Origin of the sequence: Sphingobium sp. S6 (assembly GCF_905120495.1) — a bacterium.
Taxonomy (GTDB): Bacteria; Pseudomonadota; Alphaproteobacteria; order Sphingomonadales; family Sphingomonadaceae; genus Sphingobium; species Sphingobium agri.
Map to the genome: position 1 here is coordinate 1 of NZ_CAJHOG010000009.1, position 54696 is coordinate 54696.

Annotated in this window: 55 protein-coding genes and 1 pseudogene; 24 read left to right on the forward strand and 32 right to left on the reverse strand. The window is 64.0% G+C overall.

All coding sequences use genetic code 11. The annotated features are described in order from the left end of the window. The first annotated feature begins 40 nt into the window (after positions 1 to 40). From arsB to SPHS8_RS16900, 6 genes are all read left to right on the forward strand, one after another. Positions 41 to 1078 (forward strand): ACR3 family arsenite efflux transporter, encoded by a 1038-nt coding sequence (gene arsB / locus SPHS8_RS16875; RefSeq protein WP_201516582.1) that lies wholly within the window; start codon positions 41 to 43, stop codon positions 1076 to 1078. Beyond that, entirely contained in the window at positions 1075 to 1506 is a 432-nt protein-coding gene (arsN2, locus tag SPHS8_RS16880) for an arsenic resistance N-acetyltransferase ArsN2 (RefSeq protein ID WP_007688071.1), read from the forward strand. Before arsB ends, arsN2 begins: the two co-directional genes overlap by 4 nt. After that, a complete protein-coding gene (gene arsH, locus SPHS8_RS16885) occupies positions 1506 to 2246 on the forward strand; it encodes an arsenical resistance protein ArsH (RefSeq protein ID WP_007688070.1) in 741 nt (246 codons plus the stop codon). The genes arsN2 and arsH overlap by 1 nt, the downstream gene beginning before the upstream one ends. Positions 2247 to 2593: 347 nt before the next feature. Then, positions 2594 to 3535, forward strand: a complete 942-nt coding sequence (locus SPHS8_RS16890) for a DUF2493 domain-containing protein (protein ID WP_007688069.1) — start codon at positions 2594 to 2596, stop codon at positions 3533 to 3535. Between the two features lie 112 nt (positions 3536 to 3647). Continuing rightward, positions 3648 to 4316, forward strand: coding sequence for a hypothetical protein (locus SPHS8_RS16895; protein ID WP_007688068.1), 669 nt, complete (start codon positions 3648 to 3650; stop codon positions 4314 to 4316). Positions 4317 to 4723: 407 nt separating this feature from the next. Further along, entirely contained in the window at positions 4724 to 5131 is a 408-nt protein-coding gene (locus SPHS8_RS16900) for a single-stranded DNA-binding protein (protein WP_007688067.1), read from the forward strand. A gap of 75 nt (positions 5132 to 5206) precedes the next feature. Here SPHS8_RS16900 and SPHS8_RS16905 read toward each other — a convergent pair whose 3' ends face one another. After that, on the reverse strand, positions 5207 to 5641 hold the full coding sequence (locus tag SPHS8_RS16905; protein ID WP_007688066.1) for a thermonuclease family protein: 435 nt from the start codon (positions 5639 to 5641) through the stop codon (positions 5207 to 5209). Between the two features lie 305 nt (positions 5642 to 5946). On the opposite strand from SPHS8_RS16905, the gene SPHS8_RS16910 reads away from it, so the two are divergent. Both SPHS8_RS16910 and SPHS8_RS16915 read left to right on the forward strand, forming a co-directional pair. Then, positions 5947 to 6111 (forward strand): hypothetical protein, encoded by a 165-nt coding sequence (locus SPHS8_RS16910; RefSeq protein WP_007688065.1) that lies wholly within the window; start codon positions 5947 to 5949, stop codon positions 6109 to 6111. A gap of 107 nt (positions 6112 to 6218) precedes the next feature. Next, a complete protein-coding gene (locus SPHS8_RS16915; protein WP_031295760.1) occupies positions 6219 to 6740 on the forward strand; it encodes a hypothetical protein in 522 nt (173 codons plus the stop codon). 138 nt (positions 6741 to 6878) lie between these two features. Here SPHS8_RS16915 and SPHS8_RS16920 read toward each other — a convergent pair whose 3' ends face one another. After that, positions 6879 to 7229: a hypothetical protein gene (locus SPHS8_RS16920; RefSeq protein WP_066564291.1), complete on the reverse strand. Its 351-nt coding sequence runs from the start codon at positions 7227 to 7229 to the stop codon at positions 6879 to 6881. A gap of 259 nt (positions 7230 to 7488) precedes the next feature. Between SPHS8_RS16920 and SPHS8_RS16925 the strand changes: the two genes are divergently transcribed. From SPHS8_RS16925 to SPHS8_RS16965, 9 genes are all read left to right on the forward strand, one after another. Continuing rightward, positions 7489 to 7881, forward strand: coding sequence for a DUF3768 domain-containing protein (locus SPHS8_RS16925; protein WP_007688057.1), 393 nt, complete (start codon positions 7489 to 7491; stop codon positions 7879 to 7881). Between the two features lie 191 nt (positions 7882 to 8072). Beyond that, entirely contained in the window at positions 8073 to 8249 is a 177-nt protein-coding gene (locus SPHS8_RS16930; protein WP_007688055.1) for a hypothetical protein, read from the forward strand. Positions 8250 to 8261: 12 nt separating this feature from the next. Continuing rightward, entirely contained in the window at positions 8262 to 9026 is a 765-nt protein-coding gene (locus SPHS8_RS16935) for a ParA family protein (protein ID WP_007688046.1), read from the forward strand. Next, positions 9026 to 9973: a ParB/RepB/Spo0J family partition protein gene (locus SPHS8_RS16940; RefSeq protein ID WP_007688045.1), complete on the forward strand. Its 948-nt coding sequence runs from the start codon at positions 9026 to 9028 to the stop codon at positions 9971 to 9973. Before SPHS8_RS16935 ends, SPHS8_RS16940 begins: the two co-directional genes overlap by 1 nt. Positions 9974 to 10179: 206 nt before the next feature. Further along, positions 10180 to 10740, forward strand: a complete 561-nt coding sequence (locus SPHS8_RS16945; RefSeq protein WP_007688044.1) for a plasmid mobilization protein — start codon at positions 10180 to 10182, stop codon at positions 10738 to 10740. After that, entirely contained in the window at positions 10733 to 11854 is a 1122-nt protein-coding gene (locus SPHS8_RS16950; protein ID WP_007688043.1) for a relaxase/mobilization nuclease domain-containing protein, read from the forward strand. The genes SPHS8_RS16945 and SPHS8_RS16950 overlap by 8 nt, the downstream gene beginning before the upstream one ends. A gap of 168 nt (positions 11855 to 12022) precedes the next feature. After that, positions 12023 to 12631, forward strand: a complete 609-nt coding sequence (locus SPHS8_RS16955) for a DUF6088 family protein (protein WP_007688042.1) — start codon at positions 12023 to 12025, stop codon at positions 12629 to 12631. Beyond that, complete coding sequence (locus SPHS8_RS16960) at positions 12624 to 13673, forward strand: nucleotidyl transferase AbiEii/AbiGii toxin family protein (RefSeq protein WP_007688041.1); 1050 nt, start codon at positions 12624 to 12626, stop codon at positions 13671 to 13673. The genes SPHS8_RS16955 and SPHS8_RS16960 overlap by 8 nt, the downstream gene beginning before the upstream one ends. A gap of 263 nt (positions 13674 to 13936) precedes the next feature. Continuing rightward, positions 13937 to 14140 carry a hypothetical protein gene (locus SPHS8_RS16965; protein WP_007683427.1) on the forward strand — a complete coding sequence of 68 codons (204 nt, stop codon included), beginning with the start codon at positions 13937 to 13939 and terminating at the stop codon, positions 14138 to 14140. A 48-nt stretch (positions 14141 to 14188) separates the two neighbouring features. On the opposite strand, the gene SPHS8_RS16970 is transcribed toward SPHS8_RS16965, so the two are convergent. The 6 genes from SPHS8_RS16970 to SPHS8_RS16995 form a co-directional block, all read right to left on the reverse strand. Continuing rightward, complete coding sequence (locus tag SPHS8_RS16970) at positions 14189 to 14347, reverse strand: hypothetical protein (RefSeq protein WP_007683426.1); 159 nt, start codon at positions 14345 to 14347, stop codon at positions 14189 to 14191. Between the two features lie 124 nt (positions 14348 to 14471). Continuing rightward, positions 14472 to 16244, reverse strand: a complete 1773-nt coding sequence (locus SPHS8_RS16975; RefSeq protein ID WP_014072624.1) for a UvrD-helicase domain-containing protein — start codon at positions 16242 to 16244, stop codon at positions 14472 to 14474. Beyond that, the gene (locus tag SPHS8_RS16980) at positions 16237 to 18303 is read right to left on the reverse strand and encodes an ATP-dependent nuclease (protein ID WP_007683423.1); all 2067 of its coding nucleotides are present in this window, start codon (positions 18301 to 18303) and stop codon (positions 16237 to 16239) included. The genes SPHS8_RS16975 and SPHS8_RS16980 overlap by 8 nt, the downstream gene beginning before the upstream one ends. Positions 18304 to 18462: 159 nt before the next feature. Then, positions 18463 to 21903, reverse strand: a complete 3441-nt coding sequence (locus SPHS8_RS16985; protein ID WP_007683421.1) for an ATP-binding protein — start codon at positions 21901 to 21903, stop codon at positions 18463 to 18465. A 2-nt stretch (positions 21904 to 21905) separates the two neighbouring features. Beyond that, entirely contained in the window at positions 21906 to 23159 is a 1254-nt protein-coding gene (locus tag SPHS8_RS16990; RefSeq protein WP_007683419.1) for a metallophosphoesterase family protein, read from the reverse strand. Between the two features lie 91 nt (positions 23160 to 23250). Next, entirely contained in the window at positions 23251 to 26721 is a 3471-nt protein-coding gene (locus tag SPHS8_RS16995; RefSeq protein ID WP_007683417.1) for a class I SAM-dependent DNA methyltransferase, read from the reverse strand. A gap of 196 nt (positions 26722 to 26917) precedes the next feature. Between SPHS8_RS16995 and SPHS8_RS20500 the strand changes: the two genes are divergently transcribed. Beyond that, complete coding sequence (locus SPHS8_RS20500; protein WP_156405541.1) at positions 26918 to 27109, forward strand: hypothetical protein; 192 nt, start codon at positions 26918 to 26920, stop codon at positions 27107 to 27109. A gap of 132 nt (positions 27110 to 27241) precedes the next feature. On the opposite strand, the pseudogene SPHS8_RS20505 reads toward SPHS8_RS20500, so the two are convergent. The 18 genes and pseudogenes from SPHS8_RS20505 to SPHS8_RS17085 form a co-directional block, all read right to left on the reverse strand. After that, positions 27242 to 27685, reverse strand: a pseudogene (locus SPHS8_RS20505) (LPD7 domain-containing protein); the annotation flags it as partial. Continuing rightward, positions 27675 to 29639: a type IV secretory system conjugative DNA transfer family protein gene (locus SPHS8_RS17005; RefSeq protein WP_007683415.1), complete on the reverse strand. Its 1965-nt coding sequence runs from the start codon at positions 29637 to 29639 to the stop codon at positions 27675 to 27677. The pseudogene SPHS8_RS20505 and the gene SPHS8_RS17005, both read right to left, overlap by 11 nt. Next, positions 29623 to 30627: a P-type DNA transfer ATPase VirB11 gene (gene virB11 / locus SPHS8_RS17010; RefSeq protein WP_007683413.1), complete on the reverse strand. Its 1005-nt coding sequence runs from the start codon at positions 30625 to 30627 to the stop codon at positions 29623 to 29625. The genes SPHS8_RS17005 and virB11 overlap by 17 nt, the downstream gene beginning before the upstream one ends. A gap of 3 nt (positions 30628 to 30630) precedes the next feature. Then, the gene (gene virB10 / locus SPHS8_RS17015) at positions 30631 to 31848 is read right to left on the reverse strand and encodes a type IV secretion system protein VirB10 (protein ID WP_014072617.1); all 1218 of its coding nucleotides are present in this window, start codon (positions 31846 to 31848) and stop codon (positions 30631 to 30633) included. Between the two features lie 3 nt (positions 31849 to 31851). After that, positions 31852 to 32709 (reverse strand): P-type conjugative transfer protein VirB9, encoded by an 858-nt coding sequence (gene virB9 / locus SPHS8_RS17020; RefSeq protein WP_007683410.1) that lies wholly within the window; start codon positions 32707 to 32709, stop codon positions 31852 to 31854. Next, complete coding sequence (locus tag SPHS8_RS17025) at positions 32706 to 33404, reverse strand: virB8 family protein (protein ID WP_007683408.1); 699 nt, start codon at positions 33402 to 33404, stop codon at positions 32706 to 32708. Before SPHS8_RS17025 ends, virB9 begins: the two co-directional genes overlap by 4 nt. A gap of 336 nt (positions 33405 to 33740) precedes the next feature. Next, a complete protein-coding gene (locus SPHS8_RS17030; RefSeq protein ID WP_007683405.1) occupies positions 33741 to 34685 on the reverse strand; it encodes a type IV secretion system protein in 945 nt (314 codons plus the stop codon). Between the two features lie 21 nt (positions 34686 to 34706). Continuing rightward, positions 34707 to 34925, reverse strand: a complete 219-nt coding sequence (locus SPHS8_RS20680; RefSeq protein ID WP_150132838.1) for an EexN family lipoprotein — start codon at positions 34923 to 34925, stop codon at positions 34707 to 34709. Next, positions 34922 to 35635 (reverse strand): type IV secretion system protein, encoded by a 714-nt coding sequence (locus SPHS8_RS17040; protein WP_007683402.1) that lies wholly within the window; start codon positions 35633 to 35635, stop codon positions 34922 to 34924. Before SPHS8_RS17040 ends, SPHS8_RS20680 begins: the two co-directional genes overlap by 4 nt. A 3-nt stretch (positions 35636 to 35638) precedes the next feature. After that, positions 35639 to 38050, reverse strand: coding sequence for a VirB4 family type IV secretion/conjugal transfer ATPase (locus SPHS8_RS17045; RefSeq protein ID WP_014072616.1), 2412 nt, complete (start codon positions 38048 to 38050; stop codon positions 35639 to 35641). Then, positions 38043 to 38393: a type IV secretion system protein VirB3 gene (locus SPHS8_RS17050; protein WP_007683398.1), complete on the reverse strand. Its 351-nt coding sequence runs from the start codon at positions 38391 to 38393 to the stop codon at positions 38043 to 38045. Before SPHS8_RS17050 ends, SPHS8_RS17045 begins: the two co-directional genes overlap by 8 nt. Then, a complete protein-coding gene (locus tag SPHS8_RS17055) occupies positions 38390 to 38728 on the reverse strand; it encodes a TrbC/VirB2 family protein (protein WP_007683396.1) in 339 nt (112 codons plus the stop codon). The genes SPHS8_RS17050 and SPHS8_RS17055 overlap by 4 nt, the downstream gene beginning before the upstream one ends. Next, entirely contained in the window at positions 38725 to 39390 is a 666-nt protein-coding gene (locus SPHS8_RS17060; protein ID WP_007683393.1) for a lytic transglycosylase domain-containing protein, read from the reverse strand. The genes SPHS8_RS17055 and SPHS8_RS17060 overlap by 4 nt, the downstream gene beginning before the upstream one ends. Further along, complete coding sequence (locus tag SPHS8_RS17065; protein WP_009823965.1) at positions 39387 to 39725, reverse strand: hypothetical protein; 339 nt, start codon at positions 39723 to 39725, stop codon at positions 39387 to 39389. The genes SPHS8_RS17060 and SPHS8_RS17065 overlap by 4 nt, the downstream gene beginning before the upstream one ends. Before the next feature lie 63 nt (positions 39726 to 39788). Beyond that, positions 39789 to 40721: a phytanoyl-CoA dioxygenase family protein gene (locus SPHS8_RS17070; RefSeq protein WP_007683389.1), complete on the reverse strand. Its 933-nt coding sequence runs from the start codon at positions 40719 to 40721 to the stop codon at positions 39789 to 39791. Between the two features lie 11 nt (positions 40722 to 40732). Beyond that, the gene (locus SPHS8_RS17075) at positions 40733 to 41344 is read right to left on the reverse strand and encodes an acyl-homoserine-lactone synthase (protein WP_007683387.1); all 612 of its coding nucleotides are present in this window, start codon (positions 41342 to 41344) and stop codon (positions 40733 to 40735) included. A 74-nt stretch (positions 41345 to 41418) separates the two neighbouring features. Then, on the reverse strand, positions 41419 to 42165 hold the full coding sequence (locus SPHS8_RS17080) for a LuxR family transcriptional regulator (RefSeq protein WP_007683385.1): 747 nt from the start codon (positions 42163 to 42165) through the stop codon (positions 41419 to 41421). Positions 42166 to 42178: 13 nt separating this feature from the next. Then, the gene (locus SPHS8_RS17085) at positions 42179 to 42940 is read right to left on the reverse strand and encodes a helix-turn-helix transcriptional regulator (RefSeq protein ID WP_007683383.1); all 762 of its coding nucleotides are present in this window, start codon (positions 42938 to 42940) and stop codon (positions 42179 to 42181) included. Positions 42941 to 43161: 221 nt separating this feature from the next. Between SPHS8_RS17085 and SPHS8_RS17090 the strand changes: the two genes are divergently transcribed. Beyond that, a complete protein-coding gene (locus SPHS8_RS17090) occupies positions 43162 to 43731 on the forward strand; it encodes a hypothetical protein (RefSeq protein WP_013039076.1) in 570 nt (189 codons plus the stop codon). Here the strand turns inward: SPHS8_RS17090 and SPHS8_RS17095 are convergent. Further along, positions 43666 to 44520, reverse strand: a complete 855-nt coding sequence (locus SPHS8_RS17095) for a methyltransferase family protein (protein WP_007683381.1) — start codon at positions 44518 to 44520, stop codon at positions 43666 to 43668. The genes SPHS8_RS17090 and SPHS8_RS17095 overlap by 66 nt on opposite strands. Continuing rightward, entirely contained in the window at positions 44517 to 44780 is a 264-nt protein-coding gene (locus tag SPHS8_RS17100) for a DUF2933 domain-containing protein (RefSeq protein ID WP_007683380.1), read from the reverse strand. Before SPHS8_RS17100 ends, SPHS8_RS17095 begins: the two co-directional genes overlap by 4 nt. A 252-nt stretch (positions 44781 to 45032) precedes the next feature. On the opposite strand from SPHS8_RS17100, the gene SPHS8_RS17105 reads away from it, so the two are divergent. From SPHS8_RS17105 to SPHS8_RS17125, 5 genes are all read left to right on the forward strand, one after another. Continuing rightward, positions 45033 to 46481: an MBL fold/beta-CASP domain-containing RNA metallo-hydrolase gene (locus tag SPHS8_RS17105; RefSeq protein WP_013849921.1), complete on the forward strand. Its 1449-nt coding sequence runs from the start codon at positions 45033 to 45035 to the stop codon at positions 46479 to 46481. Continuing rightward, entirely contained in the window at positions 46478 to 48016 is a 1539-nt protein-coding gene (locus tag SPHS8_RS17110; protein ID WP_007683378.1) for a thymidine phosphorylase family protein, read from the forward strand. The genes SPHS8_RS17105 and SPHS8_RS17110 overlap by 4 nt, the downstream gene beginning before the upstream one ends. Next, positions 48013 to 48921, forward strand: a complete 909-nt coding sequence (locus SPHS8_RS17115; RefSeq protein ID WP_007683377.1) for a ribose-phosphate pyrophosphokinase — start codon at positions 48013 to 48015, stop codon at positions 48919 to 48921. Before SPHS8_RS17110 ends, SPHS8_RS17115 begins: the two co-directional genes overlap by 4 nt. 122 nt (positions 48922 to 49043) lie before the next feature. Then, positions 49044 to 49220: a hypothetical protein gene (locus tag SPHS8_RS17120; RefSeq protein ID WP_313443268.1), complete on the forward strand. Its 177-nt coding sequence runs from the start codon at positions 49044 to 49046 to the stop codon at positions 49218 to 49220. Between the two features lie 263 nt (positions 49221 to 49483). Further along, positions 49484 to 50119: a response regulator transcription factor gene (locus SPHS8_RS17125; RefSeq protein ID WP_007683376.1), complete on the forward strand. Its 636-nt coding sequence runs from the start codon at positions 49484 to 49486 to the stop codon at positions 50117 to 50119. A gap of 26 nt (positions 50120 to 50145) precedes the next feature. Here SPHS8_RS17125 and cueR read toward each other — a convergent pair whose 3' ends face one another. The 4 genes from cueR to copC form a co-directional block, all read right to left on the reverse strand. Further along, positions 50146 to 50544, reverse strand: coding sequence for a Cu(I)-responsive transcriptional regulator (gene cueR, locus SPHS8_RS17130; RefSeq protein WP_004212744.1), 399 nt, complete (start codon positions 50542 to 50544; stop codon positions 50146 to 50148). After that, complete coding sequence (locus SPHS8_RS17135; RefSeq protein ID WP_007683374.1) at positions 50541 to 52898, reverse strand: heavy metal translocating P-type ATPase; 2358 nt, start codon at positions 52896 to 52898, stop codon at positions 50541 to 50543. The genes cueR and SPHS8_RS17135 overlap by 4 nt, the downstream gene beginning before the upstream one ends. A 394-nt stretch (positions 52899 to 53292) precedes the next feature. Continuing rightward, positions 53293 to 54237 carry a copper homeostasis membrane protein CopD gene (copD, locus tag SPHS8_RS17145; protein ID WP_007683373.1) on the reverse strand — a complete coding sequence of 315 codons (945 nt, stop codon included), beginning with the start codon at positions 54235 to 54237 and terminating at the stop codon, positions 53293 to 53295. Positions 54238 to 54241: 4 nt separating this feature from the next. Continuing rightward, on the reverse strand, positions 54242 to 54619 hold the full coding sequence (copC, locus tag SPHS8_RS17150) for a copper homeostasis periplasmic binding protein CopC (protein WP_007683372.1): 378 nt from the start codon (positions 54617 to 54619) through the stop codon (positions 54242 to 54244). Positions 54620 to 54696 lie beyond the last annotated feature (77 nt).

Below are 54696 nucleotides of genomic sequence, written 5' to 3' on the forward strand. Positions count from 1 at the left end.
CCGTCCAATCTCCGCCAAGCATGCTCAAGCTTCACGATTTTTGCAACAGAGCCGCTTCGAACGCTATTTGAGCGTCTGGGTGGCGCTCTGCATCGCTGTCGGCATCGCGCTCGGCTATTCGCTGCCGAATCTGTTCGCAGCCATCGCATCGGCTGAGATCGCGCGCGTGAACCTGGTCGTGGCTGTGCTGATCTGGCTGATGATCGTCCCCATGCTGCTCAAGATCGACCTCGGCGCGTTGGGGTCGGTTCGCCAACACTGGAAGGGCGTCGGCGTCACCCTCTTCATCAACTGGGCGGTGAAGCCCTTTTCAATGGCGCTGCTCGGCACGCTGTTCCTGGGATGGCTCTTCCGGCCGCTGCTGCCGCAGGGCGAGATCAACGCCTATATCGCCGGGCTCATCCTGCTCGCCGCCGCCCCCTGCACGGCGATGGTGTTCGTCTGGTCGAACCTGTGCGACGGCGAGCCGACCTATACGCTGAGCCAGGTGGCGCTCAACGACGTGATCATGGTCTTCGCCTTCGCACCGCTGGTCGGACTGCTGCTCGGGGTCGCCTCGATCACAGTGCCCTGGGACACGCTGCTCATCTCGGTCCTGCTCTATATCGTCGTGCCCGTCATCGTCGCGCAGATCATTCGTCGGGCGTTGCTATCGTCAGGCGGGCAGCCGGCGCTCGATCGGCTGCTGGCAACGCTTGGGCCGGTGTCGCTGGTTGCGCTGCTGACGACGCTCGTCCTCCTGTTCGGCTTCCAGGGCCCGGCGATCCTGGCTCATCCGCTGGTCATCGCACTGATTGCCATTCCCATCCTCATCCAGGTCTACTTCAATGCGGGCCTGGCCTATTGGCTCAGCCGGCGCTTCGGCGTGGCCTGGTGCGTCGCCGCTCCGGCCGCGCTGATCGGCGCGTCCAATTTCTTCGAGCTCGCGGTTGCAGCCGCGATCAGCCTGTTCGGCCTCAATTCCGGGGCCGCGCTCGCGACCGTGGTGGGCGTGCTGGTCGAGGTGCCGGTAATGCTGTCTGTCGTCAGCATCGTCAAGAAGACGCGGCCCTGGTACGAGCAACGCGTTCCTGCATGATCGCTACACTGCTGGATTCCAGGTCGCTTTCCGACCTGATGGCGGAGCTGAGCGCGGCGGGTCTGCCTGCCAGTGATCTCGCCGAGGCGGGACGCCGCTTCTTTCGGTTCGAGGATGATGTTGGCCTTGTCGGCTATGGCGGGATCGAAGGCGACGGCTCCGACCGCCTGCTGCGCTCGCTGGTCGTGAAGGCCGATCGGCGCGGATGCGGATTGGGCGGTGCCATTCTCACGGCAGTCGAACGCGCTGCAGCTGATGAGGGCGCGACTAGCCTGTACCTGCTCACCACGACCGCCGAGCCTTTCTTTCGCCGTCACGGCTATGAAACAGCCGAACGGACCGACGTTCCTGCCGTCATCGCGCAATCGGCCGAGTTCCGATCGCTATGCCCGGCGAGCGCCGCCCTTTTGTACAAATGGATTGCCTGATGTCGCGTCTTCGTATCCTTCCCGAACCCGATCACATGCCCGCGCTGGACCGTGCAATGATCCGGCCCGATCTCGCCGCCGGGCTCGGCGCGCTTGAGCCGAAACCTCGCATCCTCCTCCTCTACGGCTCGCTGCGCGAGCGGTCGTTCAGTCGCTTCGCGGTCGAGGAAGCGGCCCGGCTGCTCATCCTCTTCGGCGCCGAAGTGCGGATCTTCGATCCGGCCGATCTCCCGCTCCCCGACCAGATCAAGGACGATGATCACCCGGCGGTGCATGAGCTTCGCGAGCATGCGCTTTGGTCCGAGGGCATGGTCTGGTGCAGTCCCGAACGGCACGGCCAGATCACCGGCATCATGAAAGCGCAGATCGACCATTTGCCGCTCGAATTCGGCGGCATGCGTCCGACCCAGGGCCGGACCCTGGCCGTCATGCAGGTTTCGGGCGGATCGCAGTCGTTCAACGCGGTCAACACGTTGCGGCTGCTCGGGCGGTGGATGCGCATGTTCACCATCCCCAACCAGTCGAGCATTGCTATGGCGTTCAAGGAGTTCGACGAGGACGGCCGTCTCAGTGCCTCAAGCTATTATGACCGGATCGTCGACGTCATGGAGGAGCTGGTGCGCTTCACGGTGCTGACACGTCGCCATGCCGATCAACTCGTGGACCGCTATTCGGAACGCAAGGCGGCAGCCGCCAAGCGCGACGCGGCCCAAGATCTGGCCTCACGGTCGAAGGCCTGACGGCCGGGCTCTTCCGATGCGACGCGCTTTCATGCCGTCCTGTGCGTATCGGGAGATCGGGTTGCGGGTGCCCTTCTTAAGGTCCTCTGCGTCATGAATGCCTGACGCGACAGGGCCTTCGCGCCTTTCGCCAGAGGATGCGGCACATGGGCCATCGCGCTGGCGGCGGCAACCCGAACGCTCCGGCCGTGTTGGCGCGCCGAGGCGCGCCTGCCCGCACCACCCGGACCTTATCGGGTTCCCCTTGGGCGTTGCCCGGCGGTGCCGCCGCCGCTTTTTCGATGGCCCGGAGGGTGCGCATCCGGCGGGAAGGCCGCCGGCCCTGCGACACGGAAAGGCAATCCCTCATGACCAGCTCCCTTTCAGCAGTGCTCCAAGCACTCGAACTCGGCCATCTCGACCTGATGGGCGACCAACGCTCGATGGAAGCGCCGCCGCCGGCCGAAGCGCTCGAACAGACCGTCAGCGCCATCTGGAGCGATCTCTTCGCGCTCTTCCCCTTCACCGCGCTCGAACGCGACATCGAGGATCTGGGCTGGGGCTTCGTCAATCTCTTCCACCGCGCGGCCGCCAAGAAGCATCAGCTGATCGACCGCCTGACCGACGAGATCCGGCTCCTGCTCGCCGAGCAGGACGGATCGGAGATCGCGACCGCTGATCTCGAGGACAAGATCGATCTCGCTCGCAAGGTCGAGCAGTCCGCCCAGGCCTATGAGGGGATGCGCGACACCGCGGCGCGCCACTATCTGCATGAGACCGGCCGCTCCTGGGTGCCCGCGACCGGCAACCGCATCTCGCTCGGCACGACCGCTGCGATCGTCGATGGCCGGGCCTATTTGCAGGCGCGGCGCGAGCGGGTGCGCGATGCCAATATGGTCCATGGCACGCCCGTGGTCTTCGCCGGCGGGCGCCTTCGCTTCGCCAGCGACGACGAGGCCAAGCAGTTTGCCGACAATCTGCTGCGGACCCTCAAGGCCGTGCGCGAACGTGTGGGCGACATGTATCTCGTCCATGGCGGCGACATGAAGGGCATCGAGCGTCTTGCAGCATCCTGGGCCGAGCAGAACGGCATCCAGCAGCTGCGGTTCGGCCTTGATCGCAAGCTTGGCGATCGTGCCGGCTTCCGGCGCAACGAGCAGATGCTCTCGGTCAAGCCGCGCTACGTCATTGCCTTCCAGGGCAACGGCGTCACCGAAAGGCTGGTGGTCGAGGCCAAGGCGCGCGGCATCCATGTCGTCGATCGCCGCGGACCGCTCGGAACGCCGCCGGCGGCTTTATCTCGCGGCTGACCGCCGTGCCGGCCGCTTCGGCGGCCGGCTTTTCTCAATCTCGCGGATTCCGGTGCCGGAGGGGAGGGGGCGGGGCGGATGCGTCCCTTGTTCCCTTCGGAGGTTCCGCATCATGTTCATGCCCGATCGCGCCAGTGCGTGCGCGCTCCTTGCCTTCCGCGCCGCGCATGGCCGCCACTGGAAGGCGAAGCTGCTGTCCTTATGGTCGACAGGCCGCGATGTGGACGAAGCCGATGGCGCTTACTTACGGCATCTTCGCAACCAGGCCGGTCCCTCCTGGCTCCGCCAGCTGACGCCGCGCCGCTGGCGCGCGATCGAAAGATTGGCGGCGCCCGGCGATCCGGTGCTTGCAGCCGTGTTTCTCGATCGAGCGCGCGAATTTCATCGCGGCGCGCAGATTGGCGCGCCTATTGCGCTTGCGCCGGCACTGCACTTGCTCGCGATCTCCTGCGAACTGGGTTTGAAGGCGCATCTTTTGGGTCATGGCTGGACGGACGATGCGCTGGCCCGCGATATCCGTCATGACCTTGTCCGCGCCCTCGACGAGGCGCGGCAGCTAGGCCTGCCGGCGCCCGGTCGTCCGCTGGCCGATTTCATCAAGAGCCTCGGCCCGGCCTATGCCGTGCATCGGATCGACGCGCTGGTGGCAGGTGGCTATGCCTGCGACATCGGCGCCGTGCTTTGCGAGACCGGGCAGCTCCTCGATGCCGTGGCGGCCTGCCTGAGGCCAGCCACGCCAGGCGCCGCCACCTTGCGTACCTCCTCTTCCCCCTCCGCGTGATCGTGCAACGGACGTCGTGTCGAGCCCGCGAGTGGCCATGCGAAGGATCTACAATCCCGTCCTGCGGCTCAAGGGACGGGCAGATAAGGCACGGGCGTAAGGTCCGCGAGATGCCGGACCGGCGTGCTCGGCAAAGCCGGCAATATCGGCGGTTTCGCTGGGTGGGCTCCGGTCATGGCCCAAGCGACGCACCGTCCTTCTCCTCATCTGACCCCTAAGCCGGCCGTCCGGCCCATCCAACCCGCAAGCCATCGGGCCGAGTTGCCGTGTGCCACGGCTGCCCGCACCACCCCTTGTCTCGGGGTTCCCCGGCGCTGCGCTGCCGGTGGATGGGCCGTCCTGTCCGCCTTGGCCGGGGATCAGTCGAAGGGACGGTCCCTTGGACCCACATCGAAGGAACTCAGGCCATGCAGAACCTCGTCATCCTCGCCGGCAATGTCGGTGGCACGCCGGAAACCCGCACCACCCAGGGCGGCACCCGCATTACCCATTTCAGCCTCGCCACCTCGCGCCCGAAGCGCGACAGCAACGGCAAGATCCTGCGCGACGACAACAATCGCCGCCTCGAGGACACCGAATGGCACCGGATCACCTGCTTCAACGGCGTCGGCAAGACGGTCGAGCAATATGTCGACAAGGGTATGAAGGTCATGGTCCGGGGCCGTATCCACTACACCCGCTGGACCGACAGCGAGAATATCGAACGCTACGGCGTCGAGATCATCGCCGACGAGGTGACCTTCCTCACCCGCGCCAAGTCCAACGAGAATAGCGGCGGCGGCAACGAGCCCGAAGACGATGAAATCCCCTTCTGAGCTCGGACAGGGCGGCCCGGCGGCATCGCCGCCGGGCCTCTTATCCTGTTCAGGCGCGGCATGGTCCCAAGCGGATCAGCGGGATCGGCATCGCCCCTTGGCATAGCGCTCCCAGCGCAGCACGGTGCCGGTCGCAATCATCGCGCAGCTGAGATCGCCGATGCCGGGCGCGTTGCACCAGGCGCCGGTCCGGTTGCCCTTGGCTTCGCCGGTCGAGACGCAGCGCATGGTGGGGCCAGCCACGCGAATATGCCCGGTGGATGTCTGGCCGCGCGGTCCGCCAAGCAGGCGCACCAACGCATCGCGGGCGGCCGGGCCACTTGCTCTCGGACAGGGCTGGCCGGGGCGGCAGCTGTTGTCGATCTCGCGCGCGGCAATGCCGGCGAGCCGCACATGGGCGCCCTCGCGGCACCAGATCGGGCCATCGCCATCCCAGACGCGCGTCGGTGTGCAGGCGAAGGTCTGATCATTGGGGACCACGGCGGCGGCAAGCAGGAGCGGGAACAGCATCCGGCGGGGCTAACCGACAAGCGGCGGCCTGTCATCCGGACCCGTTGGATGGAGCGGCAGGCAGGGCAAGGGGTGGGGCGCGACATCGGCGGGGACCTGGCCTCCTGGCCGGCGGGTTCGCCCGCTCTCAATCGGCGCGATCCTTGGTCCACCCGGTGACCTTTTGCGATCAACCCGCAAGGGGTCCGGTCGCTTCGCTACGGCTTTTTGGGCCTCCAGCCAAAAAAGTGATCGCGGCCACCGGCCGGACACATCGGGCGCCTGTCGAGCGGGACGAACCCGCCGGCGCGCAAAGGAGCCTCGACATGTTCACCGACATCGCAATCGCTCGCCGCCACGCCTTCAGCCTCTCGCGCAGCCTCATGATGGTCACCTTCGTCATCGCGATCGGGCAGCATTACGGGGTTATCACCGCCGAAGACGCCGACGGCAGCGTCGCCATCGTCACCGAATTCGATCCCTTTGCCTGACGGCTCGACCGGGAGCCGCTCGGCTCCCGGTTATTCCCCGCGCTTCGCTCGCGGCTTGCGCCGAAGACGAGAACCGATTGTTCAGATGCCGCGACTATGCTGCGATAATGACGATTGAGGCTGCGATAGCGAATGCCGGCGATGATGCCCTGTGGGCGCGCGTCACCCAGGAGGTGAACGCCTGGCGCGGTGCCTGTCTGCAATGCTTCGCCGCGGTGGAGGTGGCCGTTACCGAGACTTTGCTGCATCTGAGCGCTCAGCCGGGACGAGGACAGTCGGTGAAGCTACGGCATTTGGTCGGGCAACGGCTCGATGACCTTGCTGCACTCGTCAATGAGGGCGGCCCCTTTTCCGTGGAGGGAAAGGGTGTCGCGAGCCTGCTGGCGGAATTTCGGCACCAGGAAGGGCTGCGCACGATGCTCGCCCATGGCCAGGCGAAGCTGACAGTCGAACGGACCAGTCGATGGGCCGCCATCTTTCGTGTGATCGCGATCCGGGCACGGCAGGCTGATCGTTCGACGCTCGTGATCGAAGAGAACGAGGCGGCGGAGAGGCTTCAGCAGCTCCGTAAGGTATCGCAGAAATTGTGTTCTGCACTTGGCAATCTGCGACGGGCGGTTGCCGTCTGAAAGTCGGATTTCTCTGCATCTATGCGCTGAGAATGGCGGCTCCGGCGCGGCCGGACCGGGCTCTAGGCTTCGCCCTGAGCCTTGTGCCAAGTCTCAGCCCATTCGGGTGACGATCCCTGCCGTGACTGCTCGCACTTCTCAACCCTGCGCGCAAACTATGGCCCGGCCGGTCGCGCCGCGCGCTGGAGGGCAGTTGGCCAGGCCCGCACGCAGGTGCTCATCGTGCAGCAATATGTGCCAGGGACGGTCATGGCCCCGCGCCGCGAGATAATAGGCCGCGCCGTCGCAGCCGACCATGCGGCATCGGGCCTGCCGGTCGATGAGGCTGGCGCCTGCTCCATGGAGCCCGATCAGGGCATCGACATCCTCGCGCATCAACGCACCGCAGCGGCGGCATTGCGATCGGACGAGGATCTGGCGCAGCCGCATCGCCTGGAGTGACGCGGTCCAGGCCGGGGCAAGGCGGAAGAGAGTGGCGCTGCTCGTCATGATGGGCGGAGGATAGCGCCGGGCTCTCCGCGGAGCCAGAGAATCAGGACACCGCGATCATCTCTTCGCGATCCCGCCCGCCAAGACCTTCCTCCTGTCGGCTTGCCTGGCCGGCGCGCGCGCCCGCGCAAGCCCGCTTTGCGGGCTTCTCCACTGCCGTTGCGACCCTGCCGGTGCGCGGCCGCGCTCTGCCGCCGGCCCTTGGCACGCCTGTCGGAAGGCCCCGGCGGGCGGGGCCGGACAGATCAGGAGCGTTCTCATGTCCCAATCCTCCCCGAATGCGATGAGCCAGGCCGAGCGGATCGCCCGCGTCGCCGAACTCAATGACGCGCTTCGCCGGTCCATCCATAGCCCGGGCCGCAACCAGATCGTGATGACTGCGGGCGTTGCGGCGCTGATCGGCGACGTCGCCCTGTTCCGCGGCTTTCGCCGCCGCGCGGAGATCCTCCGGATCGTGCGCGACTATGACAGCTTCACGCCCGACAACGATCCGATCGACGAGCATGATTTCGGCCGCTTCGAGTTCGAGGATGCGATCCTCTACTGGAAGATCGACTATTACGATCTCGAGCTCGCCTATGGCTCGCCGGATGCCGCGAACCCCGAGGTCACGACGCGCGTGCTCACTATCCTGCTGGCCGACGAATATTGATCCGGCGCAGCCATCCCCCCGACCGGGGGGATGGCCCGCATAGTCTGCTTGAGCAGACTATGCGGGCAACGGACGCCGCATCCGCAAATGCGGGAGGGGAGGGCGCGGGTCCGAGATGTCGCGCGATTGCGCGTGGCCGGCGCCAGTGGCGCCGTTCGCTTGCCCGTTCACTGGCTCCAAGGAGACTTATCATGGCCGCATATTTCGCCGCGCATCCCGATCACGCGTTTCTCTTCGCGTTCGGCTGCTTCGCCCTCACCGTCTATCTGTTCCGCTATGCCGGTCCCGGCATTGGGGGTGGCGGCGACTGGTCCTCGCGCGATCATTATGAGCGCAACCTGCGCGATGGTCCTGACGACTATTGCTGAGGTGCCGCGGTCATGAAGACGATCGTCGTCAGCCTGCTCAAGGGCGGGGTCGGCAAGACCTTCCTCGCCAGTCATCTCGCCTGGTATCTTGCTGAACCGCCTGAGCGCCGCGTCGCCTTCGTCGATCTCGACCCGCAGGGCAGCTCGACGCGGCGCCTGGGCGCCGAGCGGCAAGGCGGATTTTCCGCCGACCTGTTCGATCCTGCCGCTGCCCTGTGCGCCGACGGGCAGGCCGGGCTAACCGTGCTCGGTGCCGATCCCCGTCTCCAGATGGTCAAGGCGGCGCAGGATGTGCGCGACTTCATCGGCCGCTTCCCGGCGCTCCGCCCGCATTTCGACTATTGCGTTATCGATACCGGTCCCAAGTGGGACGAGCTCACCTTGAGCGCGATGGCGGTCGCCGATGCCGTGATCGCGCCGGTGCAGGTTGCCGAGGATTCGGTCGAATGCGCCAAGATGCTGCTGACCGCGCTGCGCAAGGCCGAGGCCGCGCGCGCCGGCCGCAAGATCGCTTTCCTCGGGCTCCTCCCCTCGATGGTCAATCCGTTCGACCGGCGCGAGATGGAGAATGCGGTGAAGCTGGCGCATGCGGTCGGCGAGAAGCTCATGTTCCCGGCCTTCATCAAGGCGCGGCCGACCTACAAGCATGCCGCGGAAAATCATCGTCCGGTATGGCAGGAGACCGGCAGCGGCGCCAAGGCGGCGGCCGAGGAGATCCGCGCGGTGCTCGCCGAGATCGAGGGGCGCATGACAAGCCAGGAGGTCGCGGCCGCCTGATGGGCAAGTTCGACGAGCGCATCGAGGAGTTCGGACTTCTTGTCGGCGACCATGAACGGGCGCGCCGGGTCGAGGATATCGAACTTGCGCGCATCCTGCCCGACCCCGGCAATCCCCGGCGCAGCTTCGACGATGACGCGCTCGCCGAGCTGGCCGCCTCGATCGCGTCGCGCGGCGTGCTGCAGCCGATCACGGTTACGCCGCCCGACGCGAACGGCATGCACCGGATACGTCTGGGCGAGCGCCGCTTCCGCGCATCGCAGCTGGCGGGCCTTGCCACGATCCCCGCGATCGTCGTGCCGGTCGGCGAGGGAGTGCAACTGCTGGCCGACCAGATCGTCGAGAACGACCAGCGCGCCAATCTGTCGTCGGTCGAGCTCGCCCATGCGATCGCCCGGATGCTGAAGGGCGGGATGAACCAGGTCGAGATCGCGGCGGCACTCGGCCGATCCAAGCAGTTCGTCTCGCTCTATGCCGCCTATGGCGACATGCCGGCCTATCTCAAGGCGGCCCTGCCGTTTGCGCCTATTCGCCTTCTCTATGATCTGCACCGGACGGCGAGGGACTACCCTGCCGAGGTCGAGGCCTATGTCGCCAGCTGGGGCGACGCCGGCGCAACGCTCGCCGCAGGATCGCGCTTCATCGCCGAACTCAAGCAGACGCACCCGGCGCCGGTCCCTCCGCGGGCGCCTGTGGCACAGCCATTGGCCCCCACCGACCGCGATCCGGTTCGATCGGGCCTCACGGACAAACCCTCCGCGCCGATCCGATCTCCTAGACTACCGGTCTTGGTCGACGGCTTCCCTGCGTGGCTCCCGCTGGCGCCTTTGGTCACGGTGATTTTCGAGGATGGCCGCGAGCGTGAAGTCGCTGCCTCGTCGATCGGTCCGACCGGCGAGAGAAGCGAGGCCTTGCCAACAACTGACCCGCCTCCTCCGCGTTCGTAGTTTATCTTGCACGATGGTTTGGGCCGTACCCTTCGGGGTGCGGCCCTTTTCGTGTCGATGGGCGGGGGCAGCGCCGAAGGCGCCGCCCCTTGCTGCGGACGATCGGTGTTCGAGAGGGGTTCGCTGGCCGAAGAACAATAGTCTGCCCAAGCAGACTATAAGATGAGTTGAGTAAAGGTAAGGGCCGGATAGGCTTGGCGCCGGGGATGTATGACAATAGCGTTGGGGACATGCCCGTCCTCACCTTTCGGCTCGACGATGATGTCGCCCAGCGTTTCGCCGCGCTCGCGGCGGTATCGGGCGGCCGCTCGGCGCTGCTGCGCCGCTTGATCGGTGACGCCTTGGCCATGGAGGCGGGGGAGGGGCATCAGGCGCCGCGCGCCCGCCAGCGCGCAACCTGCCGGGTCGAGGTTCGGCTGATCCCGGAAGAGATCGCCGCGCTCGACCGCGCGGCGGATGTGCTGGGGATGAAGCGTACCGACTGGATCACCACGTTGCTGGCGCGGCGCTTGCGCGCAAACGCGCCCTTGCCGCGCGAGGAGCGGGCGGCCGTCGCGCAGGCGTGGCGCGAGCTCAATCGGATCGGGATCAACCTCAACCAGGCGACCCGCGCGCTCAACGCCTCGGTGATGGTCGAATCCGGCCTCGACGTCGCGCGGGAAGCGGCCAGGGTCGCAAGCTTTAGGTCCGAGATCGTCGATGCGCTCGCCGGTCTCGGGGCCGCGCTCAAGGGCGATCTTCGCTACTGGGACATGGCCGATGCGTGAGGAGGAGGGGGTTCTCCCGCTTCCCAGCCTGATGGAGGCCTGGCGGCCGCCGGCAGGCGGCAAGCGGACCCTGCGCGGCGCCTATGTTCGGATCAAACCGGGCGGAAGCGGGGGCGGGGCCGCCCGGCCGATGTCGATGGGCCAGGCCGAGGCGCGCGCCAAGCTCGAGCGGATCGTGCGCAAGGCGCCCGAGGTGATGGTGAAGGTCTCCGGCAAGCAATATGGCGCTCATCATGTCGCCGAGCATTTCGGCTATGTGGCGCGCCACGGGAAGCTCGCCGTCCGATCGAGCGAGGGCGAGATTATCACCGAGCCGGATCGGCTCAAGGCGATCGCTCAGGACTGGGCGATGCTCGACGAGGCCATGAACGAACATGGCCGGGAACGGCCGACGTCGATGTCGCTGGTGCTGTCGATGCCCGGGGGATCGACCGACGCCGAGACGCTCCATGATGCGGCGCAGGCATTCGCGCGAATCCTGTTCGAGGGGAACCATGCCTATATGCTGGCGCTCCATACCGACACCGATCATCCCCACGTCCATCTGACGGTGGCGACCGAAGGGGCGGACGGAACCCGCTTCAATCCGCGCAAGGCGGATCTCCATCATATGCGTGAGACCTTCGCGCATGAGCTGCGCGCGCGCGGTGTCGCGGCGGAAGCGACACCCCGGCGGGCGCGCGGTCATGTCCAGAAGCGCGTGCGGTCAGCCGCGCTCCATCTCGATGCCCGGCTTGGGGCCGAGGGGCGCAGGCTCAATCTCGCGCAGCTCAACGAACTGCGGGCGCAAAGCTTCGTGCGTGCGGCCGACCAGGAGCGCCGGCCGGAAGATGTCATGGCGCTGGCGCGCCAGAAGCAGATCCGCGGCGCCTATGCCGAGGCCGCCGTCGCGCTCGCCGCCACCGGAAAACCGGAAGATCGGGCCTTGGGGCAGGAAATCGCCGGCTTTCTGGCGGCGATGCCGCCGGCGGTGTCGCGGCGGCTCGCGCGCGCACGGGAGATACTGCAATCCGAACGGCCGCCGCAGGAGCGCCGAAACGAGCCGGAGGGCGTTTCGCCGCCCACAGGTGCGGACGAGGGGCGGCCACCGCCTCACCGGGATCGGGAACGATGATGGCCGGCGCTCCCGCGGGCGGCTTGCCTACCTTGCCTGTGTGGCCTTGGCATCCTATCTGGATGCGATGCCAAAATATCTTGGAAAATAGCGAATTTAGGCGCTGATACGCGCTTCTAGCTTGTTAGAAAAAAGCGTGCTATTATCTAACAGATAGGAGCACAGCCAGTGTCTGCGGTAGCCGATCGGATCATGAAGCGCGTGCGCGGCAAGGGCCGCGGCTGGGTGTTCACGCCCAAGAGCTTCGTCGACTTCGGGACGCGTGGGTCGGTCGACATGGCGCTGTCGCGCCTCGTGACCGCCGGCGACATCCGGCGCATCGGCCGGGGTCTTTATGACTATCCGCGCCAGCATGACAAGCTCGGTGCGCTCAGTCCCGATCCCGCCAATGTCGCCAAGGCCCTCTCGACGCAGAGCGGGGACAAGCTCGCACCGTCGGGCGCGGCGGCGGCGAACAGGCTCGGGCTATCGACCCAGGTTCCCGCCCGGGCCAGCTATGCCACGACCGGCCGCACCCGGGTCAGGCAAGCGGGCGGGCGCAGCCTGACGCTCAAGCACAGCCGCGCACCGGTGCTCGACAATGCGCCGGACTCGGTCAACGCGGTCGTGCAGGCGCTCGCGCATCTGGGGAAGGACAATATCGATAGCGACAAGATCCGGCACTTCGCCGCCCGCCTCGATGATCGCGACATGCGGATGCTCGCCCAGGCCAGGGCCGAGATGCCCGGATGGATGGGCGACGTCGTCTTAAAGATCGGCGCCGCCCGCAATGGATGAGTTCGCACGCAGACCAGCCGAGGATCGGCGCGCCTTTATCGATGAAGCGGCGGCGCGGCGGGATCTGACGCCGATCATCATCGAGAAGGATTTCTGGGTCTGCTGGACGCTACGCCGCCTCGTCATGTGTCCCGACCTCGCCGGTCACATGACCTTCAAGGGCGGGACCTCGCTGTCGAAAGCCTATGGGATCATCGCGCGCTTCTCCGAAGATATCGACCTCACCATCAGCCGCGCGGCGCCGCTGCTCAGCGAAGTCGCCTCGCCGATGGACAGCGACATTACCGGCAAGGAGCGCGAGCGCCGGACCAAGGCGCTCAAGGCGGCGGCACAGGCTTATGTCGCCACGGTCGCCATGCCGATCCTGGCGCGCGAAATCGAAGTCGCTCTCGGCACGGCCGAGGGCTGGAGCCTGGCGCTCGATCCCGACGACAAGGACCAGCAGACGCTGCTCTTCGTCTATCCGCGCACCTCGGGTTACGGGCTCGCCTATGGCGAGAATTACGGCGGCGCGGATGAAAGCGGTTACATCAAGCCGCGCATCAAGCTGGAATTTGGCGCCCGCGGCGACACGGAACCGTTCGCGCTTCGACCGATCTTGCCCTATCTGGCCGAAGACTTTCCCGAGGAACTGCCGGATCCGGTGACCGAGGTGCCGACGCTGGCCGTTGCGCGGACCTTCTGGGAAAAGGTCACGATCCTTCATGCGCTCCATCATAACGGCAAGCTGCGCGAGGGCATGTCGCGCCATTATTATGACGTGCTGATGCTCGACCAGGCGGGCATCACGAACGAGGCGATGGGGCGGATCGATCTGCTCGAGCAGGTCGTGCACAACAAGAGCCTGATGTTCGCGGACAGGTCGGCCTCCTATGACACCGCCGTGGTTGGAACGCTGCGCCTGTCGCCCGATGGCGCGACTTGGGAGAAGCTTGAGCGGGACTATGGCGCGATGTCGGAGATGTTCATGGCCGCGCCGCCGAAATTCGAGGCGTTGATGAAGGGTCTGGCGGCGATCGAGGGGACGATCAACGGGCGTTGATGCCGGAGACCGCGAATGAGCAAGTAATCTAAGTATTTGAAATAGAACGATAAAAGACTGATAATCAATCTTATGTTAAATCAGTGCCAGCATCGCACAAGCGAGTGGCGGCTCACGCACCGAAGTCTGGCGTCATAAGCCGAAGGCGCACCGAAAAGCTGCTCGGGCTGCCGAAACCCGACAGGTTGGCAACCAGCTGGGTTTCGTGCCTGCACAAAGATGGGCTAAATGCGGGACCAATGGAATCGAGCGAGGGAACTTGCATGATCACCGCCAAGCACATCCCTTGGGAGCCGATCGGCACTTTGCCGGAAGACCGGAAAGACGGCCGTCGCTTGCTGCTCTGGGAGGTTGACCTCCCTGTGATCGGGCGATGGGATAGCGACCGTGAGGGCTGGGAAAATCCCGAAAGCATGCATATCCTGGAAGAAGTCATCTACTGGGCCGACATCACCCCACCCGTGTGATGAGTGGATAGGAAGGGGTTACTTATCGGTATCCGCAGTTCGACTGATTCAATAGTGCGCCAGCGTCCGGCCGATGCCGATCCGTCTGAACGGCGGCTTGGTCTTAAAGATATCGATGAGATCGAAAGCGCCGAGCGCGAAAGCCGCGATGTCGTTGCCGGCCTTCAGGACGATGAGCTCGCCGGCATTGTGTCTCTTCGCGATCATGCTGTTGTTGGGATGAGAGGTGCTGTCTCCCGCGGCGGCTCCGCTTCGAGCCAAGAGAAAATCTGGCTAAGATCGTGGTCCGTTTAGGCAGCGATCGTCACCATCGGTGGTGCCTCTCCCTTGGTCATGGCGCGGCCCCGCCCGCGGGATCTGCTGGAAGCGGGATCACATTGGCCTCGCCGAACAAAGCTGTCACCTTCGCCATCGCGAGCTCGCTTAGAATCTGGGTGAACAACAGCGCCAATCGGCGCTTCGGTCTGGAGCACGCGACGTAGAACAGGTTGCGATTGCTCTCGAAGGATTCGACCTTGTCTGCCGGGGGGCCTGGGTCGAGCCGTTCCAGCATCTGCGCGAAATTATACTTGTTCCAGCCACGGCCGACGATGACGAGCACGTTCTCGAACTCCGCACCCTTCACGCCGTGCTTGGTGGCGAAGGGCGTGTGACCATCGATGAACGCATCCACCGCCATCAGCTCGGTGTAGGCGACGTCCCGTAGCCTTCGCAGCTGGGCGATCCTCCGAGACTCGCCTTCGACCGGTTCGGGTCCGGCGTCGGCCAAGCGTTGCTCGCGGTCCAGCACCGCCTCGGGCAGATGCATGTGAGCCTGGCCTTTGATGAGGTCGATGACGGCGCCGATCGTGCCGGTCGCTCGCAATTGGATAAGCTGTTCGAGAGACTGCGTCCATGCGACCTTGTCGTGATGCCGACGGATGCACGGCCTGCCGGCGCCTAGGCTCTCAAACATCTCGCCATAGCGCTTCGCCTGAAAGGCCGCGCATGCTGGCTCGAGCTGGTCGGCCAGAAATTTGATGTGGGGGTCTTCTTTCTTGAGCCAGGCATCGTTGAACTGGCCATAAATGCTCTGGATGGTCGGATAGCCCTGTTCCTTCGCCAGCACGCTGTGGCTGAGCATCAGGATCTTGGTGCGTTCGACGGCAAAGTCCCAGCCCTCATCCGACAATCGCTGCTTCAGGTGATCGAGATAGGCGCGTGCCGCCTCGGGGCTCGTGTCGCCAGTCCAGTGACCACCGCCCTGGCCCGTTCGGCGCTGGCCCGGCCATGCATTCGTGTGAAAGATTCGAGCCTCACCCGGCGCATCCGGGTCGCTGGGGATCTGTTCGAGATCGGGTCGCATGCGATTGAGCACCGCGACGATGGGTTCGGCGGATCGGAAATTGGCGTTTTTGTCGATCACCTCGAGTGCTGCGTGCTCGACCGCACCGCATCCCTCACCGTAGATCTTCTGCCAATGGTCGCCGAACAGGCCAATGATAGGCCCCGTACCCGTACCTAGGAAATGCTGCTTTAGAGCCTCTACGAAGCCCGCATCGGTGTCCTGATATTCGTCAATCAGCAGCACGGGATAGCGCTTCGCTAGCACTAAGCGAAACTTGGGCCGTGCCAGCAGCTCCGTCATCAGCGTCAGCACGTCTTCGTGCTTCAATGACACCTCGTCTGGCGTCACCCGGGGATAGCCGAGGTCGTAATTGACCTTCCTCGCGCCTAGCCCCCCCACCCCGGCATCGGCGAGACGTTCTCCCCATCCCGGCAAGTCAGGCACGATCGCGCGGAGCTGGGGCTGAAAGTCCTGCAATACTGACCAACAAAATCCGTGAATGGTCTCCGGCCGAACCGCCGGGTGGGCCTGAACGCGCGCGATAATCTCATCCTTCGCCACGTTCGTGAACGTGATGCAACCAATCTGTTGGCGCTTACGCACAAGTTCCGTACCGCGAAGTTCGATCAGGCGGCGCAGCGCCTTTTCTAGGGAATATGTCTTGCCTGCGCCCGCGCCTGCCTCGAGCCGGAAGCTTTGTCCGGCATCGAAGCACGCATAGACACGCTCAAGTGCAAGGCGGCCGGCCGCGTCGGCGGCGGTCTCTTCGTCAGCCATCGACCTGGGCCCCATCAGCCGCGTCAATCACTTCGGCGACCAACTCGGCGGCGATCGCGTCTGGCCCGAGGGTCGGCGCTGGATTGCCTTGGGCAAGCCACCGCAACCCTTCGCCGATGTAGCGCGGCGTCCGCCACTCGGTGTTTACGATCGCATGTTCAAGCGCAAAGCTGGACTTTTTCTGTTCGGCCGCATGCTCATAGGCGAGCGTCGCCTGGTCGCCCTCGCCGAGATCGAAGAGTTCTGGATTGGCGAGGATGAAGGCATCCTCAAAGCTGCGAGCACATGGACCGCCATCCTGCTCGGGGATCTGATAGGCGAGCCGTCGTCCGCCGTCGGTCTTCTCCTCGGTCGACTTGTCGAGCAGCTGGGCTGGGCTCACGTCGGGCTCGTACCAGCTTTTGATACAGGCATTGCTGGTGAATGTGCCCTCGGCCACACGAACCGCCACGCGCTTGTTCTTGGCCCCGGGCGCAACGGAATCGATATCGGTGATGATCAGCGTGCGCAACTCGAGGAACGCCAGCAGGCCGAAGAAGCGATGGGCGTAGGCGCCGCCGACCTCCATGACAGTGAGGTACTGACTGCTTAGTTGCGGCTCGCCTTGCGCGGCAGCGTCGGTCTTGCGGATCATCGCCGGAAGGAGAAGGCGTTCAGCGGTTCCTTCGATCAGCACCGCCTTGTCCGCAAAGAAAAGGTCGCAGCGGGATAGCGTGAGATATTGATGAAGAAAATTGCGATCCTCTTCCGGCGCGCCGCCCATACCCTGCCGGAGATCCTTCACAACTGAGCGCCGGAGGCCCGGGCCGTCGGTAACCGACAGAAAATAGCGGAGGCTCTCGAAGCGGGCTTCGTTCGCCATGTGGGGCGAGTGGGTGGTGACGACGAACTGGACCGGCCACGGACGGTCGGCGTTCAATTGGGCGACGAACGCGTTGGCGATGTACTCCAGCTGGCGTATGAACACCTCCTGCATCTGGGGATGCAGATGCGCCTCGGGCTCCTCGATAAAGATTAGATGCACGCCGGCCGCTGTTGGCGTTCCCTGGAACTCGCGGAAGAAGCGCAGGAGCTGTAGTAGCATGTAAACGAGGTTGCGCGCGCCGAGGCCATTGTAGGTTTCGGGCAGGGTTACGCCGTTCACGCCCCGGTAGCGCAGGCGCGTGTGGTTGCTGAGCAGCTTGTCGACGTCGAAGCTGGTCTCTGTCACCAATCCCGGGTCTACAAGGCCAGGATATCCAAACAGGTCGAACGTGGGCAGCAGTGAGGTCAGCTTGGCGTTAAAACCGATATGCAGATCGCCCTGGATCTGATCGACCGCCTCCTTGAGCTGCTCGGCGGTGCTGCGTCGCGTTGGATCCAGTTCGTCCGTCAATGCCGATTGGAAGAGCACCTCGACCACCTTGCCGAGCACGTCGCGCTCGCGGAATGTATCGTCATCCAGCCCGCGCTGGGCATTGATGAAGCCGCCGCCGACGAGCGCGGACAGGATCTTTGGTTCCAGTGTCTTCCGGTTGGTCGGGTCGTTCGGATCGACCGCTTCCAGCGATCCGGCATAGGCCGAGGCAATGCGATTTCCGAGTTCGCGGTAGAGCCGGGCGCGGTCCGCCTCCGGATCTTCGAGCGGCTCCGTTAAATCAACGAACAACGCCTGTAGCGCATTGGCCTTCGGCGCGAACCGGAACTCCAGCCGGGCCTCGTGGCAATCGGGATTCAAGTCGATGATGCACTCGCTAAGCGGCCCAAGATCGGCCGCATCGACGTCATAGCCGATATCGAGCACGAGCTTGATTGCTGGCAACTGTCCGAGCGTCTCGGACGAATCTTGCTGCGCGCGGAAAGACACAAGCGATGTCCAAAAGCATTCGTGACACCCGAGCGAAAAATCTTCGAGGCGGAAACTCAGGGCGCGATCGGACAGCAAGCGCCGGAACAGCTCGGCGATCGACGTCTTGCCGCTGTTGTTGCGGCCAACGATGAGCGTCGTCTGTTCTTCGAAACCGATCTCCACGTCGCGGAGGAGCCTGAAGTTTTCAATCTTAGCTCGGTTGATGCGCATTTTCCCCCCTATTTTGGCGCTATATAACCCGGGCGATGAACCCTAGCGTCAGCGCGCCCGACGCCATCGGCTTGGGCGCCGATCACCTGGACGTCCGCACGGCGGAACCAAGGATCGGTCCCGAAGATGATCATGGCGCTGTCCTCTAGCCGCATCGCGTCAAGCGAGCTCGCACTTCGAGTGGAGGTCGTCACCGACAACGGACTTGGCAATCTCGACAAGGTGGGGATGGTGCGTGAAGAACAGGACCTGCGTGGAACAGGCCACCTCGGCGAGCACCCTGAACCCCGCTTCGGCGCGCTCGTCGTCGAAGTTCACGAACAAGTCATCGGCGAGAAACGGCAGGTTGACCCCAGCCTTCACCGATTGCTCCAGCGCCGCCAGCCTAAGGGCGAGGAAGAGCTGGTCGGTGGTGCCCTCGCTCATGGCGCCCACCTCCACCATTGTGCGTCGATCGTCCCTCAGGCCCAGCAGCCGCGGGACGCTTCCGTCGGCGTCCACTCGTAGCGCGGCATAGCGGCCGGCGGTCAGAATCGAGAACAAATCGCCGGCGCGCAACAGCAACGGATCTTGATGTCTTTCGCGGTATTTCTCGATCGCCCACTTCAACGTCAGCGCCTGAGCACGCTTCAGGATGTACTGTTCGGCAAGGACTTCAAGCTCGGCCTTCGCCTGTTCCGCGTCCGATGCCGCGTCCACCGCGGCTGTCCCGCCCGCGTCGAGGGCGGTGAAAGCAGATCTGGCGTGGCCATGCGCCGTAGCCGCTGCGGCCACCTCGTCGTTCAATTCCCCCAACCGTGCATCCAGCGACGAGACGTGGCTCGCGATTTGGTCAGGATTAGAAGCGGCGACTGCGGCGACGAGTTCGTCCAGCGTGAAGCCGTCCCCTTCCTCGACGATCCTGCGTTCTATGGCGGCCCGCTCCACCGTCAGCCGGCGCTTCGCGCGCGACCGTTCGATCGCTTCCGATAATTCCGCGCGATCCGTCGATTTGGTTTCAGCGAGCGCGGGGGCCAGCGCCGCGTCGGCCGTGGCGAGCTTCGCCGAAGCCTCCTCGAACTGATCCGCGCGGCGGCGCGCTTCCTCATCCAGCGAATCGATCAGCGTGGCGGCCGACCTGGCCGCCGTGAGGCAATTCCTTAGAGCGCCAAGCCGCGTCGCCGTGTCGCCCGCGGGAACGTTGGAGCCATCGGACAACTTCTCTACCCGCTCCATGTGATTGCTGGCGTCCCTGCGGATCGTCTCGACCCTCCTGCGCAGGTCTGCCTCTGCCGCGATGGCGCCACGAAGATCATCGAGTAGTTCCAGAACCGCACCGCAAGTGACGATGTCCAGCTGCAGACCGGCTTCGTCCATTACTTCTCGCCAGGAGGTGACGTTCGACGCGTCCTCATCGTCGAGGCGCTGGTGCCGCCGGTCGAGGGCGGAGGCCTCCGCGGCGATCTGGTCCAACTGTTCTGCGGCAAGACGGCGCTGTTGCGTAAAATCCTCGTATTCAGCCCGCTTCCGCTCGGCTGCCGCGAGTACCGGCGTTAACGGTCCGCCGGCGTCCGCAACCTCCAACGCCTGCGCCAGCGCGGCCCGGCACCGGTCACGCCGTCCGACAATGGAAGCGAGATCGGCCCGCAACGTCAAGCCATCGCGATGGGCCTCGACCGCCGCGTCCCGCGCCGACCGCCAGGTTAGGAAACGGGTGGGCTCGAGGGCTGGCAGGCCGGCCGCGGTCAATCGCGCCGCCCATGCCTCCGCTGCTTCTCCATAACGCTTGCGGGCATCTTCAATCCGGCCCTGCGCTTGTTTGGCCTGAAGATCGTGCGACGCCTTGGACCGCTCGAGCACGGAGAGGCGGCTCGACTCCTCGGCCAGCGAAAAACGGAGGACCATCTTCTCGTCCACACGGGACACGCTTGTCTCGTAGTCGGCTACGGCCGCTTCTGGAGACCCGAGTGGGGTCCCCGCAAGGACATTCTCACGGATGGGTTGCCAGCAGTCCTGGCGGCTCAAACGGACCGATGCGATCTCGTCCTCGGACACGACGGTGCCGGTCGCGAGTTGGCCAATCTCCAGCGCAACCTTCTCGGCCTCTTCGGTCCAGTGCCGGAGCTGCTCCTCTTCACGGCGAACTTGGCCGAGAATTTCGGCCAGTTCGCTACGTGCGGACTCGATCTCCTCGTCGCCCACCTCGGGTAGCACCAGCAGCTCGTCGATTCCGCCCGTCCACGGCGAAAGGCGGGTGAGCAGGGCGGGCAGCGACGATGCCAACGCTTCGACCCTAAGGCCGGCTCCTTCGCAACGAGCGTCGGCATCCGATCCGAGCGCGCGTGCGGCGTCGACCGCATCAATGAGCGCCTCGGAAGCCGCGGCGGCCGATGCACCATCGAGCCGGTCCTGCGCGCGCTTCCTTCGGTCGTCGAGATCGTTCCGGCTCTCGGCGATCTGCCTTCTCGCGGCGGCGTTCTCGCCGTGAGTCCGGGAGAGGTCGCGCAACTTTGCCGCCAAAGCGCGTGAAGGTGTGGCGTCCGCGTTGGGTCCCGCTTCGGCCCTCAAACGGCGAGTCAGCGCCTCCGCGACGACGAGCTCCGCCTCGCGCCGGACTAGATCCTGCGCGGCCTTCGCGACGGAGCCCCCGTCCGCGATGAGCTGGTCGATCTCGTCCGCCTTTTCCAAAAGGGTCGGATCGGCCTCGATTTTGTCCCGACGGTTTTCCGCGTCAGCCTTTAGCTGCTCTGCGGTCGACCTCTGGCGCTGGGCCTCCTCGGCCTCGCGGATCACGCGTTCCGCCTCGTCCTCGCGTTGCACACTGAGATCAACGATGGTTTCGTAGCCGAGCAGGGTCTCGGTCTGCTCGTCGCGCAGCCGTACGAGCGGGGCGAGCCGCCTTACGCGGTCTGCAGCCCTCAGCTCCGTTTGGACCACGTCGCGGGCGTCTCGAGCCAGATTGAGTGCGGCCTGTGCCTCCAGCATCGCGTTCCGTGCGTCAGACCAGGACTTGGGCTTGAGAGCTGCGTCTCGGATCGTCTTGGTGGCTTCGGCGAGCTGGCGGTGCGCGAAGGTAAAGCTGCGTCGCTGGGACGTCGTAGGCGCCCAGATGGCATCGGCCTCGCCTTCGAGCTTCTTGAGCTCGTCGGCGACGCCGGTGAGGCCAGAACCCGCGGCGAACAACGTGCGGCCGAGGTCGTTCTTGGCTTCTACCATTGCCTTGCCTCCCGAGCGCAGGGCATCCTGGTCGAGACTGAAGGAGAGGCTGAAGGTTTCGCGGGTCTGCCCTTTCAGCATCGAGGCAAGGGGAGCCTCGTCGATCGCTGCGTCATTCGTGTCAAGCAGCGTGCCGGCCGTACCCTTTTTCCGGCGGCACGCGAACGTCCGACTACCGTCCTCCAGTACCGCACCGACCCTGAGGAGGATGTAATCGAACATGAAGTTGTACGGCGACCGCTGGGGGAATCCGAAAAGGAGGTCTGACACCGCCGCCAGCGAGGTCGTCTTGCCGGCTTCGTTCGCCCCATAGATGATGTGGAGGTCGGGGTCGCCGGACCGAAAGTTTAGCTCGCAGTCCGCGAAGCGGCCGTAACGTTCGAGGGAAAGGCGGGAGAAACGCATTGTCAGGCTTCCGGCGTCAGGCGCGACCGCAACGCCGTTGATGCGGTGCCGAGGATTCCTGCCCAGTCGCCCTGTGCCGCTAACAGACGCAATTCACCGTCCTCCGACTCACCGAGCGCGCTCTTCGCCAGAACCATGAAGCGCTCCAGATCCGCCTCAATCGCCGCCGCTAGTCCGAGGTCCGAGGAGCCCTCGCCGATCAATTCATCGAGATCCTCGCCGAGCACGGCGTGTTGTTCCGTGGTCGGCTCCGACACCAGTACCTTCACCTTCTCGACATGAAGGTCTGGCGAGATCGACGTGGCGATGGCGCGCACGTCGTCCCGAATGGCCCCAGCCTTGTCGATGAGCGCGCCTGCGCCTGCGAGCTCGCCCCTCAGGCTCACGCGGACGATCATTGGCCGACCGGAGCCATCGGCGCCGTGGATGCGCGTCAGTTCGGCGCGGATCAGGTCCGGGAGGCCGCCCGGCGATGAGCCGGCGCAATCGATGTCGAGGCGGATCCAGCGCACAACGTCCAGATCGATGCGATCAATGGACGAAACCTCGCCATCCACCACCGTCACGATGACTGCACCCTTTGCGCCCGCCTCGCGTATAGTGCGGCCCTGCACGTTGCCTGGAAAGACGACATAGGGGTTGTCGTTGACGATTTCGAACTCGTGCACATGGCCGAGTGCCCAGTAGTCGTAGCCCTTCCCGCGTAAATCTTCGACGCCACAGGGCGCGTATTTGGCGTGCCCCGGCCGCCCCGCCAAGGCGGTGTGGAGTACGCCGATGTTGAACGAGTTCGCTTCTGCGGCCGGATAGGAGAGGACGAGGTTGTCGGTGACGGCCGGCGTGGAAAAGCTCTGGCCGTGCAGCGCCACAGCGAGGTTCGGCAGCCTGTGGGTTTCGGGACGCCTCGGTCCGAATTGGCGAACGTTTGGCGGCCAAGTCAACGTCCGCGAGATCGCCGAGGCGGCGTCGTGGTTGCCGGCAATAATGAACGCTGGAATGCCGGCCTGATCGAGACGGCCCATGGCCCGGGCAAAGTAGAGTCCCGTCCCCATATCGCGCCAGTCGCCATCGAATAGATCGCCGGCGATGACGACAAAGTCCACCGCCTCGTCGATCGCGCATTGGATGAGGTTGTCAAACGCGGATCGCGTGGCCGACCGGATCTCCTCGACGGGAAGTCCATCGTACCGCGATAGGCCATGCAATGGACTGTCCAAATGGATGTCCGCAGCATGCAGGAAGCGGAAACTCGACACGGTGATGTTCCCCCCTGGCAGTCAGTGCCTACCGTTTATGAAGATAAGAGCGGCAAATGGAGACGTTGGCCATTTGCCGAAGCGCAGCTTCTCAGGCCGCATAGCGGCCGTCCTCAAGCTTTCGTACCATCCCCATTCCTGCAAGCGCATCAAGCACTGGCGCGACTGTAGAGGCGCGTTTCCCTTTGAATGCACGGGCAACATCTTTGGGCGCCAATGGTTTGGCGGACCGCGCCACGACGCTTGCGACGGCAACCACTTGTTCTGGAAGGGCGCTTGGCCAATCCCGCTCCACCTTCTTTGCCTTGGTGCCTCTGCGAAGTTGCAGGACGACTTGGGCCGGCTTCTTTCGGAGGGATTTCGCCTGGAAAGAGGGCCGAACCCACCGGATCTGCCCCGCACGCTCCTCCTCGGCTCGCTCGTCATTCAAAGCAACAAGCCTGACCAGCATTTCCTCATGTTCCAAGTCGCGCGGCCAACCGTATGCTTCAGCGACAGCCTCATCTATCTGTTGGTGATAATGGCGGATGAGCGAGACTTCGCCGCGTTCGGCGATGGACCGGTATTTGGGATCAAGAACTCCACCCTTGGCATCTCGCATACGGGCGAGCGTGGTATAAAGTGCTGTCAGGGTCAGATCCGAATGGCGCGCTAGAACCTTCCGGCGCAACCTGTCCAATTTGCGCGCTGCAATCCGAATCCTCTGCTCCAGTTCCGGCACGCTCGGCGGAAAGGGAAACGGATCAAAACAGGTTTCATTTTGATAACGCGGATCGTCGCCCGACCCCATCCGCCCGCCCGCACGAAGCGCCCACACGGTGTGCGCTGTGCTCGAGACCACGCCGAGAACATAGGGGTCGTCGGACGCAATCGCTATAACTGAGCCATCCACGAGACGGCCCGCACTGGGAATAAACTTGAAGAACCTCTCCGTAGCTGTTTCGCTGGTGACGATGTAGCGCCGGAGACCGCTGATGGCTGCACGAAGCCTCGGTCGAGGTTCTGCGAAGCGCCACCAATTGAGGCGGTACTGCTCCCTGTCGTTTTCATCGCGCTCTGGCTTCACATGATCGAACAGGTAGCGGTGCACGCCAGGGAAGCGATCATGCAACTCGTCCTCAGTCTCGATGTCGAAGAAGTCGAGAGCGTAAGTGTTACTTTGAGACTCAGTCACATCCGTGCCGGCCACAACCAGCGGCATTCGTTCCGGCGGCACGCCATCGGCGATGAAGCGGGCTCGCTGCTCGGTATTGATTTTGAATCCGTCACCGGACATTTTCACACCCATACGACAGATGTTGCCGTTGGCTCTGAGTGAGGTGGCGCCGGCGACGTTAGCGCCGGTAGTCAGATCGATGTTAATCGGCGCAACTTGCTCCTCAAACTCGAGCAGTGTTTCACCTTTTTTGCGCTTCTCCAGTGAAACGCTCGACAGCCGTCCTGCGCCTTGTCCGGCAGCAGCCGCAGTCATCGCGATCCGCACCGCAGCGGTTGTTTCCTGATCGTGCCACGGATGGTTCGGAATCGCGAAGGTCAGGTAGAGTTTGCCACCGCGCTCAGGATCGAGATAGCGGCTAAGCACCGAGCGATTACTCGATTGGGCAATAGTCTTCGTCGTGATGAGACCAAATCCTCGAACAGAGCCATTCGCTACCTGCTCGGCACTTCGTGCCCACCAATAGGTCACGAAATCGATCTCGCCAGAAAGGTCGCCGTACACGCTCCGGAGCGTATCGACGTAGGGCGACCCGAGGCGCTTGCGCATTCGGCGGCATCCGATGAAGGGCGGGTTCCCGATGATGAAGTCTGCCTCCGGCCAGACTTGCCGCCGCGGATTGACGTACCGATATACCGTTAGCCGACCGGAGTGATCGGGAACGGGTCGCCCGGTCACTGGATGCGGCTTCATCGACGTACCATCCCAGATCGTCTTTGGCTCGCCGTTCTCCATCTCAGGAAGCTTCTCGTCCCAATCAAGCAGGGCATCGGCTGGGATGATCGTTCTGACATCACGCAAAACGGGGGGCTCGGGCATCCGATCTTCTCCGTTCACACGAAAATGCCATTGAAGATAGCCAATCCAGAGCACGAGTTGAGCGATCTGTGCAGCCCGAGGATTGATTTCGAGGCCATGGAAGTTGGCAGGAGTAATCGTGTGGCTGCCGAGCTCAAGAAGATAGCGCTCATCGCCGAGTGCTTCGAGCAATTCGAGCACCTCTCCTTCCAACTCCTTAAGTCGCGCAAGCGCGACATAAAGGAAATTGCCCGTTCCGCAGGCCGGGTCTAGAATGACGATGTTTGCGAGCTTGGTGTGAAAGCGTTCGACCTCAAGACGCGCGGTCTCCTTGTCGCCTGCTTCCGCAGCCAAGGTTGCTGCGGTTCGCGCACCTTCCCAATCAGCGCGCAGGGGTTCCATTACGGTGGGGCCGACCAGTCGCTCTACATAGGCGCGCGGAGTGAAATGCGCGCCAAGCTTGGCGCGTTCTTTGGCATTCAGCGCACGCTCAAGCAAGGTTCCGAAAATTGCTGGCTCGACCTGGCGCCAGTCCGATGCCGCTGCGTCGATGAGGACGTTGATCTCACGCTGATCAAGCGCCAGCGCACTGGCATCCTTAAAGAGGTATCCATTGAACTGACGCACAACCTCCCCTGCCTCACCAAGGCCAAACGCAAGGCCACCGGTATCCATCGCCTCCCATAGCTGACTGAGTTGGGGGGCCAGGAGTTCGGGGCGATCGCGGACTTTTTTCAAGAGCGCGCTGAAACTCGCCTTCGGAATAAGACCAGTGTCCTCCGCGAACATGGTAAAGAGGAGACGCATAAGGAAGGCCGCCACGCGATCCGGGTCCTGCTCTCGAGCTTCGATACCCTGGGCTAGAACAGCCAGATGATCCGCAATTTTTCGCGTAACCCGTGCCGCCTCGGCCGAGGGGTCGAGCGACATTGGCATGGTCCAAATTGCCGCCAGGCGCTCCCGGACTGTCTTGTCGCGCAGTTCATCGAGGGTAATTCGATACCGACGACGGTCGGGAAATGGCGCATAGCCTTTCCCGTTGCGTTGAAAGTCCGCATAGACGTCGATGCAATATCCAACGTCGCTGACCAGCAGGAAAGGTGGCCAGCCATGTGAGCGGGGCAAATTCTTAGCGTAGCCCTCCGCTTGACTTGCAGCTCGCTGCATAGCGCCGGTCCATGCAGCGGTGTCTCGACGAGCCATGCCGCGCTTGAAGCGGTCCTCCGCAGTCTGGCCAAAGAAGTCGCGAAGCGAGTAACCTTGACCAGCGTCGACTGCCGCCAGGTCGGCACTGCTACCTTGCTTAGCCTCTAAGATGAAACTGCCACGCTTATAGCAATCAATCCAGCCGTTGGATGTAGCGCCATCAATCTCGGTTTTGATGACATGACGTTCGAAGACGTAATCATTCTGCGCTGTGTCACTTAGCGTTGGCCGCGGGGCCTCTACGCCGAGCAGTTGACACAGATCGGTTAGAAACAATTGTGTGTTGGCTCGCTCGTTGCCACCTGCGGGTGCCCACTTCGCAATAAAATCTTCGACGTCCACAGGCCCCCCTTGCTCTGAGTCTTTTGGGGCTCAGGACGATGAGGATCAAGCTATTCCGTGCGAGCGGTTTCAGTCGCGCCTATCGACTGCGAGATCGCTGGATAGGTGGGTGAACCTTAGACGATTCCTGTCGGCCGGACGCGACTTTGACAGGCCCCCGTTCCCGTGTATCCCTGACCGTGGCAGGACGAATTTGATGACCCTGTTCGACGTGGTTTCGCAGTTTCGTGGTCGCGACCTTCATAACACGCGAGATCGCTTCGGGATTGTCGAACAATGCGGTTCGCACGACCGCCTCGATCACTCGCAACTGACTTTGCGCGGCTCGCTCGTTTCTGTCTCCGGGCGCCTCAGGTCGGGATCGCGTCGGTCGCTCGCGAGCCTGTGACTGACCTCGGCCGGACTCCAGGCTGATTGATGGAACGGCAGCCGGCGCAATACTGTTGCGGCTCTTGTCTCGCCGTAGCCGATCCAATTCTTGTAGGTCGCGTTCGTTCGGCCGATATCCTCGTACTTCCAATCCTTGGCGACTGGCCTCGAGCCATGCTGCCCGGCGGAAGGCTTCGCTGCCAGTAAGATGAACATTCGACCATCCGCGATGCCGGGCGATGGCGACGAGATCACGCACGACCTCCTCACTCTCGCTCGAGGTGACAAGACGCCGCCCTTGGTCCCGAAATGCAGGCTCTTTTGCCTGCGCCGTCGTGAAGTAGGCCGGTTCGCCCGACCATTTGCCGGTCGACGAAAAGTAGCGCTTTCGCAGGGGCTCCGGTATGTCGCCGGCAGAAATTGATCGGGGCTCGACCCCTGCCCCCTCCTTGCCTTTGTTAGGGGTGCCGGGATCCTTGGGAATGTCGTCCCGCGTGTCTTTCCCAGAACGCGGTGCGGACTGACCTTCACCGATTGAAATGGCATTGGCGCGCTTCCTGGCGCCCCGCGAATTCTCGGACTTCTCAGCGGACATGGGCTGTCCTTTCCTGGATAATGGATGTGGATGGCTGCCCGACCGATGGCAAAAGTGCCCGCTCGACCATCGCCGACACGAACGCGATCGCGGCGGCCTCGTCGCCCGGGGGCGGCAGTTCGGCCAGGTCGCCCAGAACCAGCATGTCATCCGTGATCTTGGCCGCACCTGCCAGCTCGGCGTCGGTCATTTCCCGCATCACAATTTCCTCCTGTATGGTCTCGCCCGAGCTTGTCGCCGGCTGCTGTGGGGCGCCGCTCAGACCGGGTGTACCAGCGCCCTGCCGCGCTGAAGCCGGCGTAGGTGGGGAAAGCATTGCCGCGATTGGACGGGCGGACGGCACAGGCGGAGCAACCACCCGCCGAGTGAAGCGCGGCATCCGGTAATAGGCGATCTTGCGCCCTCGAATTGGGGGGATGCCGGCGCGAAGGAGCAGGAGCTCGTTCTTCGGCAGCTGCATGAGCTCTTGCGGCAGCAGGAGCGCGCGGCGCTGATCAGATTCCGAGATGCTCCGGTTCGCCAGTAGCCCGTGGATGGTACGGCTGCGGGATTTCACGTTCATCGTGAAAAAGCCGAGCCGTTCGGAAAGTTCGTTCGCGACCTTCAGCTCCTTAGGCGTGAAGACAACCTCGAGGCCGCAATTGGCGATGATCTCGTCGGTGACATCGGGACCGTAGATTGCGCGAAGCTGGGATCGGCTCTGAATGACCGGAACCAGGCGCAGGCCATAGCCGGCGACGTAGGAGAAGCCGCTCGCAATCACCGAGGCTTTGCCGAGCCTGGCGAACTCGTCGAGCAGGACCAGGACCGGGACATTGCTAGCGCCCTCAGGAAGGTCGCGGGTGTTGAGATCCACGAGTTGCTGCAGGAACAGACTGTAGATCGGCGCGATGCGGTCGATATTGTCAGGCGACACGCCAAGGTAAATCGACATGCGCCGACGCCGCACCTCGCGCAGGTCGAAGTCGCTCTCCGAGGTGGCGGTATCCACCATGGGGTTGAGCCAGAGATTGAGCCGTGCGGTGATGGTCTGCTTGATCCCGGAAAAGGTGTTGTCCGAGGCCGAGGTGAAATCTTGGATCGCGGACACGCAAGCTTGGCTGAGGCGCTGGCCCACCCTGCGAGCTTCCTGAAGCGCTGCGGGAAGGTCGCTCTTGGGATCCCCGCTCGTGAGGCGGCGGTATATCTCGCCGATGGTGAAGGGCAGGCCCGGGTTGGATGCGACCAGGGCGCCGACGCCGACAAAGGCCGCTCGCGCGGCCTCCGCCCAGAAGGGATCGGATCGCTCGGGCGCGGGGAACAGCATGCCCGCGATCTTCTGCAGCTCGTTGATGACTTCGGTGTCATCAGTCCGCCTGATGTGCGCCAGGGGGTTGTACCGCGCCGTCCGCCCCTCCGCGTCGAGCGGATCGAACAGATGCACTGCTTGGCCGGCCCGTGCCCGATAGCCGGCGCTTGCGCCCCAGTTCTCCCGCTTCACGTCGAGCACGATCACCGAATCTGGCCAGGTCAGCAGATTGGGAATGACGACGCCCACGCCCTTGCCCGCTCGCGTGGGCGCCTCGAGCAGAACATGCTCGCTCCCGCCGAATATCAGGAAACGTCCAGCCTTGCGGCCGACAACGATGCCGGCAGCGTCGCGAAGGCCCTCCCGCCGGATCTCGCCTTCGCGCGCAAACCGGGCGGTGCCGTGCAATGCCGGCCCGCGGCGCAGAATCCCGATTGCGAGGAGCCCGACCACAACAGCGCCCGCCAGAGCCCCGCGCTTTAGCCAAAGAATAAGCAGCGGGTCCGCCCGATAGTACCACAACCATGCGGGCAAGGCCGTGATGTCGGTGTTCGGGCCGATCTGGCCCATCCCAAAGAGGGCAACTGGCACGGCGATGGCGCAGCACAATAAGGTGCCGCCGGCAACGGACAGGCCGATGATCCAGAAGTTACGCTGCACCGGCATCGCCCACCTTCGGGTGGAAGTAGACCTCTTCGACCTCAAAGCGACCGCCATGGCGCCGGGTCTGGACGACCACATCGATGAGCATTCGCAAAAGTCCGCGGATATCATCGCGCGCGAGATCGCGGCCGCCCTCGGATTCCTTGACGAGCAATGTCAGCTGCTCGAAGGCGCCCGCCGCAGAGCCAGCATGGACGGTGGTGATCGACCCAGGGTGCCCCGAGTTGACGTTGCGCAGGTAGAAGAAGGCGGTGCCGTCGCGCAGCTCCTGCAGCAGGATCCGGTCCGGGCGCATGCGCAGCGCGCTCTCGAGCAGCTGCTTGGGACCGACCTTCGCACGGCCCTGCCCTTCGCCCGAATAGACCATGTGAACGACATTGCGATGGGGCACGATGAGTTCGCGCGTGTCCTCGATCGTAAGCAGCCGCTCGTCGGGCGGGATGAGCTGGATAAGCGCTTTCGCCAAGGTCGTCTTGCCGGACCCGGTCGCCCCGCTGACCAGGATATTCTTGCGCGCGGCGACCGCGACCTTGAAAAAGGCTGGCCAGTCGCCCGCGTCGCGAAGTGCCACCAACTCGGCGTCGGTTTCGGTAAGGTCCCGGGCGCTCGCGCGCGTCGTGTCAAAGAGGCCAGCGCGTGCGAGCTGGTCGATCGGCAGGGTTACGGTCGAGGGCTTGCGTATCGTAAAGGACGGGCAGCCGCTCGGCGTCACCGACGGGATCACGATCTGGCAGCGCTCGCCGCCTGGGAGGACGGTCGAACAGATCGGCGTCTGCCCATCGATGTCCTGGTGCGTGAAGCTTGCCGCGGCGACGGCGAGCGTTCCAAGCCACTCGCTGTCCAGTTCAGGCAACTCATGCCATCGCCACCCCTGCCGGTCCTCGATCCCCGCCTCGCCCGGGCGGTTGATGACGAGCTCGGTTACATCATCCGGCTCCAGCAACGGAAGAAGCGGTTCGAGATAATGGCGGAGGACGGCGGTATCGCGCATGGCTTACCGCCGCAGCTCCAGATTGTAGACATCGGCGAAGTTGAAGTCCTTGGCGACGAAGATACCGACCTCCTCGCCCTGGTTCTTTTTCAGCACCGGCCGGATGTTGATGTTGTTCTGGAGCGCGATCGCGGCCCCTTCGCTCGGCGCACGCGTGACATTGTTGAAATTGCCGTTGCCGCTCGATGCGGCCTGCCCGGCAATATAGGCGGCGTCATCGACGAGCGAGAGTAGGAGCGCGCCGCCGAACCGTGCCCAGAAGAAGCTGTCGACCGCTCCGGCGAGCCCGGCGCGGCCGAGCGCGTCTGACCCAGGCGAGGCAAGGTCGATGCGGACGCCTTGTGGCGTCACCGCCCGGGTCCAAAGCACAAAGAGGCGGTTCTGCCCCTGTTGGATGCCCCCGCGATACTCGCCGAGTACGCGCGTGCCCTTTTCCATGAGCACGACCCGGCCATTCTCGGAATACACGTCCCGTGGAATCAGGCAGGACGTGTATCCAGGCTGTGCGGAATTGATGGCCGTCTGAAGGGTGCAGGGAATCAATGTCCCCGCAGTGATCAGAAAATTGCGATTGGGGAGCATCGAGGCTCGCGCTTCGCCTACGGCTGAGCTTTGTCGCAGCAAGTCCAGCGCATTGGGCGCACCGCCCTCCGTACTCCCTGGCGTTCCTGAATTTTCGGTCGGTTGCGCGCTCGAGGCCGCCGCCGGGCCTTGCGAGGTCTCTCCACCGAGATCGCGCCCGCCATAGGCGATGAGTGTCGACCGTCGCGCCTGGTCGGCCAGGTTCGGCCGGGCGCCTGACGGGCCGGGCGCTGCACCGGGCTGCATGGCAGGGACGATCTGACCGTCGGGGCCAGGAACCCCGGCTGCGGGATTGAGCACCGGTGCGTTGGGATCGTTCCCGCCTGCGCCGAGCGGTCTCGGCTGCGGCGCGACCGCCGCGTAATCGACGGTTTCCCGGGCCACGATATCGCGCCGCTCTTGGGCCGCCCCGCCCGGTGCAGTGAGGTCACGATTGGAGGCCTGTTGGCTCGTTCCGGAATTAACCCACAGGATGCCGAGTACCATCGCCGTGCCGGCAAAGATGAGGGCGGTATTACGCTTGGAAGGCGTCATCCCCCCGATCGGCTCGATACCGCGCTCGTGCAGGATCTCGTCTTTTTCTGGCGTGAGATCGGCGCTCGGCAGAGGGCGCGAAACGGAGGATGGATCTTCAACCATGGCTCATTCCTGCGGATGTGTGATGGTGCGCTCGACATGGGGCGACCCGGTGTTCGTCCCATGATCGACCCCATAGGGTTCTGGCGCCTGATTATAGATGCACAGCACCTCGCCGCCCCGCCGAAGGCGCAGCTGACGCGCCACCAGATGGACGACGACGAATTCGTCACGGACGTCGAAGGGAACCAGCGTCTCAGACCCGTCTGGTCGCACCAGATATATAGCCGGCACCTCGCGGTTCGCTGGGAAACGCAACACCGTGAACTGCCCGTTATCGGAGACCTCCGACGGCTGAAGCTCGCTGGAGCCCTGCACCTTGTAGTTCATGTTGCGAGGCCCTTCGACGACCCCATGATCGAGAGCGCCGCGAACGGCCCGGCTCTCCAGGGCAGCCGCCTGCATGGCAATCTGCGCGGCCCTGAGACGCGCGGCGCGGTCTGCATCGTCCCTGGGATATCGGAACCGCACCTGAAAATAGGCTTGGCCGTTGCGGCCCGTGATCGGACCGCTGCGAGCGGTCAACTCGAACGCATAGCTGCGCAATTCGCCTCCGCGCGACGTGGTGACGATGAGATTGGTCGGTCCGGCACGCTCACGCGGCTTGAGGAACAGGATGTGCCCGGCGACGGCGACCTCCCAAGATACGGTGTCGCCCAGCGCGACGTGCTGGATCGTCTCATCGTCGCTCAGGACAATCTGTGTTGCGGTCCGGAACGTGCCGACGATCCGATAGACCTCGGTCTCTTCATATTCGACGAACTTGACGCGCGGGTCGGACGGACCACCTCGCGGAACTTCGACCGCGTGCGCCGCCGTTACAGGCACCAGCGCGCAAATGATGGCGGCGGAGAGCGCCCTCATCGGATCACCTCCGGATCGGCACGATAGTTTTCGACCTGGAATCCCAGCGGGTTCCGGTAGCGATCGCCTTCCGCCATGGGCGCGTTGGCGTAGGCGAACGTGATCGTGGCGATCCAATCGCTGTTCTGGATGTCGGTCTCGGTCTGGACTGTCCGCGTGAACCGGACATTGGCGACGCGATCGTTGATGAAGGCGATGTTGCGCACGCGCGCCTGCACAACTGCGTTCTTGCCCCAGACATTTTGGGGACTGGCACCATTGTTGCTACTGTAGAAGCGCGCCCAGCGCTGCTGTTCGGTCGGCTGCGAGAGGATCGTCACGAACCGAAAATTTTCTTCGGCCGCTGCCGGGATCCAGCTTTCGCGGGTTCTCACATACTGGGCGAGGAAGTATTTGGTGACCGCCTCATCGTAGCGCATCGGCCGCTGCGTGAGCGCGGTCTGGACATCCACCGCGCCGGTGGTCTGGTTGACGCGAATAACATAGGGCACGACAGTCTTGAGAGGCGTCAGAGCCGCAACTGCGAAGATCGAGGCCGCGGCCAGGAGTGAGGCGATGGCCGCGATGCTCCAAGCGATGCGGGTCGAGCGCAGCGCGTTCCGGATCCTGTCCTGATCCCAGCTTCGTGCGTCCCGGAAATAGCGCTGCAGCCCCGATGCCGGCACCGCCTCCGAGCGGTCATCAGCAGCTCGCATAATGCGGTCCCCTTGGTGCGAACGATACTTTGTCTCCGGAAGATGACGCGGAAGGCACGGCGGGCGGTGGGGGTGGATCGCCGTCTCTTGGATGCGATAGCGGCGGTATGGGCGGCGCAGCTCTCGGCGCCGTGGTCGCAGGCACAGGTGAGCCCGGTAAGACGCTTCCATAGATGTTCACGTCGCGCAGGTGATGGCCATTGCAAACCGCGAGCTTCTTTGGACCGGATGCACAGCCGACGACGCCGAGCGCAGCCAGAACAACGCCCAGGCAGGTGACGCTACGGCGGAAGCTAGGCGCGAATATTGGTGAAGAAAAAGCCATGAGATGCCTCGCTACGCCGCTTCGATGGTGCCGCCGCGGTGAGCGGCGCGCTCCAAGTTGCGGCTGTTGCGCATGACGCGACGCTGTCGGAAGGGAGATGCCATCGTGCCCCAGGCCGTTCCGGCGAAGGCACCCACGCCGGCAGCGGCTCCCCCGGCTATTCCCGTTGCAATGGCTGGAGCCTGGAAGAAGAAGATCGTGCCCAAAAATATGTACGCTGCAAACAGGACAGCACCGAAAGCCGTATCCACGACGCCTTCAGATGCTGCTGTTGCAGCCGCTCCGAGGTCTGTGATCAGGGTCGTGATGGCTATGATTACAGCAAGGAGAACGATATAGTTGAATACTTGCCCCAGCCAGCCGTGGAAAAAACGCCTCGTTGGCTCGAAGAGAGCTAGAGCGATGAAGATGGGGCCAAGTGCGATAATGATCGCCAACGCAACTTTGGCAAATATAGTAATAGCAAATCCAACCGCTGCCGAGAGCCCAGCTAATGCCTTCAGCCCCAGGCTCAGCGCATAGAGGACCAGTTTATATGGGTTAATGTCGCTGTACGTTGCGGCTTCAGTCTCTATCCGTGCAACTATAGCATCACTTTGAGTGTAATAGTCGTCGAAGGCCTCTCCTACTGTGTCGATCGTCTTACCGGCGAGAGCTTGGGAGATCGCATCGGGCATTCCGTGGAAGAGCGGCGTCGTGATCCAATCGGAATAGGCGACCGTCGTCGCAGCAACATACAGCAGACAGAGCTTCACCATCCGATAGAATAGCTCACCCCATGGTTCGCTGATGATGCCCCGCATCACCATGTAGCCGAACAGGGCGATGTAGATAACCAGCCCGACAGCGAGCGGACCACGGACAACCTCTACGACGTTTTGGAGACGCTCGTTGAGGAAAAGATCAAGCTTCCCATCAACGTTCGCGTAAAGTGAATTGAACATGTCCGTGGCCATGCGAAGCTCCAAGGCGCTGGATTATTTCGAAAGCGACCGCATCTTGTTGTCGAGAATCCGGAGGCTTTCAGCGTTGGAACACTCCTGTTCGTTGGGATGTGATCCGTCGGCACAGGCCTTGACGAGTCCTCTGAGCTCTTCCGGGTGAGAGGTTAGATAGTCCTTCCCGCGCGGTGCCCGCTCGCATCCTGCGAGCATTCCCGCTGCGGCAAACCCAAGCAGCAAAGCTCTCGCGGTCATTGCGACAAGCTTTCTAGCTTCGTCGCCAGTATCGCTTCGCTTTCGCGCTGTGATCGCAACTGGACGTCTGCTTCTTGCCGCATTCGCAGCGCCTGCAATTGCAAGGCGTCGTTCTGGATATGGGCATTCTCGACCCCTACCCTCGCCTGGATATCCATGACCTGCTTGGCGTCCGAAGCCGTATCCAGCGAGGTTCTCAGTTCTTCGAGCCCGGCGGTACGCTGGGCCGACACGCCATAGGCCGCCTCCGCGATCGCGGCATCGCGCGCTGCGAGGTCGCCGTTCCGCAAGAGGTTGTCGCGGGAAGCGCGCTCATACGCCGACGCACCTGGTCGCAATTCCGGCAAAGCGATACGGTTGGCGTCCCGGATACGGGTCGCGGAGCTCCCGAGCGAGCCCAGGCTGGCATTGTCCGACGACATCAGCCGGCTGATGTCACGGGCCTCCCGCGGCAGAAGGTGGCGCATGGCATCGGTGGAAAGAGATGATGCGATGCCGTTGACGTCGGTGACCTGGTTGAAGCTGCCATAGAGCTGCTTCGCTTCTGCGATCTGCTCCTTCCCCTGATCGATCATCGACAGGGTGTTCTTCACCGTGGCCAGCGCCTGCAGATAGCCGGAGCTGTCGTAGACGGGGATACCTTGCGCGACTGCAGGCCCCGCCATTCCAAGGGCGATGGCGCCAAGTGCTGCGTATATGCCCTTACCCATAGCTCATCCTTTCCTGATCGATGCAGACCGACGCTGCTGGTGAAAAAGAGCCAACCATTTCGCCGGGTCGTCGCCGACATCAGCGCGAATGGCATCGAGGAGCGTCACGGTTTCCGTGGTGCCCGAGAGCACCGCGAGCTCGTCGGAGAGGCCGCCCAGGTCCAGTTCCACCACGATCGAGTCATGACCCTGCTTGATGAGGAAGCGGCGAGATTCCGGGTTCAGGTCGTGACGGACGAGCTTGAATTCCGCCTGGGTCAGGCCCAGCCCGTCGATATAATCCGTTTCACGCCCATAGGGGTTGGGCAGCAGGATCTTGGTCGCGACCTGCTCCATGATACTGTGCGAGATATCCGAGCGCAGCGCATCGGCCGGGCTCTGCGTGCCGAAAACCAGGAAGGCGTTCTGCTTGCGGTAGGTCTTCAGGCCATCCTGGGCAAAGGCGCGGAAAGCGTCATCACCCAGCGCCTTCCAGAACTCATCGATGTCGATCACCAGTCGTCGGCCATCCAGAAGGCCGTCGATGCGATGGAACATGTACATCATGATCGGCGTGCGAACTTCCGGATTGTCGAGGAAGTCGGTCATGTCGAAGCCGAGGAACGGCGCATCGAGCGACAAAGCATCGATCTCGTTGTCGAACACCCAACCCAGCGATCCGCCTCGCGACCATTTCTCAAGCCGAGCGCCGATGCCTTCCGGATCGCGCTGGCCGAGCAGCTGGCGCAGGGCCAGAATGGATCGGTTCTCCGGTGCGAGCCGCCCGAGCGACGCCAAGCCTTCGTCGATCATGCGCTCCTGGGTGACGCCCAGCGTGCCGCCGGGCGGCGTCACCAGCTGCCGGATCAGACGACCGAGAAAGACGAGGTTGCGCGGCCCATATTCGAGCGCCCGCAGCGGCGCGAAGCCGGTTGGCTCCCCGTTCTTCAGCGTCAGATAGATCCCGCCAGCAGACCGCACGTAGATCTCGGCGCCGCGATCCTTGTCGATGAAGATCTGCTGCGCGCCCGTCTTCTCGAGCTGCGCCATCAGGAAGTTCTGAACGACCGTTTTGCCCGCGCCCGAGGGACCGATGATGAGCGTGTGGCCGAGATCCCCGACATGGAAGTTGAAATAGTAGGGCGATTGCGCGGCCGTTTTCATCAGCGCGATCGCCGGACCCCAATGATTTCCGCTCGGCCGGCCTGCGGGGTAGGTATGAAAAGGTGCCAATGCGGCGAAATTCCGCGATGTGATTGCCGCCGGCCGCGCCCGCCACGCGAAGTTACCGGGAAGCTGAGCCCAGAAGGCTGCTTCGAGCGCCGGCCCTTCCCTCGCTGATACCAAACCAGCGTCCGCGAGCGCCGCCCGCGCGGCCGACAGATTATCGGCGAGTCGCCTCTGGCTTTCGGCAAACACCCCAAGCGAGAAATGATGTTCGCCAAGGACGAACCGATTGCTTTGAAGATCGTCGGCGGCGTCTTCGAGGTCGAGCGCCTGGCTTGCTGCCGCGTCCTCGGTCGAAGCCATCTGGTTCTGTCGCCGGCGCAGCCTTTCGGCTGCGCGCGCCTTCCCCATGAAGGTGAAGGACTGCGAGACGACGAACGCGAAATCCTGGCCGAGCAGAGCGTTCATCTGACCGGGACGGGTGAGCGCGGGATATTCCCGGATGCCGAAAATGCCCAACCAGCGGCTCGCATCATGGGCGCGGATCTCGACCGTCTCGCGTCCGAAGATCACCCGCTCGCCGTAGAGGGCTGATCCAAGATGGCCTCGGACCAGCGGGACCTTGGCCTTTGCGCCCATCATGACTTGCTCGAGCACTTCGAGCGGCCTGGAGAATAGGAGGCCATTCTGCTCATAAAGAGCGAGCCGCGCGGGGCTGCACCGCCGAAGCAGCTTTTCGATATCGCGCGCCTTCTCCTCGAAGCGGGCCAACTCGTCGGGGTCGACTTCCTCATCGGCCGCCCTGGCCTTGGCGATGCGCTTGAGGAGAAGCCCGGTCCGATCGGCCGAGCCGACCGCCGGCCGCATGATCAGCGTCAGATAATGCTCGTTGACGAACATGCGCTTGGCAGTCACCCGCGCGCGATATTTTTCGTCCAGATCGGCCGCGAAGTCCGAGCGGAATTGGCCTTCGGGATAGTCATCGACCGGGCGGCGAACGATGTGCGTCCAGAGCGCGAGCCGATCGTCGGCAATGTTGCGCCAGGTGCCGTTGAGCTTCTCGTGCCAGTCATTGAGGTGGATCGGATCCGCGGTCTCGAACGCAAGCCCTTCAAGGCGGAACATCATCATGAGGTCGCCGCTATCGAGCGCGATCACCTCCGATGTCACGTGGCGCACGTAGGGCAGATAGCGACCCGGCTCGGCCTCTTGCCGCAATATGCGCCACGGCGTCTTGCGCGGCGGAAGCTGGGCAGCCGCGCTAGCCACGCGCAAAGCCCTTGCGTTTCAGCCCGGCAACCGGGAGCGGCGAATAGGAACTGCCGCCCCACCAGGCGCGGTTCCGGCTGCGCGCCTTGGTCATGGTCCACAGCCACAGCAGCCGGAAGGCATTGGCATCGTGCCGCACGATGAGCCGCGCCACGGCAAGACAGGCGCCTCCGATGGCGCCGGCATAGAGCGGGTTGCCGCTGACGATCAAAGTGAGACAGGCGGCAAGCGCGATCGGCAACGAGGCTTCGAGCGGCACGCCGAGCCACATCGTCGGCCGCGTGACCGCCAGGAACAGCGTCTCCTCGCGCAGCCGCTCGTCCAGGGCGGCGCTCTCCTTCACGCACCACCTGTGATGGTGTCGACGATCCACTGCGCACTGAAGACGATGAAGATGCCAACGATGACCGTCACCAGAAGGCCGAGGCTGGCGCGCCCGGTGAAAAACATGAACCCAACGATCACGACCGCGATCACCGCGATGGTCTTGGCGAAGGTCCCGGTGAGCCAGGTCTTGATGTTCTCCGCCATGGACGTGATGCCGTCGGCACCTTGCGCGTGTGCAGGATCGCTCAGCAGCATCGAGACAAGCAGCGCCAATGCCATCACGCCGATGACGCGCAGCAGAAGTCGCGCCCATTGGGGCCGTCCGCCCGGGTGGGCGGTGATTGCTGTCATGGATGCTGTCCTTTCTGAGATGCGGCCCCGTCGCCGAACACCATGAGCGAGGCCTGGCTCGCCCTCGCCGCTGTATTCCACCCAGCTGCGGCCGGTGGCGAAACAGGGGTGTCGGGTGGCGGAGCGAAGGTGGGCAGAGATTGAGGAATCGCTGGTGCGGCAGCCACCGGCGCCGTGCCACGGATCAGCGGAATGACGGCCGACGCGCTGGCATAGACCCTGGCGACATAGCCATTGCGAAAGCCGCGCTGCCGGTCGCCGGTATTGTACATCGACAGGGCGGTCGCGATCGCATGATCCCGGCTCGGGGCAAGGCGCGCGACCGCCTGGTAGTTGGTCGCGAGGACACGCGCGGCGGCGGCCAGATTGGAGCAGGGTTCGAACGCATTTTCGACCGAAAGCCCCAGCCAGCCGAGATTGGCGCTGTTAATCTGTCCCAGGCCGAGATCGATGTTGTAGCCTCGACCAATCAGGCTGCGCGCCGCAGCGATTGCCTGCGCCTTGGTCGCGGGCTTTGGCGCGCGCACGCCGGGACTATTGACCCCGATTGCGAGACTGTTGAACCGGCTCTCCGTGTGGACGATCGAAATGAGCGTCTCAGGCGCCACCGTCGGTGCGCAAGCTCCTGCAAGCGAAAGAAGGGTGGCGACATCGAGGATCATCGGCGGCCGCCGTCCAAACGCTCGATGCCGGCCAGCGAGAAGGTCTGGCTGCGGCCGTCGTTGAACGTGATGACCACCCGGCGGCGAGTTGTGGAATCGCGATCATAGACCTTCGTGCGGGCGACGCCGCCGCTACAGCCGGGAAAGGCGCCGCCGGTGGCCAAGCGTTGCCATAGCTTGGTCATCGGCGACACGCATTGCGCGTATTGGGTCGCGCCACCGGGATTGGAAAGACACAGGAGAACCTGGCAGCCCAGGTCATTCGCCGCTGCCGGTGCGCTTGGAAGGGCTGTGGCGAGGGCGAGCATCGCCATGCCGAATATTGCACGTTGCATCGGGTCTTCCCCCGCGAGAGACAGCTCCCGCGTCGGGAAATGCCGTCAGCTATCCGTTGGATTTCACCTCTCTTTTGTTCCGACCGCGCTCGATTTCGGCAATCCCCCTAGCCGGGGGGGGAGTTGATCGGTTTGCTGCCGCAGGAATTCGGACAGAGCGCCTTCCTGGTCGGGCCGGAGAGCATCGATTGCGGCGAGATGGTCTGGCGGATCGCCGCCGAGCAGGATGGACGGGCACTGCCCGTCATAATTGCCGAGATTGGGGCGGTGCTGCTGGTAGCCGACCAGCGCGGCAAGCTCGGGATAGAATGCGCTGGCCACCTCGGGCGGATAGGTCAGCCACTGGTTCTCATAGGGCTTCAGCCAGCCGAGGCAGTAGCTGACGATGATGCCTCGGCGCACCGCGTTTGAACGATTCGCGCCGGCGCCATGGAGGGTCGATCCCAGGAATATGATCGCCGATCCCGGATCCGCTTCGATGGCGACCGGCTCCGCGCCGTCGTCGCCCTGCCCGCCATTGTGGCTCCCCGGCCAGACCAGCGTCGCCCCATTTTCGGCCTTGAACGGCGAAATCGGCCACATGACGTTGACGAGATATTCGAGCTCGCCGGTCGGACCGCGCCACATGTCCTGATCCCGGTGCGGAAATTGCGCTGGCGCCCCCGGGTGCAGCTCGAGCGCTTGCGTGAGGTTGAGCTGGACCGTGTCGCACCAGGGCTCGAGGATAGCGTGGACGAGGCGCATGACGGCAGGGTTTTGGACAAGACTTTCAACCGTCGGCGCGCGCTTCAGCAGGCCACCGAAGCGTTTTGTCCGAGGGCCGTAGAATCCGCCCTGGCAGAAAGGCGTGGCGGCAAAACGCGGATGGAGGGATCGATTGATCTCCTCGATGCGTGACCGAGACTCGACATCCCGCAGGATGCAGAAGCCGTGCTGCCGCAGATTTTCGTCGGCTTTGGTCGCGGCGGAGACGCCGCGCCGTGCGATCGTGGCCATGATCGCCCTCCTCATGCTGCGGCGGGAAGATCGGCAAGGCCGACAGGGCGGAAAATGCCGCTCGCGCGCAGCTGCTCGCGCGTTCGGTCGTCCACATCGATTTGCAAGGCGACGAGACTTCGCCCTTGCTCGGACGTGGGAAGACCCAATGGTCGGCAAGTCCAGCCGAAACCCAGGATCTGCTGGAACCACGGCCACTCGGCGACCCCGGTGAAGCTGTGGATCTGGTTGGCGAGGGCATATTCGACGAGCGCGGTGACCAGCTGATTGCGCAGCTCGAGACGCTCCCGGGCGCGCAATTTTCGCGCAAGGCAAAAGCGGGTGATTTCCAGGATAGCACTGCCGCGCGGCGGCGCTTCCTCGCAAAGATCCGGGAAGATCGTGCCGAGAATATGCTCGTGCGTGGTCGGCAGAAGCCGTGCGGAGGCCCGGTGTTCCCCGTCGTCCCCGGTAACAACGATGTAGACGGCGCGATCATTGTCGAACTGATCGATCTCGTAGCGACCGGCGATGACCGGAACGTCCCAGCGAAGAAGATCGACGAAGACCCGCTTGCGCTCCTCGAACATGGAGCGAAACAGGCGGTGTTCCATGGCTTGCGAAAAGCCGGTCCCGATGTGCATGACAGCCTCCTTTTGGTGAGGCCTGTCAGTCGATCAGAGGCGGCTTTTTTGCGTTATCCCCAGTTCTGGGGAGATCATCGGCCGAACACATCGGCAAAGCTGATTTGCCCTTCGAACAAGGCGCGAATGGCGAGGAGGGTGCGCTTGGTGACGCCATAGCGGTCGCGCGCATCCTTCACATGCTGGATCACCGTTTCCTGGCCGATGCCGAGGATCTGGCTGATCTCCCAATCGGTCTTGCCCCGCGCGACCAGCGCCACGCATTCGGCCTGCCTTTCGGTCAGGCTCGGGCATTCGGATTGCGGCGCGTGGATCCGGGAAATCTTGCGTGCCGCTTCGAACGCGAAGCTGCCGACGAGCTGCACGAACGGCAGCTGCCGATGGTCGAGCATCTCGCCCGCCGCCATCGCGAAGGAACAGGATCCATTGAGCTCGCCAGGAATATGGGCCGGAACGGTGAAGCCGTCGCCCAGCCCGGCCTCGTAGGCTTCTGCCAGGATCGAGCGATCGGCGGCCGTCAGAGAGATGATCGACTGAACCGCCGACCAGGCAAAGCCCACATTGGTGCGATGGCTGGCGCGGTGGATCGGGTCGCTCGCATAGAGGCGTCTCGCCTGGAAGCGCTCCACCCAGTCTTGCGGATAGTCGACGATGTGGACCGAGCGAACCGCAGGCTTCAGGTCGACATGATGGACCAGGGCATAGTGCCGAAAGCCCATGGCCTTCGTGATTTCGGCCATCAGGTCAGACAAGGCCGTAGCGTCCTTGATCGCGCCAGCGACAGCGCAGAAATCCTGAACTTGCCCAAGCCCGATCATCATATGGCCGGCGAGATCAGAGCAGCGCTTCCATGTTGAGATGACCATCGCGAACCGCGCGCAGCACCAGCTGCGTGCGTCGTCGCACGCCATAACGCCTGCGGGCCGATTCAACATATTCGTGCACGGTATCGCGGCTGAGGCCGAGGATCTGGCCGATCTCCCAGTCGCTTTTGCCTTGCGCGACGAGCGCGATGCATTCGACCTGGCGAGGACTGAGAGGGACGCAGGCCAATGGCCCTGCCCTTTCGCCAAGCAGCTCGCGCGCCCGATCATAAGCGACCGAGCCGAGCAGACGGGCGGTCAGAACCTCTTCTGCACTCAGCGGCTCGTCGCGTGATCGGGCCGCAGTGAAGATCGCCTCGGGCTCGCCCGGGGTCCGGATCGGCAAACTGTAGCCCGATGCAAGGTCATGATCCCGGGCGCGGTCAAGGATGCCTCGCTGGCGCGGCGTGAGCTCCAGCACGTCGCCGACACGGTCCCAGGCCAGTCCAGAGGGCGTACGTGCGCAGGCCGCATGGATGGGATCTTCGAGATAATGGCGCTCTTCGAGCACTTCCTCGAGCCAGGCCGACGGATAGGTTGTGAGGAACAGGCTTTGCTCGTCGCCGCGCCGAAGGTCGATATTGTGAAGCAGCGTGAACCAGCGGAAGCCAAGATCGCGCACGGCGGCATCGATCGTGCCATGCAGATCGCCAAGGGTTTCAGCACGCTGACAGTCCGTCGCAAAGCGCGTGAGATCATCAAGGCGGCCGCAGTCTTTTATCCTGTTCGCCATAGGCGACGGAAGCTCGTTCGCGAGGAGACGGCTCGTCCACACCTAAGCGGCGAGCGCCATGATTATCAGGATGAGTTGAGAACGATTCGCAACAATCTACGATTAGAATGGATCGCCTATGACACTTTATCCGCCGGCAAAGTGTCATAGCTGACAACCCGTCTGTGGCCGCCGATTTGGGATTCACATTGATCCTGCTTTGTGCTTGATTCCATCATGTTATGTTTCATGCAGGCAAGCCTCTTGAACCCTCCATTGGCTGTGATGTCGCGGCCGTGCTCGAGACGCTGGCGACCGTATCGAGCCGGCCCCGTTATGCCTTCATGCTGCTCAACCTGATCGCCCAGGTGGCGGGGCCAGATGGAAGCGCCGGTCCCTGGGTCAGGCGGAACGATGGGCTCGTTTCCCTGCGCGATTGGCTATGCGACGCATTGACCCCGATGGCCCAGCGTGGTCCGCGCAGCATTACGCTGGCCGAGCGGGTCGAGAGCGACCTCGCTAGAAACGGACTGCTCCCCGGCGATCCGGAGAAAAGGCGCGGCGTGATCGCGGAGGAAATGCGGGCACGCATTCGCACAGCCGGCAAGAGTAATCTCAGTCGCGCCGTTTCCGAACTGGTGAATGCAGGCCTGCTCCGCCGACATTATCAGGGCTATCGCGTCGACCATCGGAACCGTGGCGGCCAGCGCCACGCCGTCTATACCTTGATCGGCGATGCTCTGCGTCTAGTGCCGGGCATCAGCTCCACACCGAATCTGCCCGTGCAAGGCGAACTTGCCCTCCCAAGATGATTGCGCAGTCGAACCGGGATTGCTGCAGTAGTGTGCTGTGAGGTCGGGTAACGATGTCCGAATAATAAGGCCAGTCAGAACGTCAGCATTGACCTTGCCGGCAATTACATCAGCCATTCCCGTCAAGGATCGCCATGGCCTTCTTCGACGCGAATGGATTGTCAGATTCGGAATGAAGCCGGGCACGCGAGCCATATAATCGCGGTAAACCTCGCCGAAGTTGGCTAGCGCCTCCTTTTCCTCATGCCGAGCCAGCCGAATATACATCACGACGAGCACCGGAAACATAGCAAGGGTCAAAAGGGTCGGCCATTGTAGCAAAAAGCCGAGCATGACGAGAATGAAGCCGACATATTGCGGGTGCCGGATCCGGGCATAAATCCCAGTAAGGGCCAATTGGTGTTTGCGCTGACTCAAGTGAAGGGCCGTCCATGCAACCGAGATCAGCCAGTAACCCACGCCGATCAGCACAAAGCTGGCGATGTGGAATGGACCGTAATGGGGATTAACTCGCCAGCCGAACATCATCTCCAGGAGATGTCCAGCATCGTGGCTCCACCAGTCGACAGCGGGGAAATACGACTGGAGCCACCCCGAAAGCACGAAGATCGTGAGCGGGAAGCCATACATTTCCGCGAAGAGCGCTATGATGAAAGCGCTGAACGCCCCCAAACTGCGCCAGTCTCGTTTAGTTGCCGGCTTGAAGAAGCTGAACGCAAAGAGGATGAAAACGGCGGCGTTAACCAGCGCGAGCCCCCACAGACCATAGCCATAGTCGGCGTGCGTCATCGCGACTCTCCTTCGATGCGGCCGTTGGGATTGGCCGGTAAGCCGGCGGGTGCCTGACCGGGCTCATGGCCATGCTGATGCCCACCATGGCCGCGGTGCATGAACAGGTGCATGAGCGGGCAGGCGAGCAGGATGAGATAGGGCAGCACACCCAGGAAGTGCGCGGTATGCTCGGTGAGGAGGAAGAAGCTAGCGACGAGCAGGAAGCCGATCAGAACGATCTTGCCGCGCTTGCGCATGCGATGGTCATGTTCGCCCATATGCCGTCCTCTTCTGGTCAACGTCCGGGCAGCATAGGCTCGAGTCCAAGGAGCAAGGTATAAGTAGAGACCGAAGTCCCCCGGGCATCGCGCAGGCATGGGTAAGGCGATCGATGGGATCGGCCATCGGCGTTCGGGCGACGCAGCTGTCGGGGAGCAGCAGTCGTGCTGCGGATTTTGCGTATAGGCGTGCGGCGTCCGCGAACCAATGCTGCGCTCACGAACATAATCGTGAGAGGCAGGCCCGCGTCCATGCAAAAGAGAAAGAAACGGCACCATTCCCGCGTGACCATCTTCGAGCGTGAAGCAAGGATCGATCTGGCCAAGCGCCCGGCCGATGGTCTCGGCGTTGCCTTTCTCGGCGCATCGGGAACGGTCACAGGGTCGCGTTATCTGGTGGACGATGGTGAAACTCAGATCGTGGTCGATTCCGGCCTGTTTCAGGGACCCAGGGATCTGCGCCGCCTTAATTGGGCATCGATCCCACCCGAAGTCGCGGATGTCGGCCAGGTGCTGCTGACCCACGCCCATCTCGATCACTCGGGCGCACTACCGCGCATGGCGCGCCTGGGCTGGGACGGGACCGTCCTTGCCACGCGGGCGACCGCGGCCCTGTGCGAGCTCCTTCTTCCCGACAGCGGCCATCTGCAGGAAAAGGATGCGGAGTTCGCCAACCAGCACGGCTTCTCCAGGCACCAGCCGGCGCTGCCCCTCTACACCCAGGCCGACGCGCGTCTGGCATTGCAGCTCTTCCGCCCGATCGAGTTCGGAGCGTGGCATGCAGTCACGGACGGCATCAGGGTGCGCTACCATCGCGCCGGCCACATCCTCGGCGCGGCGTCGATCGAGATCGACTGGAAGGGGCGGACAATCCTCTTCTCAGGCGATATCGGCCGTTACGGCGATGCGGTGATGAAGGATCCCGAGCCGCCCGCGCGCGCCGACTATGTCCTGGTGGAATCGACCTATGGCGATCGGCGCCACGAGCAGGTCGATCCGACAAAGACGCTTGGAGATCATGTCGAGCGATGCGTCGAGAGAGGCGGGACGGTGGTGATCCCGGCCTTCGCCGTGGGACGGGTTCAGTCGCTTCTCTATCATTTCTCGCGTCTGCGCGCGCAGGGACGCCTCCGCGACATCCCGATCTTCCTCGACAGCCCGATGGCGATCAACGCGAGCGGGCTGATGTGCGATTTCATGGACGAGCATCGCCTGGCTCGCGCCGAGTGCGAAGCGGCGTGCAGCGTCGCGCACTATGTGCGCGAAGTGGAGGAATCCAAGGAACTCACCGCCAACCCCACCCCCAAGGTCATCATCTCGGCCAGTGGAATGGCAACGGGCGGCCGCGTGCTCCACCATCTCAAGCGCTTCGCGCCGGATGGGAAGAACCTCATCCTCTTCTCGGGCTTCCAGGCGGCGGGCACCCGCGGCGCCGCCATGATCGGCGGCGCCCGGACGATCAAGATCCACGGCGAGTATATCCCGGTCGAAGCCGAGGTCGCCAACCTGACGATGCTCTCGGCGCATGCCGACAGCGACGAACTCATGCGCTGGCTCGGGTCGCTGCACGAGGCCCCGCGCCACGTCTATGTCACCCATGGCGAGCCGACCGGCGCCCAGGTCCTGGCGAAGCGTGTCTCGGAGGAACTGGGTTGGGCATGCAGCGTACCGGCGCTGGGTAGCTGGGGCATGCTCGCGTGAAGCCCGGGATCATCGAGGACGCCGAAGCAGAGCCTGTCGCGACGACGCTGCGGGCACGCCGCATCGGCCTGTCGGCTGCCGGAAGCGATCTGATCGCGGTCATGCGCCACGACTGTCCCGTCTGCCGCTCGGAAGGTCTTGCGTCCCGCGCGCAGGTCGCGCTGCGCGCCGGCGGGCGGGAAATCGTCGTCTCGCTGCTGCACAGCTCCGCGGAGACTCCAGCGCCCGGCGAGATCGGCCTCTCCGAATCCGCATGGCAGCGGCTCGGCGTCAGCGATGGCGATCCGGTCGAGATCGCGCACGCCCAGCCTCTCGCCTCGCTCGCCGAAGTGCGTCGGCGCATCTATGGCAATCGTCTCAGTGACGGGGCTTTTTCAGCGATCATCACCGACATCGCCGAGCGACGCTATAGCGATGTCCATCTCTCGGCGTTCGTCACGGCCTGCTCAGCGGTCCCGCTCGATACGGACGAAACGATCAGCCTGACCAGGGCGATGGTCGATGTCGGCGAGCGATTGCAGTGGCCCGGAACGGTCATCGTCGACAAGCATAGCGTCGGTGGCTTGCCGGGCAATCGCACCACGCCGATCATCGTCTCGATCATGGCCGCGGAGGGCCTGATCATGCCCAAGACATCGTCGCGGGCGATCACCTCACCGGCCGGCACGGCGGACACGATGGAGGTGCTGGCACCTGTCGACCTCGACGTTTCCGCAATCCGCAAGGTGGTCGAGCGCGAAGGCGGCTGCATCGCCTGGGGCGGCGCCGTCAACCTCAGCCCTGCCGACGATGTGATCATCGGCGTGGAACGGGTGCTCGATATCGATGCCGTCGGGCAGATGGTCGCCTCGGTGCTGTCCAAGAAAATCGCGGCCGGTGCGACCCATCTGGTCATCGACATCCCGGTCGGGCCGACCGCCAAGGTACGCGGCGCCGATGCCGCCGACACGCTCGAGCGGGCGCTGAGCTCTGTCGCCCAAGCCTTCGGGCTTCGCACGCGCGTGATGCGCGGCCCCGGCGCCGAGCCGATCGGACGGGGCATCGGTCCGGCGCTCGAGGCGCAGGATATCCTTGCCGTGCTCCAGGGGCAGCCGGGCGCCGAGGATCTCGCCCACCGGGCCTGCGAGCTGGCGGGAGGACTGCTTGAGCTCGCGGACGCAGCCCCGGCCCGCGAAGGTTATGCGCGTGCGCGGGCGTGCCTCGAAAGCGGCCGGGCCTGGGCCAAGTTCCAACGTATCTGCGAAGCGCAGGGCGGCATGCGGGCTCCACCGGTCGCCCGGTTCCAACAGGATATGATCGCTCCCTATAGCGGCCGCCTGGTGAGTATCGACAATCGCAAGCTCGCGACGGTCGCGAAGCTTGCCGGCGCGCCGATGGCCAAGGCCGCCGGCGTCGCGCTGCAGTGTCGGCTGAACCAGATGGTGGATGCCGGGGCTCCCTTGTGTAGCATTCATGCCGAGAGCCCGGGCGAGCTCGACTATGCGGCGGCCTATGCGGTGAGCGACGGGCCGATCTTCGGGATTGAAGCGCTATGAACCGTCCCGTGCTGTTCGCGCTGTCTGGCAGCGAGGCCCTGGCACAGCCGCTATCCGCCGCGCTCGATGCAGAGGTCGGCACGATCGAGCATCGTCAGTTTCCTGACGGGGAAACCTATCTCAGGGTCGGAAACGACGTCAGCGACCGCGAGGTCATCCTGCTGTCCAGTCTCGATCATCCGGACGCCAAGCTGTTGCCGCTGCTGTTCGCAGCCGACACCGCGCGCGATCTTGGCGCTCGCAGGATCGGGCTCGTCGCCCCTTACCTCGCTTACATGCGCCAGGACATACGCTTCCATGCCGGCGAGGCGGTGACGTCGCGAACCTTTGCTGCGATCCTGTCTCGCCATCTCGACTGGCTGGTGACGGTCGATCCGCATCTCCATCGCTACCATGAATTGTCGGAAATCTACCGCATCCCAACCCAGGTTGTTCATGCCGCGCCGTTTTTGGCCTCGTGGATCAAGCGCAATGTCGCTCGCCCGCTGATCATCGGTCCGGACCTGGAAAGCGAACAGTGGGTCTCGCAGGTGGCGGCCGATGCCGATGCTCCGTTTCTCGTGTGCGAGAAAATCCGATCCGGCGACCGTCACGTCACCATCTCGATTCCGAATGCCCCAGCGTTTCTCGATCGCCAGCCGGTGCTGGTCGACGATATCGCCTCATCCGGTCGGACCCTCACCGAGGCGGCGCGCCAACTGGTCGGCATGGGGTTCGCGCGACCGGATTGCGTGGTCGTGCATCCGCTTTTTGCCGGCGATGCAGAGCAGGTTCTGGGTGGGCTTGTCGAAAGGATCGTCAGCACGAACGCGGTTGCACATGCGTCGAATGATATAGACGTCATGCCAGCGATCGCGGAGGCCGTTCGCCACCGGATTGAATGGCGTGCTGCGCGTCAGTTCTAAGACGGAAATGAACGCCCGGCAAACGCTGTGCGCGTCCTCATCCATTGACCCTAAACGAGTCCGAACCAATCTCCTGAGATCTCCCTTTCGGAGAAAATCGCGGCAGGGAAGGAGGATATGTCGTGTCGCACACACGCTCGTTCATCGATCCCCTCGACGTTGCTGGGCACCTGAAGCTTGAGCCCGAAGTAAAGCGCGCCACCCTGCTATCCTGGGCGTCCGATCGCGCAGCCGTCAAGGGCCAACCCGCCCCCCTCGCCCGCCGGGCGCCAGTAACCCGCTGCCGGTCGACGATGTGATGGAAGCGTAGCGATGGCTCGATCGCGCCGAGGGCGGCGCGGGCAACTCGCATGCATCGTCCGGAGCAGAGACCCGGCAATGAGCCGCAGCGACCGCGGCATTGGTGTGAGCGGAGTAGCCGAACCCTCACAGTTTCGCTGTCCTTCGCCGTTTTGCCTCGCCAAATTTTTACTCTTGACCTGGGACCATAGTCCAACGTGCAGAGAAGTATCCCTTGAAGCGCTGCCCTCGCGGCACTGCGTATTGATCGATCTCGGGGGCTATGGGGAACAAGCGCGTCGTGCATATCGTCGATGACGAAGAGACAATACGAAAAGCACTAAGTTTCACGTTGCGGACCGCAGGGTTTGCCGTAGAAGCCTACGCTTCGGGGCCGGAGTTTCTGTTGAGCGCAGAGGACGCCGAGAAAGGCTGCGTGGTTCTCGACATGCACATGCCCGACATGGACGGCCTGCAGGTTCAGGCGGAGCTGACGCGACGCGGTATCGACATGCCCGTCGTGGTGCTGACGGGCAATGGCGATCCTACGCTCGCCGTACAGGCGATGAAGGCGGGCGCTGCCGACTTTCTCGCCAAACCGGTCGAGAAGGCCGCATTGCTCGGCGCGATCGACCGCGGCTTCAGCTGGCTTGAGAGTATAGCCCGTCGTGCCTCCGAACAGGCCGACGCTCTTTCGAAAGCCGCGAGACTGACGCAGCGCGAACGGGCCGTTCTGAGAGGAATTTCGCGAGGCTATCCAAATAGCCTTATCGCAGATGAACTCGGCGTCACGTCGCGCACGGTCGAGCTGCATCGGGCCAGTCTGATGATCAAACTCAACGCGCAAAGCCTGCCCGACCTGTTGCGGATCGCTTTCGCCGTCGACCTGCACGAATCGACCGAAAACGGGCACCCCTAAAATTCTCGGCCGTGCGATGCCGGATGCTATGCGGATCGGGCCGCGGCCAGTTCGGCGATGATCGGACAATCCGGCCGCTCGTCGCCTTGGCAGCGCTCAGCCAGGTCGATTAGCGTGTCGCGCAGCGCCGTCAACGCCTCGGCTTTGCGCTGAAACTCATCGGCGCGGGCAAGGGCAAGCCGCTTCACCTCCGCGCTGGCACGGCCGGTATTGGCCCAAAGGCTGAGCAACGTGCGGATCTCCTCGATCGGGAAGCCGAGATCGCGGGCATTGGCGATAAACCGGAGGCGATGGAGGTCGCGCTCGCCATAGTCACGATAGCCAGCACCCCGACGCGCCGGCGCCGGGATGAGGCCGATCTTTTCATAATGGCGGATCATCCGCTCAGAGACGCCGCTCTGCCGTGACGTCTCGCCGATGTTCACAGTGCTTTCCGGTTGAGGCGCAGCGCGTTGGTGACCACGCTCACCGAAGAGAGCGCCATCGCCGCCGCCGCGATAATGGGCGAGAGCAGAATACCGAACAGCGGATAGAGCGCACCCGCCGCTACGGGCACGCCCGCGACATTGTAGATGAAGGCGAAGACGAGATTCTGGCGGATGTTCGACATGGTCGCTTGGCTGAGCCGCCGCGCCCGGACGATGCCAGTCAGGTCGCCCTTGAGCAGCGTGACGCCAGCGCTCTCGATCGCGACGTCGGTGCCGGAACCCATGGCGATGCCGACGTCGGCGGCGGCCAACGCGGGGGCGTCGTTGACACCGTCGCCGGCCATGGCGACGACCCGCCCCTCGCGCTTGAACCTGGCGACCACGGCGCTCTTCTGATCGGGCAGCACCTCGGCTTCGACCTCGTCGATGCCCAGGCGTCGGGCGACCGCTTCCGCGGTCGTGCGGTTGTCGCCGGTCAGCATGACCACGCGAATGCCCTCCGCCTTGAGCGCGGCGAGCGCTTCTGGTGTCGTGGCCTTCACCGGATCGGCGATCGCGAAGGCGCCGCCGACTGTGCCGTCGACCCCGATGAAGATCGCGGTGGCGCCATCCCGGCGCAGCGCGTCGGCCTGGCTGGCGAGCGCATCGGTCGCAACCCCTTCGTCGGCAAGGAACTGCGCATTGCCGAGGACGATGCGCCGCCCTTCGACCGTGCCGAGCGCGCCGCGCCCGGTCGGCGAGTCGAAGTCGATGACGTCGCTCGTGACGATGCCGCGATCCTTCGCGGCCTCGACGATTGCCAACGCGAGCGGATGCTCGGACGCCCGCTCGACCGAGGCGGCAAGACGCAGCAGCTCGGCTTCGTCGAAGCCGGGCGCCGGCACGACCTGGGTGACGGCAGGCCGGCCTTCGGTCAGCGTGCCTGTCTTGTCGACGACGAGAGTGTCGACCTTCTCCATATGCTCGAGTGCTTCGGCATTTTTGATGAGGACACCGAGCCCGGCGCCGCGGCCGACCCCGACCATGATCGACATCGGCGTTGCCAGCCCCAGTGCGCAGGGACAGGCGATGATCAGCACGGCGACCGCCGCCACCAGCCCATAGGCGAAGCGCGGCTCGGGACCCCAGATGCCCCAGGCGATGAACGCGACGGCCGCGACCGCGATGACCACGGGCACAAACCAGCCCGACACCTGATCGGCCATGCGCTGGATCGGCGCGCGCGAGCGCTGCGCCTCAGCGACCATCTGGACGATGCGTGCGAGCATGGTATCGCGGCCGACCTTGTCGGCGACGATCACCAGCGCACCGGTCTGGTTGAGCGTGCCGCCGATCACTGTGTCGGCCTTTGCCTTGGTGACGGGCATGGATTCGCCGGTGACCATCGACTCGTCGAGCGAGGAGCGGCCGTCCTCGACTACGCCGTCGACCGGCACCTTCTCGCCCGGCCGCACCCGCAGGCGGTCGCCCACCGCAACCAGATCAAGGCTGATTTCCTCTTCGTTCCCATCAGAACCGATCCGGCGCGCGGTCTTTGGTGCAAGGTTGAGCAGCGCCTTGATCGCGCCCGAGGTGCGTTCCCGCGCGCGCAGTTCGAGCATCTGGCCGAGCAGCACGAGGACGGTGATCACCGCGGCCGCCTCGAAATAGACGGCAACCATGCCGTCCTCGCCGCGGAAGGCCGGCGGGAACAGCTGAGGCGCGAGCGTCGCGATGACGCTGTAGATCCAGGCGACCCCGGTCCCCATCGCGATCAGGGTGAACATGTTGAAGTTGCGGGTCTTGAGCGAGGCCCAGCCACGCTCGAAGAACGGCCAGCCCGCCCACAGCACGACGGGTGTCGCCAGCACGAACTGGATCCATACCGAGATAGACATCGGCACGAGGCGATGGATCGCGGGAAAGACATGCGCGCCCATCTCGAGGATCAGCACCGGGAGAGCCAGCACGAGGCCGACCCAGAAGCGCCGCGTGAAATCGACTAGCTCGTGGCTGGGGCCGCTGTCGGCGGTCACGGTCGCGGGTTCGAGCGCCATGCCGCAGATCGGACAGGACCCGGGATGGTCCTGGCGGATCTCGGGATGCATCGGGCAGGTCCAGATCGTGCCTTCGGGCGCCGCGACCGGCGGCGTCGGCGGGCCGAGATAGCGCTCGGGATCGGCGATGAATTTGGTCCGGCAGCCCGCGCTGCAGAAATGATAGCTTTCACCGCTATGCTCGGCGTGATGCGCCGTGGTCGCCGGGTCGACGGTCATGCCGCAGACCGGGTCCTTGACGCCGGTCGCCGCTTTAGCGGTGCCGTGGCCGCCGCAGCAACCGCCGCCATGCGCCGCTCCATGTGTCTCGTTCATCGCCTCGCTCCTTTCGACGCCTGACGATCTAGGGTCTGACACCGTGTCAGGGTCAATACGTAATCGCCTAAGTGGCCAAATCGGCGGGCCCGTTCGCTTGGCCGCCATCAGGCCGGGGAGCACGCCGTCGGCATTGGGCTGGGTATCGTCGATGCCATCGAGCCGCTGCACGGTCAGGCGGAAGGCGAGCCGCATGAGACCCGTGCTGGCGGCCATAATCGGCGATTACCAGGCGCCAATCCGGGCGCAGCATGGCAAGCATGGCGGCACGCCACCGCTTCTCCCGCGCCCACAGGCGGATCGCGCGATCATAGTCTTTCGTCGATCCAGTCCCGCGCGGCGGGGTGTACGATTGCATTGGCTTCTCCCAACGCGAGGCGTTCGAAACGATAAACTACATCGACATGGGTGGCGACAGTGTCCCCAGCCAGGCGACCAGCCCGAGAATGACGATCGCAAGACCGCCTTCGACGACGAGGCTCGCGCGCAGCAGCGCCTGCGCCCGTGGCGCGTCCTCTTCCTCGATCGCCTGCGCAAGTGCCGGGGTCAGGCGATAACGGTTGAGCGCGGCCAGGCCCAGCATGCCGGCGAAGAGCAGCAGCTTGGCGATGAGCAGCAGGCCGTAGGTCGACTGCCCGAGAGACGCGATGTTGCCCGGGCCGACCAGGAACCAGCCGTTCACCGTCCCGGTCAGGATCAGCAGGGCGACGATGATCGTGCCGACGAAGGAGAAGCCCCGCAGCGCTTCCTCGGCGAGCATGACCCGGTCCATGTCTTCAGTGGCGAGATCATCGGTTGCGAGCCTGGTAAGAACCAGCGCAAGGAATGCGGCAAGCGCGCCGACCCAGGCGCCCGCGGCGAGCAGATGGATGAGATCGGCCCCCAGTTGCAGCCAGCCCGCCTCGCCTTCGCCGGCCGCGCCATGCCCGCTCCAGGCGAGGGTCGCGAGTGCGACCGCGCCTGCCAGAGTGGAGGCGATGAAGGCAGGACGGGATTGCCGGCGATAGAAGGGGATGGAGAGCAGAAGAACGAGGAGCGCGACGAGGCGCGCCTTCAGCGCCGTTCCCATGGACGTGCCGTTGAACAGCTCTGCGACCATGGAAAGATCAGGCTGGGTGAGCGGCAGCCCGGTCATGGCCGCTGCCTGCAACGCGAACCCCAGCGCCGACAGCAGGAGGGCGAGACAGGCGAGACCGGCCACCATTGCTACCATCGGCAGATGCCGCTGTACCATCCGGCCGCCGCCGGGCGCATAGAGCGCGAACAGCGGCAGGCCGAACAACAGGCCGAGATCGACGTAGAGCGCCCAGCGGACGGCGACGAGTGCCACGTCGTTCATGGCGTCACTTGACGGTAAAGGCGAGATTGCCCTGGATGCGGTGCGTGTCGGTCGAGACGACGTGCCAGGCGACCTGATAGCTGCCCGCCATGAGCGGCTTGGCGAGCGTCAGCACGAGCGTCTTGTCGCCTTCGACGGACGTCTTGAAGCCGGTTACCGCCATGCGGTGGTTGGGCATGCCGGGCATGCCGGTCATCACGATCTCGGCGCCCGACAGCTTCGGCATCAGACCTTCACTGAAGGTGAGCGTTATACGCGACGGCGCCGAGACGCTGGCGTTCGCGGCGGGCGTCGAGGACACAAGCTTGGGATGCGCGTAGGCCGGAGCAGAAACACTCAGGCCGACGGCGGCGATAACTGCGAGAGGCGAAAAGAAACGCATTGGAACATTCTCCTGTAGATCCCATGAGACAATACGCAGCCCGAGCCCCCACCCCTCGCAATTATTCTTTTCAATCT

What these genes read in the sequence shown, in the direction of transcription:
- arsN2 (WP_007688071.1), top strand. Translation starts at nt 1,075, where the DNA reads ATGATCGCTACACTGCTGGATTCCAGGTCGCTTTCCGACCTGATGGCG.
- arsH (WP_007688070.1), top strand. Translation starts at nt 1,506, where the DNA reads ATGTCGCGTCTTCGTATCCTTCCCGAACCCGATCACATGCCCGCGCTG.
- SPHS8_RS16890 (WP_007688069.1), top strand. Translation starts at nt 2,594, where the DNA reads ATGACCAGCTCCCTTTCAGCAGTGCTCCAAGCACTCGAACTCGGCCAT.
- SPHS8_RS16895 (WP_007688068.1), top strand. Translation starts at nt 3,648, where the DNA reads ATGTTCATGCCCGATCGCGCCAGTGCGTGCGCGCTCCTTGCCTTCCGC.
- SPHS8_RS16900 (WP_007688067.1), top strand. Translation starts at nt 4,724, where the DNA reads ATGCAGAACCTCGTCATCCTCGCCGGCAATGTCGGTGGCACGCCGGAA.
- SPHS8_RS16905 (WP_007688066.1), bottom strand. Translation starts at nt 5,641, where the DNA reads ATGCTGTTCCCGCTCCTGCTTGCCGCCGCCGTGGTCCCCAATGATCAG.
- SPHS8_RS16910 (WP_007688065.1), top strand. Translation starts at nt 5,947, where the DNA reads ATGTTCACCGACATCGCAATCGCTCGCCGCCACGCCTTCAGCCTCTCG.
- SPHS8_RS16915 (WP_031295760.1), top strand. Translation starts at nt 6,219, where the DNA reads ATGACGATTGAGGCTGCGATAGCGAATGCCGGCGATGATGCCCTGTGG.
- SPHS8_RS16920 (WP_066564291.1), bottom strand. Translation starts at nt 7,229, where the DNA reads ATGACGAGCAGCGCCACTCTCTTCCGCCTTGCCCCGGCCTGGACCGCG.
- SPHS8_RS16925 (WP_007688057.1), top strand. Translation starts at nt 7,489, where the DNA reads ATGTCCCAATCCTCCCCGAATGCGATGAGCCAGGCCGAGCGGATCGCC.
- SPHS8_RS16930 (WP_007688055.1), top strand. Translation starts at nt 8,073, where the DNA reads ATGGCCGCATATTTCGCCGCGCATCCCGATCACGCGTTTCTCTTCGCG.
- SPHS8_RS16935 (WP_007688046.1), top strand. Translation starts at nt 8,262, where the DNA reads ATGAAGACGATCGTCGTCAGCCTGCTCAAGGGCGGGGTCGGCAAGACC.
- SPHS8_RS16940 (WP_007688045.1), top strand. Translation starts at nt 9,026, where the DNA reads ATGGGCAAGTTCGACGAGCGCATCGAGGAGTTCGGACTTCTTGTCGGC.
- SPHS8_RS16945 (WP_007688044.1), top strand. Translation starts at nt 10,180, where the DNA reads ATGTATGACAATAGCGTTGGGGACATGCCCGTCCTCACCTTTCGGCTC.
- SPHS8_RS16950 (WP_007688043.1), top strand. Translation starts at nt 10,733, where the DNA reads ATGCGTGAGGAGGAGGGGGTTCTCCCGCTTCCCAGCCTGATGGAGGCC.
- SPHS8_RS16960 (WP_007688041.1), top strand. Translation starts at nt 12,624, where the DNA reads ATGGATGAGTTCGCACGCAGACCAGCCGAGGATCGGCGCGCCTTTATC.
- SPHS8_RS16965 (WP_007683427.1), top strand. Translation starts at nt 13,937, where the DNA reads ATGATCACCGCCAAGCACATCCCTTGGGAGCCGATCGGCACTTTGCCG.
- SPHS8_RS16970 (WP_007683426.1), bottom strand. Translation starts at nt 14,347, where the DNA reads ATGATCGCGAAGAGACACAATGCCGGCGAGCTCATCGTCCTGAAGGCC.
- SPHS8_RS16975 (WP_014072624.1), bottom strand. Translation starts at nt 16,244, where the DNA reads ATGGCTGACGAAGAGACCGCCGCCGACGCGGCCGGCCGCCTTGCACTT.
- SPHS8_RS16980 (WP_007683423.1), bottom strand. Translation starts at nt 18,303, where the DNA reads ATGCGCATCAACCGAGCTAAGATTGAAAACTTCAGGCTCCTCCGCGAC.
- SPHS8_RS16985 (WP_007683421.1), bottom strand. Translation starts at nt 21,903, where the DNA reads ATGCGTTTCTCCCGCCTTTCCCTCGAACGTTACGGCCGCTTCGCGGAC.
- SPHS8_RS20500 (WP_156405541.1), top strand. Translation starts at nt 26,918, where the DNA reads ATGACCCTGTTCGACGTGGTTTCGCAGTTTCGTGGTCGCGACCTTCAT.
- SPHS8_RS17005 (WP_007683415.1), bottom strand. Translation starts at nt 29,639, where the DNA reads ATGCCGGTGCAGCGTAACTTCTGGATCATCGGCCTGTCCGTTGCCGGC.
- virB11 (WP_007683413.1), bottom strand. Translation starts at nt 30,627, where the DNA reads ATGCGCGATACCGCCGTCCTCCGCCATTATCTCGAACCGCTTCTTCCG.
- virB10 (WP_014072617.1), bottom strand. Translation starts at nt 31,848, where the DNA reads ATGGTTGAAGATCCATCCTCCGTTTCGCGCCCTCTGCCGAGCGCCGAT.
- virB9 (WP_007683410.1), bottom strand. Translation starts at nt 32,709, where the DNA reads ATGAGGGCGCTCTCCGCCGCCATCATTTGCGCGCTGGTGCCTGTAACG.
- SPHS8_RS17025 (WP_007683408.1), bottom strand. Translation starts at nt 33,404, where the DNA reads ATGCGAGCTGCTGATGACCGCTCGGAGGCGGTGCCGGCATCGGGGCTG.
- SPHS8_RS17030 (WP_007683405.1), bottom strand. Translation starts at nt 34,685, where the DNA reads ATGGCCACGGACATGTTCAATTCACTTTACGCGAACGTTGATGGGAAG.
- SPHS8_RS20680 (WP_150132838.1), bottom strand. Translation starts at nt 34,925, where the DNA reads ATGACCGCGAGAGCTTTGCTGCTTGGGTTTGCCGCAGCGGGAATGCTC.
- SPHS8_RS17040 (WP_007683402.1), bottom strand. Translation starts at nt 35,635, where the DNA reads ATGGGTAAGGGCATATACGCAGCACTTGGCGCCATCGCCCTTGGAATG.
- SPHS8_RS17055 (WP_007683396.1), bottom strand. Translation starts at nt 38,728, where the DNA reads ATGACAGCAATCACCGCCCACCCGGGCGGACGGCCCCAATGGGCGCGA.
- SPHS8_RS17060 (WP_007683393.1), bottom strand. Translation starts at nt 39,390, where the DNA reads ATGATCCTCGATGTCGCCACCCTTCTTTCGCTTGCAGGAGCTTGCGCA.
- SPHS8_RS17065 (WP_009823965.1), bottom strand. Translation starts at nt 39,725, where the DNA reads ATGCAACGTGCAATATTCGGCATGGCGATGCTCGCCCTCGCCACAGCC.
- SPHS8_RS17070 (WP_007683389.1), bottom strand. Translation starts at nt 40,721, where the DNA reads ATGGCCACGATCGCACGGCGCGGCGTCTCCGCCGCGACCAAAGCCGAC.
- SPHS8_RS17075 (WP_007683387.1), bottom strand. Translation starts at nt 41,344, where the DNA reads ATGCACATCGGGACCGGCTTTTCGCAAGCCATGGAACACCGCCTGTTT.
- SPHS8_RS17080 (WP_007683385.1), bottom strand. Translation starts at nt 42,165, where the DNA reads ATGATGATCGGGCTTGGGCAAGTTCAGGATTTCTGCGCTGTCGCTGGC.
- SPHS8_RS17085 (WP_007683383.1), bottom strand. Translation starts at nt 42,940, where the DNA reads ATGGCGAACAGGATAAAAGACTGCGGCCGCCTTGATGATCTCACGCGC.
- SPHS8_RS17090 (WP_013039076.1), top strand. Translation starts at nt 43,162, where the DNA reads ATGTTTCATGCAGGCAAGCCTCTTGAACCCTCCATTGGCTGTGATGTC.
- SPHS8_RS17095 (WP_007683381.1), bottom strand. Translation starts at nt 44,520, where the DNA reads ATGACGCACGCCGACTATGGCTATGGTCTGTGGGGGCTCGCGCTGGTT.
- SPHS8_RS17100 (WP_007683380.1), bottom strand. Translation starts at nt 44,780, where the DNA reads ATGGGCGAACATGACCATCGCATGCGCAAGCGCGGCAAGATCGTTCTG.
- SPHS8_RS17105 (WP_013849921.1), top strand. Translation starts at nt 45,033, where the DNA reads ATGCAAAAGAGAAAGAAACGGCACCATTCCCGCGTGACCATCTTCGAG.
- SPHS8_RS17115 (WP_007683377.1), top strand. Translation starts at nt 48,013, where the DNA reads ATGAACCGTCCCGTGCTGTTCGCGCTGTCTGGCAGCGAGGCCCTGGCA.
- SPHS8_RS17125 (WP_007683376.1), top strand. Translation starts at nt 49,484, where the DNA reads ATGGGGAACAAGCGCGTCGTGCATATCGTCGATGACGAAGAGACAATA.
- SPHS8_RS17135 (WP_007683374.1), bottom strand. Translation starts at nt 52,898, where the DNA reads ATGAACGAGACACATGGAGCGGCGCATGGCGGCGGTTGCTGCGGCGGC.
- copD (WP_007683373.1), bottom strand. Translation starts at nt 54,237, where the DNA reads ATGAACGACGTGGCACTCGTCGCCGTCCGCTGGGCGCTCTACGTCGAT.
- copC (WP_007683372.1), bottom strand. Translation starts at nt 54,619, where the DNA reads ATGCGTTTCTTTTCGCCTCTCGCAGTTATCGCCGCCGTCGGCCTGAGT.